Raw genomic sequence first — 56,176 nt, 5'->3', positions numbered from 1 at the left:
TTTACCACCTCGTCAGCGGTAAATTAACGCAATAAATATTTAACAACTTAACCAGTAAAGCTAAGTTATTTTTGCTTCATCGCGTCGGGATGAGTGCATTATAGGAGATTTTTTTTAGTGTGCAAGTCTTTTTAAACCCTTGTTTTATCAAGTGTTCTTTTTTTACACACAAACATGTTCAACAAAACAGCATAATTCTCGTAAGCATATAAAATTAAAGCAGAAATATTCTATACATATTTCTGCTTTGTTTTTTACTTACTGTTCTTTATCTGTACGCTGATAATTTTAATGGGTTGTTTCGGTACATTTTGATGCATCCCGTAGTTTGCCGTTGGTACATTTACGATCTTATCGACAATATCCATACCTTTAGTTACTTTACCAAATACGGCGTAACCTGCATCCATAGGTGACTTATTTAAGAAGTTATTATCTGCGACATTAATAAAGAATTGGCTGCTTGCAGAGTTCGGGTTACTGGTACGTGCCATGGCTAAAGTACCGCGTGTATTCTTCAAACCATTTCCCGACTCATTCACGATTGGTGCTTTGGTTGTCTTCTCAATCATATTGGCATCCAAACCACCACCCTGCACCATAAAGCCAGGAATCACGCGATGGAAGATCGTGCCTGTATAGAAGTTGCTTTTTACATAGCTTTCAAAGTTTTTTGCCGACACAGGTGCTTTATCATCAAAAAGTTCAATTTCGATGTTGCCCATACTGGTTTTCATATCAACCATGGTATTTGCAAATAAATGGCTGCTTGCCAAAATTAAACCTGTTGTCATGAACAACTTTTTCATCATTGCTTTTCTCGGCTTGATCATTGATTTGTTGTGAACGCTCATCTTAGTTTTGCTGATTCTATTTTGCTATTTCTATTTGTTATCTTTAAAACAAAAAAACCGATGTTTCACGTGAAACATCGGCTCGGACTTTATTAACTATGTTTATCCCAAAATTTTCTAAAGTTTTTGGCAACTTCGATGGTATTGCGTTTGGCCTTGCTTGAGATAGGCGTGAGGTTAATAAAGCCATGAGTCTGATCTGGGTAATCAACATATTGGACTTTAACCCCATTTTGTCTGAGCTTATGGCTATAGATTGCACCCTCATCATGAAGTAGGTCATGACCCGCCGTAATCACATAAGCAGGTGCCAACTTTCTAAGACTGCCATAGGTTGGTGAGATCAACGGATCATCTAATGCAACATCATGCTGTGTTGCATAATAGTCAGTCACATAATCCACATCTTTACTGGTCAGCACCAGACCTTCTCCATAGGCATAGAACGAAGGATGGCGGCTTTTGAAGTCAACCACGGGATAAATCAATAATTGTGCTTGTGGTGCATAGGCTTTACCAACGGAGTGCTGTGCAACCACAGTACTAATATTGCCCCCTGCACTATCACCTGCAACCGCAATACGATTCTTATAGATTTTCAATTGACGGCGATTTTGATATACCCATGCCAGTGCATCTTCACATGATTTGATCAATAGTTGTGGTGATGCTTCTGGTGCAAGTGGATAATCAATACTTAAGACCTGTACTTTTGCATATTTGGCAATCAGACGACAAGCTTCGTCATGCGTATCCAGACCACCCACCACAAAACCACCACCGTGATAGAACACAATGATCGGCAATTTCTTATTCGGTGCAGGATGGTAATGTCTGGCAAAGACCGTACCACTTTGCAAAGGGAGACGAATATCCTCAACCGATTCAATCGATGTTGGTTTATTAATAATTGCCAACATTTGCGCATCAAACTGACGGCGGGATTCAATTGGATCATCCCCAATAAAACCAATGCGCCCTTGTTTAATTTGGACAGCCATCAAACATTTAGTAAAAGAATCTAAATCTGGATATTGGTGTGGATAAGCGAGAAGCTTAGCGAGAGACTCTTGTACGATTTTGGGGAGCTTATCTAGCGCTCGTGCAGCAGGGCCTTGCCCTTTGTCTAAAATTGTTTGAATTTTTTGAGGTAATGCTGTCACTTCTGTCCCCTTCTTCGCTCTGTCCATAATTCTTGTTGTCTTCGACTATATGCTTTTCTAAAGTCTTAGATCAAGTTCAAGATTTGAAAAATATGTCGTACGCTAAAGGGCTACTATCAAAAAGTCATTATCCATAGTGCTTATTCACAGCTATTTTTTATGTCAATTAAATGCTGTTTTAACATGAGATTGTTAAAACGATAAAACTAGAACGAATGAATTCGTTCTAGTTTATAGCACTCTAAAAGTGTCAGTTTTATGAATTAAGTTAACTTCGCGCAATGTATAGCAGTACATTAGTAAGATTGCATGCGGCATCGTGTGTTTAATCTCATGCGAAGCTAACTTCATTCTAAAAAATTATTGAGCTGTCGTACCTGCTGAACCAGAAACTGAGCCAGATACATCAGCAGAAGCACCACCAGATTGAACATCAACAGATGAACCACCTTGTACGCCAACACCACCTTGTACGCCTGCTGGGCTTGCACCAGTTGTTTGAGCTGAGCCAGACGCGTCTAAACCACCTTGAGTTGAGCAACCTACAGCTGTTAATGCAACACCGGCTACAACCGCAGAAATCAATGCTAACTTTTTCATTTCGTATTTCCTTTCATTATGACAAAAAGCAAAGTTGTCTTTGCGATGCCTATGATTCACAATTTTTTTCTCGGACGTGATGCGGATTAGTTGCAGTTTGTTATGTAAGCCGCTCTATTTTGCAATTTTTCTTAAATCAACTCTTTTCATGTTTCACATATTAAAAAAAACATTCAAAATCGCTAAAGCATTAGAGTTAAAGTAATTTCACGGTTTTTAGTTTTATTTTTTCAGTGAAAAAGCGATTATCTTATTTTTTTATAATTCATAGAAAGACTGCACAATCTGCTTAAAAGATTACAATTACGTAATTTTGATTAAAAATAAATGTAGCAGCCATAAAAAACCGTGACTTCTGATCACGGTTTTTCCATTTATTTAGCTGGATTTAAGGCCATTGCATCTCGCCTTTCACCACTTTGGCGCCCAACTCTAAACTGCTTGACTCGCCTAAAGTTGGGTACTGTTTTTGCATAATTCCAATTAATTCAGCTGAATTTTTGCTGGCTTTTACCGCTTTCTCATATTGCTTTAAATAATCAATTGAGAAATTCACCGCATCAAGACCTTCCGCTGCGCCTACTTTCATATGTGCAGGCACCACCACTTGTGGATTTAAGGCTTTGATACTCTCTAAAGTCTGTACCACTTCTGCACGATCTTTGGCTGTTGGGGTATCCGCAGTCCACAGATGAATACCTGATGATACTGGAATACCACCGACAACTGCTTTGGCACTCGGAATCCATAAATAAGTCAGTTCTTTCTTACCTTTGATTTCGATATTTTCATTTTCTAATTTTAAGGTTTTAGCCGTATATACTTGCGGAACAATAATCTTGCTCGGTGCATTGGCGCCCATTTTTGGTCCCCAATACTGTACTTTCAGCGCTTGTGTATCCTGAATATGCTTCACCGTTTCAGGAGTCGCAATCACCTGCACGTTCGGGAAATATTGCTTAAACACATCTAAACCAAAATAGAAGTCTGGATCACCATAGCTGACAAAAATGGTTTTTAAGGTTTTACCGCTGTCTAAGATATCGGCCGCAATACGCAATGCTTCCGATTTAGAAAATTGCGCATTCACCAATAACACTTCTTTATCACCTTCAATCAAGGTTGAAGTCACACCGAAGTGCTCAGGTTGAGCCAAAAAGTTTTGGATTTTTAAATCTTGTGCGAAAGCAGCAGATGTTGCTGCCAAAGTTGATAAAGCAATAATATAAGGTTTGGTATTCATCTTATCGTCTCCAATCTGATAAGAGACACTTTAAATTGCAATTATTGCTGAATAAACACTCTAAACTAAGATAAAATGTTGCATATCTTGCAACAATGATAATAACGATGGACACATTAAAAGCCATTCAAGTCTTTGTTTGTATTGCGCATCAAGGCAATCTGAGCAAAGCTGCTGAACATCTCGATTATTCTAAAGCGATGGTCTCCCGTTACTTAGACCATCTCGAACAAACTTTTTCGACACGTCTGTTTCAACGCAATACCCGTAAAGTTTCACTCACCCCTGCGGGTGAGAAAGCGCTGGTCTACTGCGAAAATATTTTACAACAGCAACAACTATTAGAAGGCTTAGCCGCGCCAGAACAGCACAGTGGCACCATCCGTTTTACCTGCGGCTTATTTTTATTTCAGCTTGGTGTGAATGAATGTATTAAGCAATTTAAAAAACGCTATCCACAGATTCATTTTGATGTGTATCTCACAGAGAATACTGTTGACTTAATAGATGCTCATGTGGATCTTGCTTTGAGGATTACTCAGAAAGTCGCAGAAGGACTGATTGCCCGCCCAGTCTGTCAAATTGAATCCACCTTTTGCGCACACCCACATTACTTACAAGACCACACTCCCCTGTTACATCCCAGTCAACTCATTCAACATGAATGTATAGCCCATCACACACATAACCAATACTGGACCTTATTTGATACAGATCAGCAACCGCAGAACTACCCTTTAAATGTTACGTTTAAAAGCAATGATGTGATTGCGCTTTATCAGATGTGTCTTAAAGCCCAAGGGATTGCGATGCTGCCAACGTTGCTGGTGCGTAAAGATATTGCTCAACAACGTTTGCAACAGGTGTTTACCGATTTTTCGGCACCCGATCTCACCTTATCTTTGGTTTATGCATCCAGACAACATTTACCGAAAATCACCCAAGAATTTATTGCTTTTGTGATTGAAAACTTAAATTTTTACTTAAATCAGCAAAATTAAAAGATTTAAATCGACCTGAACGCTTGAATTTTGTCGCGTTGCCCATACTTCATCCCTATCTATGAATGACCAAGATGTGGCAGTTCGGGTTTAACCCTATGAGCATTAACGCCAGAAGGACTGTACATGTTTAAGAATTTTTTTCAACGGAGATCATCAATGGCTAATGAGCACAATGAGCAAGCTCAAGACATTCAAAATGAGCAACAAACTGAACAAACTCAAGCTGAAGGTGTAGAGCAAGCAAACGAGCTTAGCGTTGAAGATTTACAAGCTCAAATCACCAAACTCGAAGAAAGCTTAAAACTCGAAAAAGCACGTACAGCCAATGCTGTTTATGAAGCACAAAAGAGTGTTGAACGTATTCAACGTGAGTCTGAAAAGCATAAAGAGACTGTGCTGGAAAAATTTGCGAAAGAATTATTGGATTCTGTCGATAACCTAGAACGTGCAATTCAAGCTGCGGGTGAAGAAGAAACACCTGTACTTGAAGGGATTAAACTTACTTTGAAATCACTACTCACCACGCTTGAGAAGTTTGGCGTAGTCGAAGCAGATACCCAAAATGGTTTCAATGCGGATTTACACCAAGCCGTAGGTATCGACCCGAATGCCAAAGCCAATCAAATTGGTACTGTTTTACAGAAAGGCTATACCTTAAATGGTCGTTTACTTCGCCCAGCGATGGTGATGGTGGGTCAATAATCTACGTGAGCAAAGCGTTTATTTGCTCAAAAGCGTACGAATCTGAGAGTTTTTTGATTTTTTTTCATAAAAATGCTTGAAAAATACCAATTGACTCTCATATCGAATAACAAGCAAAACATTGCAACAAAATTTTAGAGGAACACAAACAATGGCAAAAATTATTGGTATTGACTTAGGTACTACCAACTCATGTGTTGCTGTACTTGAAGGCGATAAAGTAAAAGTAATCGAAAACGCAGAAGGTACGCGTACAACTCCATCGATCATTGCATATAAAGATGGCGAGATCCTTGTGGGTCAAAGCGCGAAACGCCAAGCGGTAACTAACCCGAAAAATACATTATTCGCAATCAAGCGTTTAATCGGTCGTCGCTACGAAGATCAAGCGGTACAAAAAGATATCGGTCTTGTGCCTTACAAAATCATCAAAGCAGACAATGGCGATGCTTGGGTTGAAGTAAACGATAAAAAATTAGCACCTCAACAAATCTCTGCTGAAATCTTGAAAAAGATGAAGAAAACTGCAGAAGACTATTTAGGTGAAACCGTTACTGAAGCAGTGATTACTGTTCCTGCTTACTTTAACGATGCACAACGTCAAGCAACTAAAGATGCAGGTAAAATTGCAGGTCTTGATGTTAAACGTATCATCAACGAACCAACTGCTGCGGCACTTGCGTTCGGTATGGATAAAAAAGAAGGCGATCGTAAAATCGCGGTTTACGACTTAGGTGGTGGTACATTTGACGTATCAATCATTGAAATCGCTGACCTTGATGGCGACCAACAAATCGAAGTGTTATCAACAAATGGTGATACTTTCCTTGGTGGTGAAGACTTTGATAACGCATTAATTGAATTCTTGGTTGAAGAATTCAAGAAAGAACAAAGTGTGAACTTGAAAAATGATCCACTTGCGTTACAACGTTTGAAAGAAGCTGCTGAAAAAGCAAAAATCGAGCTTTCTTCTTCGAATGCAACTGAAATCAACCTTCCATACATCACTGCTGATGCGACTGGTCCTAAACACTTAGTGATCAACGTAACACGTGCAAAACTTGAAGGTTTGGTTGCTGACTTAGTTGCTCGTACGATTGAGCCTTGCCGTATTGCACTTAAAGATGCGGGTCTTTCGACGTCTGACATCTCTGACGTGATCTTGGTAGGCGGTCAGTCTCGTATGCCACTTGTACAACAAAAAGTACAAGAATTCTTCGGTAAAGAGCCACGTAAAGACGTGAACCCGGACGAAGCGGTTGCGATTGGTGCTGCGATTCAAGGTGCGGTATTGTCTGGTGACAAAACTGACGTACTTTTATTAGACGTAACACCGTTAACACTTGGTATCGAAACCATGGGTGGCGTATTAACAGCGATTATTGAGAAAAACACGACGATTCCTGCGAAGAAATCTCAAGTATTCTCGACTGCTGCTGATAACCAACCTGCTGTAGACATTTCAGTGTTCCAAGGCGAACGTAAAATGGCTCAACAAAACAAATTGTTGGGTAACTTCCAGTTAGGCGATATCCCACCTGCTCCACGTGGTGTACCGCAAATTGAAGTATCGTTCGACATCAATGCTGACGGTATCTTGAAAGTATCGGCTAAAGATAAGAGCACGGGTAAAGAGCAATCGATCCAGATTAAAGCAAACTCAGGTTTGTCTGATGCTGAAATCGAAGCAATGATCAAAGATGCTGAAGCGAATGCTGAAGAAGATCGTAAGTTTGAAGAGTTAGCGAAAGCACGTAACGAAGCAGATGCGCTCGTTTCTAGCTCGACGAAAGCAGTAAAAGATCTTGGTGACAAAGTTACTGAAGATGAAAAAACTGCGATCACAACTGCGGTTTCTGAGCTTGAAGCAGCAACTAAAGAAAATGATGTTGAAGACATCAAAGCGAAAACTGAAGCTTTACAAAACATCTTGATGCCAATCACTCAACGTGCTTATGAACAAGCACAAGGTGCTGGCGGCGCAGAAGGTTTTGATCCAAATGCATTCCAAGGTGGTGATGCGGGTCAACAACAAAAAGCGGACGATGGCGTTGTAGATGCTGAATTCACAGAAGTAAAAGATGACAAAAAATAATTTGTCTCTTTAAAAAAACCGCGCGCAAGCGCGGTTTTTTTTTGCATTAAATTTTTATAATGCAGCATGGAGCCCCTTGTTGGGCTACGAACAATGAATTAAAACCAATGTATAGAAAGTGGCGATTAGGTTGATTTAGATTGCTCAAAATACAGCTCACCCAAAATCGGCATAAACAAAGGTATTACACCACAGGCTTTTATTTCTTCAATAAACTCAGGAATATTCACCCCTGGCAACAACTGAGGAACGTCATCAATCGGCGTCACCATGCTATCCCAATGACATGGAATAATGTATTTCGGTTTCAGTAGTCGCACCACATCTTTGACATAATTCGGGCGATATTTACGCCCAATCGCACACAGACACACGATATCAGCTTGTTTGCCCTGCAACTCTTGTTCAATAAAATCGGCGGAATCAATGTGAACAACGCGCAGTTGTCCTGTATCAATCCACCAATTCAAGACCAAACCATGTCGCAACTGATGAAACTTCGGTGGATATGCTGGCGGTGCAGTCATATCTCCTGGCAATGGAACACGACCAAATAAAGCCTTACCATGGATTGAAGGTAAACCAATCACTTGCCACAAACCACAGTGAATCACCTCCCTTCCCTGTGTAGCTTGCATCTGTTGCTCAGGCAAACCTGCTGAGCGTCCATACATCACACTGGCTTGTGAACCAATCAAGCGAGCGCCTGTTTGTTTACATACTTCTGCAGCATCCAAAATATGGTCATAATGTGCATGGCCAATCAGTACCTCATCCGCTTCAGGGATATAGTGTTTGACCAATGCTGGATCGCTAGATAAAGGTTGAGTAAAGGTCTGCCAAAGACTTGGACGGCTAATAAAAGGATCAAGCACTAAGGTTCGATTATTATCAGACAGAATAAACCCTGCAGTCCCCAAATATTTAATTTTTAGATTTTCTACCTTTGCTGGTGCGGGCGAAGCCACCGCCCATGCAGCCTCAGGCGCTTTAAGTAAATATTTCAGCATGCATATTCCTTTGCATTTTATTTTAATTGTCAGAATGAATTGTCTCATCCACCATATAACCCGTGTATGAGTTAACCCCACATAAAATACTAAACCTAAACCTTAAGCAAATCGAGTTTAATACAATAATATTGGCTTGATACACATGAAATTATTTTCGGTATAATCCCAAGTATTAAAAAAATGATACCTAGATTAAAGATGAAAACAGATCCTATCATTAGCAAAACTAGATTTAGAATAATTCTTATATTTTCACTGCTTAGTTTTCTCATAAGCTCAATATTTGATGCTTACAATGAAACATCCATTGCAATAAGCGAACTCGTATCAAGAGATCCTCAGAACTGGGAACTTGTCATCTCAGGCATACTTATGCTTGGTTTTGTTATTGTATTCATCGGCTTACTTTTATTTAAACAATGGGCAAGAAAGCTTTACGTCTATAGTTTTTTCCCACTGTTACTTATTTATCTTTTACCAAGCTATTCTTCGACATTCATATCTGGTTTTGGCGCCATTTTTTATGAGCTAGGTAATATCTTCACCACCCTCATATGGGGATTTTTAGTGGTGCCAAGCCTATATCAACCTCTATTTTCCAAAAATAACGAATGAAATTTTTCCTCCTTCTTGCATTGGTACTCTTTTTACTTTGGTCAGGCTATCAAACCCGCCAACACCCTCAGCTTAAATTTAACTCGCTGACAGACCGTATCGCCAGTCCACTGGATACACGCTTACGCTATCGTATTGCCGAAGTTGACCCTCGTTTTAAACTCAGTATCGAGCAAGTCAAAACCATTAGCCAACAAGCGACACAAATTTGGAAAGATGGTACTGGGCAAGATTATTTTGTTTACGATCCTCATGCGCAGCTCGCGATTCACCTGATTTATGATGAGCGTCAAATGGAAAGCGAACAACGCCGAGTACACCTCAGCCAACTTGAATCGAATCAACAACACTGGGTAGAAAAAAAGCGGCAGCTTGATCAGATTGAACAGGAAATCCTGCGTAGTAAGCAGCTTCTCGACTTAAAACAGCAACAACTGAATCAGCAAATACAGCACTATAATCAAGAACAACAAAATGCACGACAACATCCCACTTCTTTTACCAACCCAGAATATTTTCAGCAACGGCAGCGGGATTTAGAGCAGAATGTGCAAACATTGCAACAAGAAATTGCTCAATATAATCAGAGAATCATGCAGTTAAATCAGCAAGTTGATGAACTCAATGCTTTAGACCAGCAGCTCAATGCCTCAGTCAGCCAATATAAGCAACGCTTTAAGCCCCATTTATTTCATAAGGGCTTATTTAATGGCAAACAAATATTAATTTACGAGTTTGAATCAACAGATGACTTACGTTTAACCATCGCACATGAGTTCGGCCATGCATTGGGGCTACAACATGCTGATGATCCACAAGCACTCATGCACCCCATTATGAAAGATCAAGATACTGCACATTTCCGTTTGACCCAAGCAGACCTCTCTCTTTTATTAGCAAGATAGTCCCAACACATTGTTATGGTCTGATCTCTCTAAAAAACGACTCAAATTGGATGGACTATAAATGTCACAATCCAGCAATTTTTAACTAAAAAGTAAAAAACTTTTCAACTTTGCAGAAATTTTACAAAAGTTAACAATTGGCCATTTTTTCGCTCTCTGCTCGAGGATTTTTTGCCATTATCAATTTAATCCGTTGATATTTTTTAACTTACGATCAAAAAACAAACATGTTCTTCATTTTTTTATTGTGTAAATCACTCGATTCAATTTTTTATTTATTAGAACAAAATCACATTTTTTAGTTTTATTTATTAAATACATAGCATTTTGACGCCCACAAAATAATGATGAAAAATAAGTTTTATTTGGGGGGATTTCAGCATGCGAGTTCATTATCTAGCATTCTTTATTGCTTGTTTGAGTGTGAGCCTACCTCAGTTCAGCAGCGCTCAAGCAAATATCAATCATACGGATGGACATCAGCACCAAGCCACAAAAAAAATAGTGCATTATCGTATTGCCGACATTGATCCACGCTTTAATTTAAGTCAACAACAAGTCCTCGAACTCACCCAGCAAGCCGCTAAGCTTTGGGAACAAGAAACAGGACAACAAAACTTTATTTATGATCCACAAGCTGAATTCAGCATTAATTTAATCTTTGATGAACGTCAACAACGCAGCACGGATCGTTTACAAGGCCTAGATCAACTGAAGCAACAACAACAACAGTGGGAAAATCAAAATCTACAATTACAGCAAGTCAAAGAGGAAATTCAAAGAACGACTGCTTTAATCGCCAGTAAACAGGCACAACTCAACCTCCAATTCCAGCAATACAATACTGAGGTTTTGCGTTTCAACCAAACCCGTTCTACTTCTAAAGATTTAGCTCAACAATTTTCACAAAGGCAGAAGACTTTAGAACAACAGTCTTTAGTGTTGCAACGTGAAGTTCAAGAACATAATCAACGTACACAGCAGCTCAATCAACGCATTCAAAATCTAAATCAAACCAATCAACAACTGGTTGCCTCGGCAAGCCAATTTAATCAGGTCTTTCAACCACATTTATTCCATAAAGGACACTTCAACGGTAAACAAATTCTGATCTATGAATTTTCTTCTACCAACGATCTGCGCTTGACTTTAGCACATGAATTTGGTCATGCACTCGGTTTAGAGCATACCAATGATCCACGCTCACTGATGTACCCTGTAATTCAAAAACAAAACTTCCAGCAATTTGCACTCACTGATTCTGATAAGGATTTGGTAAAAGCCATTTATTGATAGCAACAGCAGGTTTTTCTTTACAAGAATTAACATTGACTAGACTCTAAGTATAGTTTTTGTACAAATAAATAAATATTTTATGTGAAATAGAATGTATTTTTTTAAGATGTAAAAAATATTTTTGCAGCTTACTTTGATCATCTATTAAAGATTTAATGCATTAAAAATAAAAAATAAACAGTTGTTCTCGCATTGGTTTTAGATCATTTAATAAACAAATCCTGTTTTTTTTGCACGATTTTTTACCAATATGTCTACAAATGTATTTTTATTCATTTTCCAGAAATATCGTTAAAACTCATAAATTGAACGATCTTCCATCAATTTGACTACTGATTTTTTTTTACTAAAATGTGACCTCTTTCAAGCTTTATCTCCTATTATGCGTCTTTTATCTCTCCTTATGGCTGCATGTTTTACCTTGCTAGCCCCAGTCTCGACTTTTGCTAAAATTAGCTCGACTGCTCCAGCACAGTCGCAAGTTCGCTATAACACAGAACAACCTTTACGTTATCGTATTGCTGAACTTGACCCGCGTTTGAACATCGATCAACAACAAATGATCGACTTAAGTAAACAAGCTGCTGCAATTTGGGAAAAGAACACGGGGCAAAAATATTTTGTGTATGATCCTGACGCAGATTTTGTGATTAATCTGGTTTTTGACCAACGCCAAATTCGTAGCATGAAACGTGCTGAAAGTTTGAGTCAACTTGAGCAGGAACAACAGAATTGGTTGAATAGAAATGAGAAATTGCAGAGAAGCAATGCTGATTTAGCAGAAAGCAATGCTCAACTTGAACTGCAAAAGAAAGCCTACGAAAATCAGGCTCAACAATATCAGCAAGGCTTAGCGCAATATAAGGCAGACAGCAGTAATAAAGCATTGTTCACTGCACTGCAAAAACAGCAACAACAGTTGCAGCAACAAGCCCAGAAATTGCAGGCAAAAATTACTGAATACAATCATAAAGTCCAGCAAAGTCAGGAAAAGGCTGAAAAATCGAAACAAGTCCATCAACAGTTAAGTGCTTCTGTAAATGAGTTTAATGAGACTTTTAAGCCTGAAGTGCTACACAAAGGTCAATTTGATGGAAAACAGATTTTTATTTATGAATTTTCATCAACTGATGACTTACGTTTGACCTTAGCACACGAATTTGGTCATGCTTTGGGTCTAAAGCATACCCGTGATCCAAGATCTTTGATGTATCCACGAATTAAAGATCAGGATGCAAAAGATTTTCAACTGACTGAGACTGATCTAAAGCTATTAGGTTTAGCGGATTAATCGAACATCATAGGTAGATATAAGATGATCTGCTAAGCAATAACAAGAATGGGTCGATTGTTTTGATTTATTCATGTTATTGTGATGATAAAACATCATCTTAGCCTTAATGGAGATCAGCATGAGTTATTATCATATCTTAATTGAAGTGAACGACCACATCAGTACGATTGAACAGACTCGTGATATCGAACTCTTGAATATTCAAGATATTAGCCCTTATCTCCATGCCATCTTAATTCCCTATTTCAATGAGCAAGAGTTAGAGCTTGAAGATGAAAATCTTGCTTATGATGAAGTATTGCATCTTGAAATCAAACAAACGCTATTGCCCATCGAGCACTTGATTGAAGAAGAACAAAAACAATTACCAAGTGATACTGATGTCACTATCACAGCTTATGAAATCTTTAATGATCGTGATTTAAGCCAAGATGTCACAGCGGTAATTTTTGATATTTTAGAAGCCGTTAAATTAGATGCTGCACCTTAATTAAAAAAGGTCTGCCCATGGGCAGACCTTTTTTAATTATCGAGTTCAAATTTATTTCATCATTTGCTTGGCCTGTTCCTGACGGAACGCACGTAAAATCTGCTGCCCTGCACGTCCAGTCTGGTTTAAACCGAGACGGCTCTGTTCTTGGCGAATGGCCTGACGACTTTTATCGCCAATCAACCCATCGACTGCACCAATATCATAGCCACGCTGCACTAAAAACTGTTGAATTTCACGACGTTCTGCACGGGATGTCCCTGCATCATCGGTTGGCCAAGCGGTTAAAAATGGCGTGCCACCACGTAAACGATCAGATAAATGCGCAATGGCTAAACCATAGCTTTCAGCCGCGTTATAGCTATAAATTGCATCAAAGTTTTTAAATACCAGGAATAATGGACCATTGGCACCCGCTGGTGAAATCAGTCCCGCTGGCGTACTGCCCGATAAATTGCCTTGAATCAATGCAGTGCCATCCGCACGGGTGACCCCTTGCGCAATCCAGCTGTTCAGTGCTTTCTTATTACGACGGCTTTCACCAGAAATTGACATGCCTTGCGGGATTTTAACTTCAAAGCCCCATGGCATACCAGTTTGCCACCCTGCTCGTTTTAGGAAATTAGCGGTTGAAGCTAAGGCATCGGTGGTACTTGAAACCAAATCACGACGACCATCGCCATCGAAATCTACGGCTAAGCGCTCATACGTTGATGGCATAAACTGAGTATGACCAAATGCACCAGCCCATGAACCATAAAGTTGGTCTTGAGTTAAATCACCACGTTGTAAAATACGCATAGTGGCAAAAAACTCGCCACGGAAATAACTTTGACGGCGACCTTCACAGCTCAAAGTACCCAATGCCTGTAATAAAGGATATTTACCCGAAATATCACCATAGTTACTTTCGACGCCCCATACGGCTACAACGGTTTCAGCAGGTACACCATAGGCCTGCTCAACTCGGTTCAAAACGGCACGATGTTGAGTAAGTTTTTGCTGCCCTGCTTGTACACGCTCGTTATCCACAAGGCCAGACAAATAATCCCAGATCGGTGTCGAAAATTCAGGCTGATAATTTAATTTATCAATCACGGAATAATCAGGCGTTAAATTTTGCGTATAGCGATCATAGGTTGCGCCTGATACACCCGATGCGATTGCCTGCGAACGCAAATTGGCAATACAGCCCTGAAAATTAGAATTTGGCGTATAATTACTGCTGGCAACAGTCGCTGTTGTGGCGGGTGTCGAAACTGTTGCACCGTTAATCACAAGCTCGGCATGCGCCTGATTGAAAAAAGTAAATAAGGCAGTGCCTAGAAAAAAAGAAAAATGACGTTTCATGACTAAACCAAAACTTTTGAATTTAAATTTCCTCTCCACCTTAACACGCTATATGAAGATGTATAGTTTGGAAACGTAACTTTGAATTCATTTCTTGGTTTTAAAATTTAAAACACTACTTTTAAATTCATAATTCAGGCTTTATTTTAAATTTAAAAGTTATCAACAAGTCCAATTTAAATTCAAAAATACAATACTGGATAACTCAATACTTTTAAATTTAAAAAACTTATCCACTTTTAAATTCATTTCTTCGAGTTAAACGACAAGTGATTGATTCAAAAAGAACGCCAAGAAAACAATAAACTTTTATTTTTTATATCCTTAATATAGAGAAAATAGATATCCACATCCCATCATTTAAATTTAAAAACCTATTATCGCCTTATTTTTAAATTTAAAATGGGATCTCTATTTTGAATTTAAAATGCAAAATAACTTATCCACTTTCATTTAAATTCAAATAAACGACGCAACTTTAAATTCAAAATACCGGAAACAACTTATCCACAGCACCCTAATGTTTATTTTTTTAAATTTAAAAGTATTCTAGAATTAAAAAAGCGATCCAAAGATCGCTTTTTTAGGCATTGTGGATAAGTTTAGATGCTCATATCATCGGTTAATGCCAATGGAACAGGTAATATTTTCGCCAATTGGCGGCATAAATCGGTTAAATCATCTGAATGATTTGGCATTAAAGTAATATGTCCCAACTTACGGCCAGTACGCTCAGACTTATTATAGAGGTGTAAATGTGCGCCATTCAGTGCCAAAACATCTTCTGACTTGGGATGCTGACCAATAATATTGATCATCACACTTGGGCGAATCACTTCAGTTGCACCCAATGGTAAGCCTGCAACGGCACGGATATGGTTTTCAAATTGCGAGCAAATCGCACCTTCAATCGACCAATGACCTGAGTTATGCACACGACACGCCATTTCATTGGCGCATAAACCTTGTTCCGTCACAAATAGTTCAAGGGTGAGAACACCCACATAATCTAAGTGCTTCAGTAAACGGGTAATATAGTCTTGCGCAACAGGCTGTAAATCAGCGCTATTAGGTGCAGGTATGATTGAGTGCGACAAGATGCCATTATGATGGTGATTCTCAGCCAAAGCCCAAGTTTTTACATCACCATTTTGTCCACGTACCGCAATAATCGATACTTCGCGGCTAAATTTGACAAAACTTTCTGCAACCAAGCTTTTTGCAGGACCTAATTCAGCCCAAGCGGTCTCAATTTGATCTTCAGTGCGTAAAACGAATTGACCTTTACCATCATAACCACCCGTTACCGTTTTCAATACGATGGGTAATCCAAGATCCGATACCGCTTGTTTTAAGCTCTCTAAGCTGTCCACAGCGCGATACGGCGCAACAGGAATGCTCAACTCATCAAACAAACGTTTTTCAGCCAAACGATTTTGTGCAGTTGCCAAAGCAAGGCGAGGAGGGTGCAGGGTTTTGCTTTGTGTCAAAACATCCACATCTGCAACAGGTGTATTTTCGAATTCAAGACTAAATACATCCGCGCTTTCAATAAAATCCTGTAATCCCTGTGCCGCTTGGCTCGAAAAGACTGGACCCAAAATCGCAGCAGGGCAATCTGTTTCTGCTTCAAAGAAGGTGCATTGAATATTCAGTGGTAACGCTGCTTGTGCCATCATCCGGCCTAGCTGCCCACCACCAAAAATACCGATGGTTTTATTCATGTTCAGCCCCGTTACACTTGACCAGGAATGTTATTATTCGACACTTTTTCGGTTTGTGCAGTACGGAAGCCAGTCACATTTTTAGCGATGTCTGGACGAGTTAAACCTAAAATCTGTGCCGCCAGAATTGCAGCATTCGTCGCACCAGCCTGACCAATTGCCAAAGTACCTACGGCGATACCTGCTGGCATTTGTACAATCGAAAGCAATGAATCAACGCCATTCAAAATCGATGATTTCACCGGTACACCCAATACAGGTAAATCAGTTTTAGCAGCACACATACCTGGTAAGTGTGCAGCACCACCGGCACCTGCAATAATTACCTGAATACCACGTTCACGAGCTGTTTCAGCATATTCAAATAAACGATCTGGCGTACGATGCGCAGAAACCACTTCAGCTTCAAAAGGAACACCCAACTGTTTGAGCATGTTAGCGGTATGTTCAAGTGTTGCCCAATCTGATTGAGAACCCATGATAATTCCGACTAAAGGTTGGCTATCTGTTGCGACCGCATTCATTGGCTTTTCCAAAACATGATAAAAATAGACAAGTATCTCGACTTACGCCAAGCACAAGGGAATAAATTGGCAGATATTATAGCGGTTTTTTCAGGCATCCCCAACAAAAGAACACGTTAACTGATACCTCGAAAAATTAGCTTTGATTTCTAAAAACAAAGTAGACGCAACCCATTAAACATAGCATCGCCCAGATGTAATCGAGTTTGAAGGGTTGTTTAAACACAAAAATCATAAAGGGCACAAACACCATTAAGGTCACCACTTCCTGAGTAATTTTCATTTCACCCAGACTCCAGCCATGCTGGTTGAGCAACTTGGTGGCAGGAATCATAAAACTGTATTCCAGTAAGGCAATACACCAGCTAAATAAGATCGCCTGCCAAATGGGCGCATCATGCAGAATTTTCAGATGCCCATACCACGCCAAGGTCATAAAACAGTTGGAAATAATCAACAAACATAACGCTAAAAGAGTAGGGCTCAACATAATGTGCTTTTATCCAGATAAAGGTTGAACAGCAGAGGTGAAATGCTTGTAAAAACGCTGAAATTTTAGCATTCATCCGTGCAATTAGAACTAAACAACAACAACGAATTTTGACTATCTTTTCCATGCAAGCCTTGCTATCGTTGCGTTTGATTTTTATTGATAACGACAATCATACACACGATATCAGTGCTGTATGAAAAGCAGTGGAGAAGGCGCGTTATGCATCTGCATATTTTGGGTATTTGTGGCACATTTATGGGGTCTTTGGCTCTACTCGCACGAGATTTAGGACATAAAGTCACAGGTTCAGATGCCAATGTTTATCCACCAATGTCGACTCAACTTGAAAATGCAGGTATTGAATTGATGCAGGGCTATGACCGTAGCCACTTGCAACCGCATCCTGATCTTGTGATTGTCGGCAATGCCATGAAACGTGGTATTGATGCGATTGAATACATGCTGAATGAAGGTCTGCCTTATATTTCTGGCCCACAATTCTTGGCCGATCATGTGCTCCAAGGCAAACATGTGCTTGGTGTCGCAGGTACACATGGTAAAACCACCACCACCACTATGCTGGCTTGGGTGCTTGATCAAGCAGGTTTAAATCCAGGTTTCTTGATCGGTGGCGTACCGCTTGGTTTTAGTGAAAGTGCACGTTTAGGTGGTGGCAAATATTTCTGTGTAGAAGCAGATGAATATGATTCTGCTTTCTTCGATAAACGTTCTAAGTTTGTTCACTATCACCCTAAAACAGCAATTTTAAATAACCTTGAATTTGACCACGCCGACATTTTTGATGATCTTGCTGCGATTCAAAAACAGTTTCACCATTTAGTCCGTACCATTCCAAGTGAAGGTCGCATTATTGCGCCAATCACTGAAACCAATATTGATGAAGTCTTGGAACAGGGTTGCTGGACGCCTGTGCTTCGTACCAGTCTAGAGCCAAATGACCAAGCCGCGTTATCTGCTGAGTTGATCAGCGCCGATGGCAGTCACTTTAAAGTACTTGAACACGGCAAAGTGATTGGTGAAGTGAAATGGAACATGACAGGGCAACACAGTGTTGCCAATGCTTTAGCAACCATTGCTGCTGCACAACACGTTGGTGTCAGCCTTGAACAAGCCTGTGAAGCTTTATCTAACTTCGGTGGTGTTAAGCGTCGTATGGAGCTGTTAGGCACGGTTCGTGGCATCGAAGTCTATGATGACTTTGCCCATCACCCAACTGCGATTGAAACTACACTCGACGGCGCACGTAAACGTCTAGGCGAACGTAAGCTGTGGGCGATCATTGAACCACGTTCTAACACCATGCGTATGGGCAGCCACAAAGATGGTTTGGCACATTCAGCGCGTTTAGCGGATGAAGTGATTTGGTACCAGCCAGAGGGTTTGGATTGGGATTTACAACCTGTGATCTCAGCTTCAGCAAACAAGGCTGAAGTCAGCCGTTCTTTAGATGACATCATTGCCCGTGTGGTGAATGAAGCAGGTGAGGGCGATGCTGTGGTGATCATGTCCAATGGTGGTTTTGGTGGCTTACACCAAAAGTTGATTACAGCTTTATCTTAGTAAATACAGGTATTGCACAGCCTCATTTATTAGGAAAAAACCTATATATACCCTTTGTATACGCATATCTCACTTTTCAGGGATGAAAAGTAAGCAAAAATCCTTTGTTTGGCAGAGGGTACATCCATGTGACCCCTGCCAAACAGGCGGCATCCATGCCGCCGTCACAATAGTAAATATCAGCAAGAAATTAATTTAATCTGAGTTCGACAATAAAGATGATACGCGTAAACGTCATCCACAACCTGAGCTAACCAAAGCGCTTAAAGCTTTGGGCTAGCGCAAGACAAACAAAGTGCGTAGTTTATTGCTCAAGCAGAGCTTTTACCTTGCGGTACGGCAAAGATTATTAATCTTTGCTATTCGTACCTCAGGTTTTGCCTACTTTTCCCGAAAGACTTACGAAGCTTTAAGCGCTTCTCAGGTCGAGCCTGAACGAAGTTGAAATATATTTCAACTGAAGTGCAAGACGTAGTGGCTTAGTCTAAAATTAAAATGAGACCACAGTAAAACTCCGCTATAACCATTTAAATCAACTCAGTTTATTCACAAGTTTCAACGGCAGAATCTTCATTGCAATCCCCATTGGCAACCACGGCCACTGCGGCACATAAGCCTTCACGGGTTCCTTCTCAATCGCTTTCACCAAAGCCTTACTTCCCGTTTTCTCATCCACTTCAAACGGTAATTTCTTGGCACCCTCATTCAACTCGGTACGAATATAACCCGGGAAAATCGTTGAGACTTTAATTGGCGTATTCAACAACTCAGCACGAATTCCTTCCGCCAAATGCGCCACTGCGGCTTTACTGGCTGCATAAGTCGATAAATGCTTGGGTAAACCACGCATCGCACTCATCGAAGAAATCACCACCAAATGCCCTTTATTTTGTGCTCTAAAGATTTCAACCGCGGCTTCACACTGCGCCAGTGCCGAAATAAAATTGGTTTCAGCAGTAGCACGATTCACCTCAAAATGCCCCTTACCAATACGGCGACCATCACCGACGCCTGCATTGACAATAATTCGGTCAATCGTTCCAAATTCTTGCTGAAAAGCATGGAACACCGTAAACACATCATCATAATGGGTCACATCAAGGATTTTAATCTTGACCTGAATCGAAAACTGGCTTTGCAACTGTTGTTGTAAGGCTTCTAAACGCTCTAAACGTCGTGCACACAGTGCAAGATTGTAGCCTTTGGCAGCAAATTCACGCGCCATACCTGCGCCCAAGCCTGAACTTGCCCCTGTAATTAAAATCGTCTTTGCCATGCCTGCCACCTATTTTTTAAATCCATGTTAAAAGTTCAGCATCACGCGCTTTCAAATAATGATGCTCATTGAAACTGAGTAATTGCAAACGACCATCTGTCCAACGCAACGTGGTAATACTGGCATTGGCAATCGACCAATTCAGTGCAAAAATCTGTTTAGCATCCAGACCTAATACCTGACCGACCGCCACCGAAATCACACCGCCAGAACTAAATACCACCGCCTGACGCGGTTGTGTAGCATCAATCTGCTGGCACAAACTGTGCAAAGCACTTTCTATACGCGATTGAAAGCCCAACCAGGTTTCATGATATTCATGGTCATATTGCTCTCCAATCCAGCGATCAATCGCGCCATCAAAGATTTTGGCCAGATAAGCACGTGGATTGGCCATCAATTCAACATCCTGTTTCAGCAATTCAGGTTGATTAAAACGTGGTTCGTATTGTGCAAACACCTGTTGATGATCAAACTCATTCCATACCGATTCAGTTTGAATCGGTGCATCATGAAAACTTTTTGATAAGGCTAATTGTGCCGTCTGCTGATGGCGTTGCATTGAGCCCGCCACAATCAGCGGCGTTTGCTTCAGGGTCTGTTTAAAAAAATCACCTACAACCTGTGCCTGTTGTTCACCTTTGGCTGAAAGCTGGTCATAACTTGCCGCACCAAATGAGGCTTGCCCATGTCGCACCAAATAAATTGTGGTCATCGTTTTAAAATATCCTGTAGTTTTGCGCCATATTCAGTAATCAATGGTTGCGCTTGCGGATGGTTTTGCACAATCAGTTTTAAGGCCCGAATATGTAAGGCATGAATCATGATCCAGAAATCTTTAAAGGCTGGATTATCGGTTTGCTGATGGTAATAACGATAATAAATCTGTTGTGCAATCACTGCTAAACGGAACAAACCAAACACTTCATAAAATGCCCAGTTGGCAGGCTTTAGACCTGTTTTTTCCAGATAATAATCCACTACTTGTTGTCGTGTCAGCATGCCTTTTAAATTGGTGGGTTGGCGGCGGCTGGATTTCATCAAAGCATCATCATCCTCTTGAATCCAATAGGCGAGAGCACTGCCCAAATCCATCAATGGATCACCCAGTGTCGCCATTTCCCAATCCAGTACCCCAATCACTTGCGTCGGTTGTTGTGGATCTAAAATGACATTATCAAAACGCCAGTCATTATGAATCACGCAGGTTTTAGCATCGGCAGGGATATGTTGCAGCAACCATTCACGCACAAAGGCAAAATCAGGTACATTTGGGGTCAGTGCTTTACTGTAACGCGCATCCCAACCCTCAACCTGACGACGGCAATAGCCTTCGCCTTTACCCAGTTTTTCCAGTTCAGTCCCTTGATAAGGTACCTGATGCAGTTCAATCAATTTATCCAGCACATTCAGACACAGTTGCTGTACCTGCGGCTCATCCAGCTGTAATTCTTTGGGTAAATTGGCACGCGGAATAATGCCCTCGATCCGTTTCATGACATAGAAATCACAGCCAATCACACTCTCGTCCTGACACAGTGCAATCATTTCAGGCAGGACAGGGTAGAACGGCGCAAGATGCTTCTGCACATTGTATTCACGCGCCATATCATGCGCTGATTTGGCTTTGGTCCCTTTCGGTGGACGACGTAAAATCAGGTCTGCATTGTTATACTGCAAACGATAGGTCCAATTCGATGCGCCACCTGAATATTGGGTCACTTGTGCCTGTCCTTGCAGATCCACACCTTGTTTTTTTAACCAGCTTTCAACCGCTGCAATATCTAGTTCTTCACCGTGACGAACCTGTCCACCAATATCAATCATTGTCATTGTTGTATTTTCCTTATCAACGAGCATAGCCACGTTTTTTCAGTTCTAATTTGGCAATCATGCCTTTATGGACTTCATCAGGTCCATCGGCCAAACGTAAACTCCGCGCTTGGTTAAAAAAGGCTGTCAGTGGGGTATCGCGTGAAACGCCTTCACCACCATGAATCTGGATCGCCATATCGACCACATGTTGCAATACGCTCGGTGCCACCACTTTAATCGCAGAAATCTCTGTCAGTGCCGCCATATTGCCCAAAGTATCCATCTTATAAGCAGCATATAGCGTTAATAGGCGCGCTTGATCGATCTGCACACGTGCATCTGCGACGCGCTCTAAATTGCCACCCAATTTCAGGATTTCTTTGCCAAAAGCTTTGCGTGACATGCCTCGATCAATCATCAGCTCCAAGGCTTTTTCTGCCGCACCAATACAACGCATACAATGGTGAATCCGCCCTGGTCCTAAACGACCTTGTGCGATTTCAAAACCTTGGCCAGCACCACCAATAAAGCTGCTGACGGGTACACGCACATGGTCAAAACTAACCTGTCCATGCCCATGCGGCGCATCATAATCACCAAACACAGGCAACATCCGTTCAATTGTTACCCCTTGCGTGTCGATCGGCACCAGCACCATCGAATGTTGATGATGACGGTCTTTGCTTGGATCTGGGGTATAAGCCATAAAGATAATCACTTTGGCATTCGGATCACCCAAACCAGATGACCACCATTTACGGCCATTCAAGACAATCTCATCGCCTTCAATCACTGCCGTGGCTTGCATATTGGTGGCATCACTGGATGCCACCGCAGGTTCAGTCATACAGAATACGGAACGGATTTCGCCAGCGAGCAGGGGCTGCAACCATTGTTGTTTTTGCTGGTCACTGCCATAACGCCATAACACTTCCATATTGCCGCTATCCGGCGCGTTACAGTTAAATACTGTGGGGGCAAGTAAGCTCCGTCCTGTCAGCTCCGCAATATGTGCATATTCCTGAACTGATAAGCCTGCACCGAGCTCTGCATCAGGTAAGAACATATTCCATAAGCCCGCCGCTTTTGCCTTATCTTTTAATTGTTGTAATTGTTCAGGCCATTGCCATTGGGTCCAATCACCATCAACATTGCGATGATGCACTTCATCCCAGAACGCTTTTTCAATCGGTTCTATTTCTTGTTGAATAAAGGCTTTAGTTCGTGCAATAAAGTCCTGTGCGCGTTCAGATAATGCAAACATCATCATTTCCCTCAATCTAAATATGGCGAATATTGATTCGCTGCTTTACATCACCATAAGCGAAAATTTAATATGAATGAAATGATTTAATTTTATGCAAAACTATGAATCAGATTCATAACACTAACCCACTGGAAGTGGCGCATTTTCATCGCATCGATATCAATCTGTATCCTCTTTTTATTGCCATTTTTGAGCAAAAAAGCATTTCCAAAGCCGCACAACTGCTCTGTATCAGCCAATCTGCGGTCAGTCATGCCTTACAGCGCTTACGCACACAACTCGGAGATGATCTATTTGTGCGTAGCGGGCAAAAGATGCTGCCCACGCCCTATGCCGAGCAAATTTATCAGCCGATTCAAACAGCATTACTGGCGATTCAACAGATTGCAGTGCCCCAGCAGGACTTTATGCCGAGCATGCTGCAAAGCCTGAAAATCGCCATTCACGATGAAATCGAACCGATTATTTTCCCGCAACTGGTTCATCATTTTGCCCAATTGAATCTGGATATCCAATTTCTGAGTTCCAAGCTGGATCGTAAAAACATGTTGGCAGATCTCTCCGCCCAACAAATTGATTTTGTGATTGATCTGGTGCAACCGCATCAGGATCATTTACAGTTTGAAAACCTGATAGAAGACCATTTTGTGGTCTGTACCCAACAGCAAGACATGGATTTATCACTGTATTTATCTTCACCGCACATTGGGGTATCGTCACGGCGCACAGGCTTATTACTGGAAGATATTTATCTCAATCGGCAGCAACTGTCACGGCAGATTTTTCTGCGTTGCCAACATTATGCAACGGCACTGCAAGTCTTGGCTCAATATCCGAAGGCGATCTTGACCATTCCGCAAAGTATTCTCAAACATCTGCATTATGCGGAGAATCTGAAGATTCATGCACTGCCCATAGAGCTCTCTAAAATCAATATGGGCATGTATTGGCATGAGCAGGTAAAACATAATTCACGCCATCAATTCTTACGCACAGAAATTCTAAAAATCTTTGCTTAAAACAAGCGAGTGTATCTCGTTTCTCGCTTGTTCTCGCAATCTACCTGATAGCAGTACTTTGATTATGTACTTGCAACCACCTGCTCATCATTACAATTGTTCAAATACAGTTTAGCAATGACAAGACGCAGAATATAAATCACCGCCATCGCAAAAACGATATAACCAATATCGGCAAAAAATAAAGGAATCGCAAAAAGAATCAAAATGGTGATTGGATAGAGCCAACGTCGCCATCCAGATAAATCAAAGGCCTCGTAAAACAACCAAATATAGGTGCTATAAATCGCCAGACAGGCAGCAATCAGCCATCCCATCATTTGGCTGGAAATGTGGGCATGTTGAGTTGAAACATCAACTGCTGCGGCTAAAGCAGCACCTAATACCGCAATACTGATAAAGATAAAAAAATGACCATAGCCCCATAAAAAAGGCTGTACCCCACGACGTTGATGGTGATGATGACTGCGGTCAAAATAGACCCACCACATGGCAAACATCATCAACAGTCCACCAATCACCAAAAAGATTTCTTTGAAATTGACATCATGATTGGAAAAAGCTTCCTGCGTTACGGCAAAACTGCCAATAATCGACTCTCCCAACACGATGATGGTAAGCAAACTGTAACGCTCAACAATATGATGTGGATGCCATGGTGTTACCGCATGCTTCTCAGCATAAAGAGGTACGGCGAGTTCAGCCAAAACCAGAATAAGGAATAGCAGAGGGGTCATGTGAATGGCACTAAAATTGCCGATTAACCATCCCAACTGCACTAAGACAATGCCAACGGCATAGCGATAGGCTGTTACCCTCCGTTCAGGATCATGTTTTGCGACACGGATCCATTGGGTCACCAAAGCCAAACGCATAATCACATAACCAATGATAATCACATCGAAATTATGTTCTTGAAACACTGCGGGGATGCCTGCCGCCATCACCAATGACCCGACGATTTGCACAAAAGTCAGACAGCGATACAGCATGTCATCATTGTCATAGGCTGAGGCAAACCAGGTGAAGTTCATCCATGCCCACCACAAGGCAAAAAACACCATAAAATAGGTCGGTAAAGCATGCCATAAGTGGCCTTCGATGATCGCATGGTGGAGCTGCTGTCCTGCGGTTGCAATCGCAACTACAAAAATCAGGTCAAATAACAATTCTAGGGGTGTCGCGGCTCGGTGAGCTTCGGTTGGATCACGCGGTGCAAGTCGCTTTCTTGGTCTATCTTGAATTTTTGCAGGACTCATCTGTTTTTATTCTCATCACGTTACAAAGCAGTTCGAGTTTAAATTAATCCAAGTTGAGGAATTTTCCTATCTCACCAAGATAAAAAATAATGTTTAAAATTTATGCATGCAAAGTTTGCTTAAATCGATTATTTATGTAATTCTATGCCTATCTTTGGATGTCATCATCCATAACAGAATTTGACAAGGGGAGTAGCCTCCTCCAAGCCTAGGTTGTGAAACTGAACAATTTAGGTGTCAGAGTTTCGTCATTACACTTTGCAAAAAGTCGGACTCTGAGCATCACAAACGATCGTGATGTAGGCAAGACCTTGATCATGTTGAAACAGATGTTTTATTTAATTCATCTGGCAACTGGTCAAGGTTTTTTTATGTCCATTTGCCAGATAGGGAGTTGTGATGGAAACTATCGGTAATTTATGGCTGTACGTTGCGTTCTTCGGAATCGTAACGGTCATGCTACTGGTCGACTTTTTAGGCTTTAAACAAAAACAAAACCAAGATGTACCCATCAGGCAAGCGGCTTACTGGAGTATTGCCTGGGTCACCGTTGCCATGATCTTTGGTGGTGGTTTGTGGTTGTATCTACAACAAACCGTTGGTGCAACCATCGCCAACCAAAAAACCATGGAATACTTTGCGGGTTATTTACTGGAAAAATCGCTGGCAATTGATAACGTCTTTGTCTGGCTGATGATTTTTGCGGCTTTTGCAATCCCTCCTGCATTCCAGCGTAAAATCCTGCTTTACGGCGTACTCGGTGCAATCATTTTAAGAACCATCTTTATCTTTATTGGTGCTTGGTTTGTACAAGAGTTCTCTTGGGTGCTGTATATCTTCGGTGCGTTCCTTGTCTACACAGGCTTTAAGTTCCTGAAAGGGCAGGATGAAGAAGACACCAATATTGAAGATATCAAAATCCTGAAATGGTTACGCAAACACATGCGGATTACCCCACAGTTAGAAGGCAATAAGTTCTTCGTTCGTCAGAACGGTGTGTTATGGGCAACGCCTTTGTTCTTGGTGTTAATCTTGGTAGAAGCGTCTGATGTGATTTTCGCAGTGGATTCTATTCCTGCGATTTTCGCTGTGACCAGTGACCCGTTCATTGTGTTAACCGCAAACTTAATGGCGATTTTAGGCTTACGTGCGATGTTCTTCTTATTGGCAGGTGCTGCAAGCAAAATGCATTACTTACCCTATGGTTTGGGCATCATCTTATTGTTCATTGGTGCAAAAATGTTATTGCTCGATGTATTCCACATGCCAATCTGGATCTCGTTAGGCTTTATCGTACTGGTGTTGAGCATCACCGCTTATCTCTCGTTACGTCATAACAAACGCCAAGAACAATAAACACAAAGCATTTCAAAAGGGTCTTCAATGAAGGCCCTTTTTTATTGGAGCATCATCAACTAATTGCAATTTAGGCCATTGCTGTAACCACTGTTTCGACTCAAGCCGGTGTTTAAATGTGTCATAGCTGACCAATGCCGGATTCCAACGCAATCTCAGTGCAAATAAATCAAGCAGGCCAAAGGGTGCGATCAGCTCCATTTCTCCAGCGCAATTTAACCTGAGCGCAATCGCCGTTGCTGTGTCTGGCCATAGCGACAAGGCATGTTCAAGCGATACTAGAGGTTGAATGTTTGCTGCATTGTCCTGACGATACCAAGTATGTACCAAGGCCTGATTCACCACATCCCATTGTTGTTCAGGAAAGATACGCTCTAAATCTTGCTGTAACTGTTTTTGCAAACGCTCATCTGTTTGCATTGCATCATGATAAATCACATCTATATCGCAATTGTTCAAGTTAAAGCTTTGACCATGTAAATGTGCCCATACGGTATTCCGAAGCACACCCGCACTTAAATAAGCTGCAGGATGTAATCGAGCCAATTGCTGCAACATCCCATACAAGGCAGGGGACTGCATAATCAGATCAAACAGTCTGCTTCGATTGCTTTGCTCTGTCTCTGCGTTTCCCCCAGATAAGGCATACATTTCAATTTCCCCAAACTGAGTTGCTTTAAATTATGAGTCACATTTATATACCTTTTAAGCCGACGAATTAGACGAATAATCCAGTAACTTTGGCAAAATCAGGTACAATCAACCGAAAAAAGTAAAATTGTAGGTTGTTATGACTTTGGCTACTCCAATCACGGTGATTCGTGGTCGCTTCTTAGATATTCAAAAAACCGTTTCCCAAGCTGCTGAAATTGCCGATCAAGTGCGCTATCTCGAAGATGGTGTCATGATCACTGAACAGGGCAAAATTCGCTGGTTTGGCACGTGGAACGACGCTCAAGCCCATCTTCCTGCAAACGTTGAAATTCAGCATTATCCAGAACAGTTGATCATTCCGGGCATGATCGATACCCATATTCACTTTCCACAAACCGAAATGGTCGGGGCCTACGGCGAGCAACTTTTAAGCTGGTTAAATACCTATACCTTCCCAACCGAAATCCAGTTCAAAGACCAAGCCTATGCGACAGAAATTGCGCAATTCTTTGTCAATGAACTACTCAAAAATGGCACCACCACAGCATTGGTATTCTGTACGGTACATCCTGAATCGGTGGATGCCTTATTTGAGGCCGCAGCACAGCACCAGATGCGTTTAATCGCGGGTAAAGTCATGATGGATCGTCATGCACCCGAAGCCTTGTGTGACACCGCAGATAGCGGCTATAACGATTCTAAAGCATTAATTGAGAAGTGGCATGGCCAAGGTCGTGCACTGTATGCAATTACCCCACGTTTTGCGCCGACCTCTACCCCAGAACAACTCGAAAAAGCAGGCCAACTCAAAGCACAATTCCCAGATGTCTATGTACATACCCATTTGAGTGAAAATAAAGATGAGATTGCTTGGGTCAAAGATTTGTTCCCTGAGCAAAAGAGTTATCTGGATGTCTATCATCACTATGGCTTAACTGGCCAGCGCTCAGTATTCGCACACTGCGTGCATTTAGAAGATGCTGAATGGAAATGCATGCATGAAACTGATTCTGCAATTGCCTTCTGTCCAACTTCAAATCTATTCTTGGGTAGCGGTTTATTCCCATTGAATAAAACTTGGCAACAACAGGTTAAAGTCGGCCTTGGCACCGACGTTGGGGCAGGGACCTCGTTTAGCTTATTGCAAACCGTCAATGAAGCATACAAGGTTCAACAGCTACAAGGTGATAAGCTGTCGGCATTTGAGTCGCTCTATCATGCAACCTTAGGCGGAGCAAAAGCCTTGCATCTGGATGACAAGCTCGGTAATTTCAATCTCGGTAAAGAAGCTGATTTTGTGGTACTGAACCTGAAACCGACCGCATTGCAGCAACTGCGTCAGTCCCGTTCAAAATCGGTTGATGACAGCCTATTCGCCTTATTCACCATGGGCGATGACCGAAATATTGAGGCAACCTATATCTATGGACAAAAAGCCTACAGCCAAAGCGAAACGTTTAAATAAACAAAAACTTGGGTGGATCATATTGGCCATTGGATGTGCGGTTCTGTTAAAACGTGACCGTGCATCTGCTCAAAATGAAACATATTCTTCATCATCAAAAGGTGCATGAAAGGTGATTTTGTTTTAAAATTGGCGGATTAGCTCAAGATTTCGAGGTGTTGCAGGTCAACACCTTTTTTATTTTCCCGTTTTTAAGTTTTAGGAATCTACCGATGACCATTGCAATGCGCATTATGATTTCAAGTGAAGAGATTCAAGCCAAAGTTAAAGAACTGGGCGAAAAGATCAATGCACACTATGCTCAAAGTGATAAAGAACTGGTATTGATTGGCCTGTTACGTGGTTCAGTTATTTTTATGGCCGACCTATGCCGTGCCATTGAAAAGCCACACGAACTCGATTTTATGACTGTTTCTAGCTACGTCAATGGCACCACTGTTTCATCAAGAGACGTCAAGATCCTAAAAGATCTGGATGGTGAAATTCACGGTAAAGATGTACTGGTGGTGGAAGACATTATCGACTCTGGCAACACTTTAAGTAAAGTGGTTGAAATGCTGAAAACACGTAACCCGAACTCGATTGAACTGTGTACTCTGGTCAGTAAACCATCACGCCGTGAAATTCCGTTAGAAGTTAAATTTCTCGGTTTTGAAGTCGAAGATCGCTTTATTGTTGGTTATGGTTTGGATTTCGATCAAAAATACCGTCACCTCCCATTTATTGGTGAAATCGGTCTTTAATGACTCAACCTTACTGGCATTGCATCAATACCGATGACAACTGTCATGGGCTGATCATAATGCTGACTCAGGTGCCTTAGGGCACCTTTTTTATGTTTTCTTATTAAACAAAGCCTGCTAAAGAATGCACAAAAATACGACATAAATAGGCAATCCACTACAGACAAAGTAGGCTCTAATCAAGCAGGATAATAAGAAATACCGCTTTTAAAACAAGGAGAAAAGATAATGTGGTCTCTGATTGTAGCCATTGTTGTTGGTTTTTTTGCTGGTTTAATTGCACGCGCAATACATCCAGGTGATGACAAAGCTGGCTTTATTGTCACGACCTTATTGGGTATCGCAGGTTCATTACTCGCCACTTACGGTGGACGTTTACTTGGCTTATATGCTGAAAATTCGGCAGCAGGTTTTATTGCGTCTGTTCTGGGTGCAGTGATTATTTTATTCCTTTATAAACTCATCACCAAAAAAAGTTAAATCCCTTCTGAAAGCTCCCCATTCATTTTAATCAATGATTGGGGAGTTTTTTCATTAGAGTCCGAGCTCTTTCCAAATCATCTGAATTTCTTCAGCACTGCGTCCACCGACCATTTTCAAACCATTTGAGAAAATCAAGGTTGGTGTGGCATCCACAGCAAGTTTACGACCGAGTTCAAGGTTACGCTCAATCGGGTTGGCACAACTTTTTTCTTTCGGTTGCAGATTCTTTTGTAGCAAATTTTTCCATGCATAGGCAGGATTGGCATCACACCAAACCGATTTTGACACCGCAATCGATTGTGGTTTTAAAGCATAGATAAAGGTATAAATCGTCACATCGGTCAGCTTGTCCAGTTCAGCTTCTAATTTTTTGCAATATGAACAATTTGGGTCCGAAAACACCACTAACTCACGCTTACCATTGCCTTTAACCGTTTTAATCGCATCCTTAAAAGGCAGTTGTTTCCAGTCAATTGAATTTTGTTGGATCACTAAATCCTTGGTGAGGTTCTTTTGATCTTTTAGGCGCACCATAGAACCCACAAACATATGTTGTGCACTTTCATCCAAATAAATAATCTGATTATCCAGACTGGCACTATATAAACCCGTCATTTCTGTAGGTTGGATGTTGCTGACTTGGATATTGGGATATTGCTTATTTAAATTGCTTTTTAAGCTGTCTACGTTGGCAAAACTCATCGCTGACATACAGCTCAATAATGAGAACATCCCAATTTTTTTTAACATGTCTGACACTCAATTCAAAAATCAGCGGCTATTGTAATCAGTCTCAAGCCGTTCAACAGCCAAGCTTACTCAGTAACAACCAAAACTCTACCAATTCATGCGATGTTTCACGTGGAACATCCGTTTATTCTGTTCACATTCACCCATACACATGCTGCAAGCGATCGATTCAGTAAAAAACTGACAATTTAGGTCCATCACATTGATAATTATTTAATATTTTTAAAAAAGTACATAGATCAATACCTCGCTTTTTGGAATAATTCGCATCATTCAGCAGCACAGTGAAAATGATGGAATAAAATGGCCTAAATCGAGTCGCCTTGATCTATCATTATTCATTTTCAAGAAACAAAAAAATGTTTCCCTATCGGGATGATTATCATCGTATTACAGCAATGAACTTCGCTTCATTGTAAAAAATTTAGGTAGCTCAATGTATAACGCGGAACTATTAGAAGAAGCCAAAACCTTTATGTTTCATATGCTTAGCAAAGTAGTGGAATATGGGGGGTCCGATTTATTTATCACCGCTGATTTTCCACCGAGCATTAAATTGCAAGGCCTGATGCGTCCATTGGGGCAACAGGCACTTACCGCAGATAAAACCAAGCTATTTGCCTATAGTTTGATGAATGAAAAACAGCGCCAAGAATTTGAAACAGAATGGGAATGTAATTTCGCAATCAATGTGCCCAATGTTTCCCGTTTCCGTGTCAACGTATTTAAACAACAGCTGCAAATCGGCATGGTGATTCGTACCATTACCTCAGAAATTCCAACCTTCCAAAAGCTGAAACTGCCAGAATCTCTGAAAAATGTGATTATGGAAAAGCGTGGTCTGGTGTTGGTTGTTGGGGGGACAGGCTCAGGCAAATCCACCTCTTTGGCGGCCATGATTGACCATCGTAATGAAAACTCAGCGGGGCATATCATTACTGTTGAAGACCCAGTGGAATATGTGCATAAACACAAAAAATCGATGATTACCCATCGTGAAGTAGGGGTTGATTGTCATTCATGGCACCACGCCTTGAAAAACACACTACGTCAGGCACCTGATGTGATTCTGATTGGTGAAATCCGTGATACTGAAACCATGGAACACGCGATTGCCTTTGCGGAAACAGGACATCTTTGCTTAGGTACTTTACACGCCAATAATGCCAACCAAGCACTGGATCGAATTATTAACTTTTTCCCAGAAGAGCGTCGCAATCAATTGCTGATGGATCTTTCATCCAATATGAAAGGGATTATTTCGCAACGTCTGGTTCGTACCCAAGATGGCAAAGGTCGTCGTGCTGCAATTGAAATTTTATTGAATACCCCATTGATTGCCGACAATATTCTCAAAGGACAGTTCCACGCACTGAAAGAGATTATGAGCAAATCGCGTGAGCTAGGCATGCAAACCTTCGACCAAGCCTTATTTGAGCTGTATAACGAAGGCGCGATTAGCTATGATGAAGCCTTACGCAATGCCGATTCAGTCAATGAATTGCGTTTACAGATCAAGCTGAAAAGTACTCGCCAAGAAGGCGCACCCGTTGCAATGATGACTGCGTTAAATGTGGTACAAGAAGAAAAGCCTGAAGAAGAGCAACAAACTGAAGATCAGTGATAGAAAAAATGGCTTGGATTGCAACACAATCCAAGCCATTAATATTTGATTTAATTCATTATTTTCCAATACAGAACGAACCAAAAATCTTACCAAGCAAATCATCGGCACTGAAATCACCGGTGATTTCACCTAATGCATTCTGCGCCAAACGCAACGACTCGGCCACCAGCTCACCAGCGTTAAACACCACCAACTGCTCACGCGCCTCAGACAAGTAGCGCTGAGTACGCTTCATTGCGTCTAAATGACGTGTTCGGGCGATAAAGGTGTCTTCCTCGGGTTGGAAGCCTGCATGCGTTGTAATCGCATCTATGAGCGCCTGAACACCCATATCCTGTTTGGCTGAGACACGGATATGACGGAAACCCTGATAATCGGTCATTTCGGCTTGTTGTCCAGTTAAATCGCATTTATTGCCAATCAATAACAAACGTTTTGGTTCCAGATGATCAGCAAAATACTCATGTGCCAACTGTAATGGTTCATCGCCCTGATTTAAGTCATACACCAACAGCAATAAATCTGCCTGTTCAATTTCCTTTATCGCACGACGAATCCCTTCCTGCTCCACAATATCGCCCGTCTCACGTAAACCAGCAGTGTCAGTTAAGGTGATCGGCAAGCCATTTAAACTGATCTTTTCATGCAGCACATCTCGAGTGGTTCCTGCAATATCGGTCACAATGGCACGTTCATGACCTGCCAGTGCATTTAACAGGCTCGATTTACCCGCGTTCGGCTTACCCGCAATCACCACTTGTAAACCTTCACGTAGCAATTGGCCTTGCCGCGCAGACTGCTGTACCGCTTGAACCGAGTCTTGTACATCGTCCAACAAGGCCAAAATCTTGCCGTCAGCCAAGAAGTCAATTTCTTCTTCTGGGAAATCAATCGCGGCTTCAACATGCAGACGTAAGTGAATCAGCTTTTCTAAAACCGTATTAATTTTGGTTGAAAATGCACCTTGTAAAGAACGAACCGCCGAACGTGCTGCTGCCTGTGATGTCGCATCAATCAAATCGGCAATTGCTTCTGCTTGCACCAGATCCATTTTGCCATTTTCAAAGGCACGCATGGAAAACTCACCCGCCTTTGCAGCAGTTGCGCCCAAATCCAGTAAACGTGCTAACAGGGCATTTTGAATGACTGGACCACCATGACCTTGTAGTTCCACCACATCTTCCCCGGTAAAGGAATGCGGGTTTGGAAAACACAATACAATGCCTTCATCCATCACCGAGCCATCGGCATCACAAAACTGACGGAAACCTGCCATGCGTGCCGCAGGGAGCTTTTTCTGGGTCAGTTGCTCTGCTATTGCATAAGCTTTTGGTCCAGAGAGTCGAATCACCCCCACACCACCACGACCTAATGGGGTAGCAATCGCAGCAATTGTGGTTTGATGTTGCATGTTAAATTCACCTAAAAAACGCAAGGGTTGTTGGGTTCAACCGCTAAATACAGACAAAGAAAAATCCGCCTAAGATTACCATCTTAAGCGGATTTATTCAGTAAAAGTTCGAACTTAAGCGCTCGGCTCAACCTTGTTGAGACGGTCTTTTTCGACACCTTTGTTAATAAACCATTGTTGCAAAATGGTAATACTGTTGTTGACGATCCAGTAAAGCACTAAGCCCGCAGGGAAGAACAACATGAATACCGTAAACATGATTGGCATGATACGGAACACTTTTGCCTGCATTGGATCAGTCGGTTGTGGGTTCAACATTTGCTGAACGAACATGGTCACACCCATGATCAACGGCAAGATAAACCATGGATCCATCGCAGATAAATCTTGAATCCAACCTAACCACGGTGCATGACGGAGTTCAACAGATTCCATCAATACCCAATACAAGGCTAAGAAAATCGGCATTTGTAACAGCAATGGCAAGCAACCAGACAATGGGTTGACTTGTTCACGCTTGTATAACGCCATCATTTCTTGCGAGAAACGCATGCGGTCTTCACCAAATTCTTCTTTCATGCGTTGCATTTCTGGTGCAATCACACGCATTTTCGCCATCGAACGATAACTTTTTGAAGAAAGTGGCCATAAAATCAACTTCACCAAGATCGTCAATAAGATAATTGACCAGCCCCAGTTACCAATAATGTTATGGAAGAATTGCAAGCCCAAGAACAATAATTTCGCAATTGGCCATAACCAACCATAATCAACAGTTTGGTTTAAGCCAGCAGCTAAGTCTTTGAGTTCAGATTGGATTTTTGGACCTGAATACAGTTTAGCATCCACTTCCATTGATGTACCTGCAGGTACATTAATCACTGGAGAAGTGAAGCCCATGATATTCATGCCGTCCGTAGACTGACGTGACTCTAATTTTGCATTATATGGCTGACCATCGGCCTGAGTGAGTTTTAAGTTCCCAGGAATCCATGCGCTCACAAAATAATGCTGAACCATGGCAACCCAGCCGCCTTTGGCTTCAACATTTAATTTTTCGTCATTAAAGTTGGTAAATTTTAACTTGTTATAATGCGCATCTGGTGTACCCCAAGCGCCACCAAGATAAGTACCCAAGGTGAAAATACCTTGTGAAGACTTACCTGGGTCATCCGAATTATCACGCTTTAATTGACCAAACATTTGACCTTGCCAGCTTTGCTGACTGCGGTTAATGACTTGATGTTTAACGGTAATTGGGTAATCGCCTTGCGTGAAGGTGAACGATTTGATCACTTCCACACCTTCAGGTGTTTTAAATACCAACGGCACAGTCAACACTTGCTGTGTTTTACCATCTTTCGACGCAACGCTTTTCGCATCTGCCAACGTGTATGCTGTTTTTTCAACATCATACATTGGACGACCGCCACGGCTGCTATCTGGTCCATTTAAACCAATTAAACCAGATTGAGCGACGTAAGTACGTTTCGCATCGCTTTCCAGCATGACAAACGGTTTGTCGCTGTCTTTGCTTTCATCATGGCTTAACAATTCAATACGGACAATATCACCACCTTTTGGATTGATCCACAGGTGATAAAGATCAGTTTGTACTGAAATCAGTTGCTGACTCACAGATGTATTATGTTCTGTGGCTTGTGATGCAGTCACATTTGCTTGTGGCAAGTCTGAAGCCGCTGTTGCATTTTGAGCATTTGGCAAATCTGCAGATACTTCATGTGCAGTCACAGCAGCCGCTTGTTGTTGCGGTGCTGGTGCAGCATGACCATAATCTTTTTGCCAAGCCAAAATAAGCAAATATGCGGTAACAAACATGGCTCCAAGAATTGCAAATCTGGCCCATTGTTGCATATCTATAATCCCAAATGGTTAGAGAGATTTTGCTTGAATAAACGATCACGAAAGGGTACAGCAACGTGATGCATTTGAGAATCTATTTGATGAAACGAAATAAAACGAAGTGCTTTACGAGGCACTGGATCATAGCCTGACCCACCCCAAGGATGACAACGGCAAATTCGCTTAGTCGATAACCATACACCTTTGACCGCGCCATGTGTCTGCAAGGCTTCGATTGCATATTGCGAACAAGTGGGAATATAGCGACAACGAGGACCCAATAATGGACTAATTGCGATTTGGTAACATCTTATCAACCAATGCAGTAAACGTACCATTGGAGATCTCTAATTTTGGAGGGATGTCACAACGACTTTGGAATGCTTCTTTGCTAAGCGTTGTAATTTTTGCCAAGCAAAATCTAATTGTTGATGTAATTCTTGATTTGCGATTGCTTCTATACCTACTTTAGGCATCACCACAATATCGATATCAGCATTAAATTGCGCTTGATGTAAACGAAAGCTCTCCCGAGCAAGACGTTTTATTCGATTTCGTTCATGTGCACGACGCACCTTTTTTTTAGCAACGACAATACCCAAACGGCTTTTCGGCTGTTCGGTTAATTTTGCTAAAAAAAGGAAATGGGGCTGATGCACTTTAAAAAGCGCACCATCAAATACACTTTTATAATCAGCGGCACAACGAATACGAGATTCAGTGCCGAAACTGTAAAGTGTCATCACCCAAGTCTGGTCAGCTTAACAGTATTAAACAGTTAAGCTATGACGACCTTTTGCACGACGACGAGCTAAAACTTGACGACCTGCTTTAGTAGCCATACGAGCGCGGAAACCATGAACGCGTTTACGCTTTAATTCAGATGGTTGGAAAGTACGTTTCATTTCGAAACTCCAAAATGATCTTTCTATAAAGGTCCGCGATTTTATTGCGCAATGTTTACGCTGTCAATGAAAAATCAAAAACTTTACATTTTCTTTGTTCTGTTTTGAAGCAATAAAACTGCTCGAAGTTATATGCTTTTATTGAAAACAAAAAATATACACAAGCTATCTATTTAAATAATATCAGTATTCGTCTATATTCACAGCTTACAAACAAGCTTATCAACAATCCATCTTCTGATTTAAATTTAATTCTTGGATTTTGAATTTAAATTTCGATATGCTCAGTTATCCACATTTCGAGTGAACCCTATAAGTAAATTCAAATTTTAAAATTTAAATTTATTCTTATTAGGGCGCATTTATTCTGTGGAAAGTGGTGTTTTTTTATTAATAAACATAAAGCTATGCTGTGGATAAGCATGTTTTTATCAATTTTATAGTTTGTGGATAACTTTGAGCTTAAAACTATCCACAGCTTGTGCAAAAAGTTATGCACATGTGGTTTTGAATTTAAATTTATAAACGAATGCTGTCTTTTTCAGCAAAAGTCCCATAAATTGTCCTGACAGATGTGGATAACTTGGTTAGAATGGCGACCCCTTTGAAAGATGAGGGGTGACGGTTTTTTATTTTTGAATTTAAAAAATGGATATATAGGGGATGCACATGCTCTGGACAGACTGCTTAACTCGCTTGCGACAAGAGCTATCTGATAACGTCTTTGCGATGTGGATTCGTCCTTTGGTTGCTGAAGAGGTTGATGGTGTGATGCGTTTATACGCACCGAACCCCTATTGGACGCGTTATATTCAAGATAACCATTTAGAACTGATCTCTATTCTTGCGGAACAATTGTCGGAAGGCCGAGTTCGTCAGGTTGAAATTCTGGTTGATTCACGTCCTGGGACAATTTTGTCTTCTAATGAGCAACCTGCAACCACAACAGCAGCGTTGAGTAGTGCACCTGTTGCTGTTCCAACAAAAGTAAAAAAAGAATCTGACTTGGTTCAACCCAGTCAAAATGTCACTAAAATACCGAAGAAAAGACAACTCAATCCATTATTTACCTTCTCTTTGTTTGTTGAAGGCCGTTCTAACCAAATGGCTGCTGAAACCTGCCGTAAAGTTTTAACGCAGTTAGGTGCTTCGCAACACAACCCTTTATTTTTGTATGGCCCAACAGGTCTGGGTAAAACCCATTTAATGCAGGCCGTGGGCAATGCGCTATTACAAGCCAAGCCAAATGCACGTGTGATGTATATGACTTCGGAAAGTTTCGTACAGGACTTTGTCAGTTCATTACAAAAAGGTAAGGTTGAAGAATTTAAGAAAAATTGTCGTTCTTTAGATTTATTGTTGGTGGATGATATTCATTTGCTCGCAGGAAAAGAAGCAAGTCTTGTTGAATTCTTCTATACATTCAATGCTTTATTGGATGAATCTAAACAAATTATTTTAACCTCAGATCGTTATCCAAAAGAATTGACTGAACTTGATCCACGTTTAGTTTCTCGCTTTTCATGGGGTTTATCTGTGGGGGTTGAACCACCAGATATCGAAACCCGTATCGAGATTTTGCTGAAAAAAGCTGAAAATAGTGGTGTTGATTTACCAAGAAACTGTGCTTTGTTTATTGCACAACAAGTGGTTGCCAATGTGCGAGAGCTTGAAGGTGCTCTGAATAAAGTGGTCGCGATTTCACGTTTCAAAGGTACCGTCATTGACCTAGATGTCGTACGTGAGTCGTTAAAAGATGTTTTGGCGATTCGTGCACGTACCATTAGCGTGGAAAATATCCAGCGGGTGGTGAGTGAATACTTCCGAATTCCATTAAAAGAATTGATTGGTCCAAAACGTACCCGTATTTATGCACGCCCACGTCAATTGGCCATGGGTTTGGCACGTGAATTAACTGGGGATAGTTTCCCAGAAATTGGCATGGCTTTTGGTGGTCGTGACCACAGTACCGTGATGCATGCCTGTGAAAAAGTGGTCAGCTTGCGTGAAGAAGACCCTATTTTTAATGAAGACTATAAAAATTTACTGCGCTTGTTACAAAGTTAATCTATTTTTCAGAGTTGCAAACTATTTTTAAGTGCAGCATAGTACACTGCTAACATTCATATCGACTTCTGTTGTAAGAGGAATAAAATCGTGCGTTTGAAAATCGCTAAAGAAAGTTTAGTCAATGTTTTATCCCATGTGGTGGGGGCTGTTGAACGCCGTCATACCTTGAATATTCTTTCAAACGTTAAAATTCAAACCACACAACAGGCTTTAACCATTACAGGTTCTGACTTGGAAGTTGAATTGGTTGCCAGCACTACGTTAGCAGAAGGTGCTTGTTTGGAAGCGGGTGAAACCACGGTTCCTGCACGTAAACTGGTCGAAATTTGTAAATCTCTTCCGACAGCAGCCTTGATTGATCTACAAATTACTGAAGATCAACGTTGTATTTTAAAATCGGGCAATAGCCGTTTCGTTTTGGGTACACTTCCTGCGGAAGATTATCCATTGTTAACTACTGAAAATAGTCAGGGTACACAAGTTCAGGTCACGCAGCGTGAATTGAAGCGATTATTTGAAAAAACAGCTTTTGCTATGGCTGTACAAGATGTCCGTTTTTACCTGACGGGTACATTGTTGGAAATTGATCAAAATCAATTACGTACAGTAACTACTGATGGACATCGTTTAGCCTTGTGTGAGGTGTTGGCTTCTTCAACAGCAGCAGCGCCGATGCAGGCCATTGTTCCGCGTAAAGCCGTAGGTGAATTACAACGTTTACTGAGTCTTGAAGATGAGCAATTGACCTTATTGATTGGGCGTGAATTGTTGAACGTCACCATTAATACGCCAAGCCGTGATAAAGAGCAGGGTGATATTACGGTTCGTTTCACGACGAAGTTAATTGATGGGAAGTTCCCTGATTATCGCCGTGTCATTCCAAAAAATGGTGATAAGCATGTGTTTATTGCACATGATGTGTTTAAACAGTCGTTGCAGCGTGTTGCTATTTTAAGTAATGAAAAACTTCGTGGTGTTTTCTTGAATTTTAATCAAGATTCATTACAGTTACGTGCCAATAACCCAGAACAGGATGAAGCGGTAGAAGATATTGCAATTCAATATCAAGATGCACCCTTAGAAATGTCATTTAATGCACAATATATTCTTGAGGTGCTGGGTGTACTGGATGGTGATGACGTGAAAATGAGCATGAGCGAAGCCAATCAGTCGGTGCTTGTTCAAGATCCAGCCCATCCAGATCAAACCTATGTCGTGATGCCAATGCGAGTTTAATGGCGAGATTTGAGTTTTAAAGCATGCAAATCACGCGTTTAAATATCGAACGTGTACGTAATTTAAAGACGGTTGCACTCCATGAGTTGCAACCGTTTAATATTTTTTACGGCGCAAATGGTTCTGGAAAAACTTCAGTTCTCGAGTCCATACATTTACTGGCAACAGGTCGTTCATTTCGCACCCATATTCCAAAACATTACATCCAATATGACGCTGGGGATGCAATTGTGTTTGCGCAATCTGCCAGTGAGCGTATTGGTATGCAAAAGTTGGCTTCGGGCGAACAGGTGATTAAGGTCAATGGCGATACTATTGCGACTCAAGGTCAACTGGCAAAATTATTGCCTTTACAGCATATCGATCCACAGAGTACCGATATTATTGACCATGGTGCAAAGCCTCGGCGACAGTTATTAGATTGGTTAATGTTCCACGTGGAACCTGAGTTTTATTTTGCATGGCAATATTATTCTCGGGCACTCAAACAACGCAATAGTTTGCTCAAGACACGGCGCAATCTGACTTTGGCTGATTTAGAGCCTTGGAATAAAATGCTCAGTGATTATGGTGAAATGCTGCATTCACAACGGGTCAGTATTGTTGAGCAATGGAACCAATTTTTCCATGAAGATTTAAAGCAGCTTCTACCTAATCTTGAAATTGAACTGGAATACAATCCGGGTTTTCATTCTGAGCAAGGTCTATTGCAGGACTTGGTTCAGCAGCATCAAAAAGACCTCGATCGACGTTATACCGAGTATGGTCCGCATCGCGCTGATTTACGTTTAAAAACGCCGTTTGGTAATGCAGATGATGTGCTCTCTCGCGGGCAAAAAAAGTTGTTAATCATGGCATTAAAACTGTCACAAATTGCAATGCTACATGCGAGTAATAAGGAAACTGTGGTATTATTAGATGATCTGACAGCAGAGTTAGATGAGACTGCACAACAACGTTTAATTGAGCGATTGAGTCAGTTGGGAAGTCAAGTTTTTATGACCACCTTAGACCATGCGTCGGTATTAAAACACTTACAGGATTTGTCGATTTCTTTTCAATTATTCCACGTTGTTCACGGTCAAGTCAGTCTTGCTGCGCCATAATTTTATTTTTCATCTTTCAATAGATCAATATTACTAGGGAGTAACCATGAGTTCAGAGTCTCAATCAGTCTCTCAAACAGAACAAACAAATGAAAAGGCTTATGATTCCTCTAGTATTAAAGTATTACGTGGATTAGATGCGGTTCGTAAACGTCCTGGCATGTATATCGGTGACACCGATGATGGGACAGGTCTACACCATATGGTGTTTGAGGTGGTGGATAATGCCATCGATGAAGCTTTAGCAGGACACTGTGACGAGATTATCGTGACGATTCATGAAGATGAATCGGTGAGTGTCTCGGATAATGGTCGTGGAATTCCAACCGATATTCACCCAGAAGAAGGGGTGTCGGCGGCAGAGGTGATTCTGACGATCCTGCATGCAGGCGGTAAATTCGATGACAACAGTTATAAGGTGTCGGGTGGTTTACACGGTGTAGGTGTCTCAGTTGTAAATGCCCTATCTAAAAAATTGCATTTGACCATTCACCGTGCTGGCCAAATCCATGAACAAGAATACGCGCATGGTGATCCACAATATTCATTAAAAGTTGTAGGTGAAACAGATACATCGGGTACAACGGTTCGTTTCTGGCCGAGTGAACTCACCTTTAGCCAAACCATTTTTAATGTCGATATTTTGGCTCGCCGTTTAAGAGAACTGTCTTTTCTAAACGCAGGCGTGCGAATTGTATTGCGTGATGAACGTGTAAACTTCGAACATGTTTATGATTATGAAGGCGGTTTATCTGAATTCGTTAAATACATTAACGAAGGTAAAACCCATTTAAATGAGATTTTCCATTTCACCGCTGATACGGATAGTGGTATTGCCGTTGAAGTTGCATTGCAATGGAATGAGAGTTACCAAGAAAACGTTCGTTGCTTTACCAATAATATTCCACAAAAAGATGGTGGTACACACCTTGCAGGTTTTCGTGCTGCGTTAACTCGTGGTTTAAACCAATATCTTGAAAGTGAAAATATTCTTAAGAAAGAAAAAGTTGCTGTCACAGGTGATGATGCGCGTGAAGGCTTAACTGCAATTATTTCAGTGAAAGTGCCAGATCCAAAATTCTCATCACAAACCAAAGAAAAATTGGTGTCGAGTGAAGTGAAACCTGCAGTAGAGCAGGCAATGAACAAAGAGTTTTCAGCTTATTTGCTGGAAAATCCACAAGCCGCAAAATCGATTGCAGGCAAGATTATTGATGCAGCACGTGCGCGTGACGCAGCACGTAAAGCACGTGAAATGACCCGTCGTAAGAGTGCTTTGGATATCGCAGGTTTACCGGGTAAATTGGCAGACTGTCAGGAAAAAGATCCTGCATTGTCTGAACTGTATCTGGTCGAGGGTGACTCTGCGGGCGGTAGTGCCAAACAAGGTCGTAACCGTAAAATGCAGGCAATTTTACCGTTGAAAGGTAAAATTCTAAACGTAGAACGTGCGCGCTTTGACAAGATGATTTCAAGCCAAGAAGTCGGTACTTTAATTACCGCTTTGGGCTGTGGTATTGGTCGGGAAGAATATAATCCAGACAAATTACGTTATCACAAAATCATCATCATGACCGATGCGGACGTGGATGGTTCACATATTCGTACTTTGTTATTGACCTTCTTCTTCCGTCAAATGCCAGAATTGGTTGAGCGTGGCTATATCTATATTGCACAGCCGCCATTGTATAAGTTGAAGAAAGGTAAGCATGAGCAGTACATGAAAGACAATGATGCACTGGAAACCTTCTTGATTTCCAATGCGATTGATGAACTTGCATTACATGTCAGCGCTGAGGCACCTGCGATTAATGGGGCTGCATTAGCCAGTGTTATTGCCGACTATCAAGTGTCACAAAAAAGCTTACAACGCCTGACTCAACGTTATCCTGCAAGTTTGTTAGATGGTTTACTTGAGCTTGATGCATTTAAAACAGATCACAACCATGAACGCGAGTATGTTGAAACATGGGCTGAGCAATTACGTGTTGCAATTGAAAAATTACAACCAAGCCTACGTCCCGAGATTACATTAGAAGCGTTTGAGCGTGAAAATGCGCAGGGCGAGAAATCAGCACATTATTGGCCACGCGTCACCGTCTACGTGCATAACTTACCGCATTCATATCTATTAGATGCTGGTCTGTTAAATTCTGCTGAGTATGCGCGTTTACTGAAGAACTCGAAGAGCTGGTTCAAGTTGCTGGAAGATGGGGCTTATCTGCAAAAAGGTGATCGCCGTATTCAGGTCACGAGCTTCCATCAAGTATGGCAGCACATTTTACAAGACTCACGTCGCGGTATGATGATCCAACGTTATAAAGGTTTGGGTGAGATGAACGCAGAGCAGCTTTGGGAAACCACGATGGATCCTGAAAACCGTAATATGTTGCAAGTGACCATTGATGATGCGATTGAAGCTGATCGTATGTTCTCATGCTTGATGGGTGATGATGTAGAACCGCGTCGTGCCTTCATTGAAGAAAATGCGTTAAATGCAGATATTGATGCTTAATTAGTTTAGGCATCAATACCCAACAAAAGAGCTTATCTTCTACCGTGTTGTAAAAGATAAGCTCTCCATCCTGCAACTAACAAGGGCAGCAGGGTGATGATCAAAAAAATAACATCTGCAATACCATCCATCAGCAGCATGCCAACAATTCCTAAAATACTGCATAAAGCCAACAGCCATACGATACTTAACTTATTCCACAGTTGCATTGTTGATTCCTTTTAAGCCTTTTTGTTGGCGTTTTGCCCACCATAACCATGCGCCATTTAAAGTGATAAATAAGGTGAGTAAGGTACATAGACTCCATAAGATCTTTAGGGGCATACCACCGTAATTGCCAAAATGCAGCGGTTGTGACAGTAAAATGGCTTTCAGATAGGTGGGTAATTCTTCAACCGTATCGACTCGTCCTGTTTCTGCATTGACCAAGGCGACTTTTAGCATCTTCTCTTTTAAGCCCTCATTGCCTTGCAGTAACACCATATAGTGACCTTGGGTGGCGTATTCTGTTTTTGGGTAGAACACACTGGTAGGGTGCCAATCTGTTTGACCTTTCTGAGCGGCCGCATAGACCTGATCAATGCTTAAATTTGGATGAATCACACGGGCATGCTGATATTTGTCTTGCAGGGCTTTCAGTTCAGTCATTTGCCAAACTCCAATCGCAACCGTACCAAAACCCAGTAGAAATCCAGTTAAGGTCACTACCAAGGCCCAACCGAGGATTGCAGAGCCAATTAAATTATGTAGGTCGAGCTGTAATAGTCGCTGACCCTTTCTAAAACGAAGAATGCCCAAAAAGAATTTTTTCACATAAGGCGCATAGACCACCAAGCCAGAAACCAAAGATAAGAACACTAACAAAGCAATCAGTGCCCCGATCAATTGTCCAATAAAACCTAGAAACCAGTTGGCATGCAGTTCCAGTAAGAAGCCAGTCAAAGTATCTCGTTCATTTGGTCGATCAATTAGCGTTGCAGAACCAATATCTGCAAACAGCCAACGTGCTTGTTCAAAGCTTTGTTCAGGTTTCGCCATCCCGATAAGGAGTACACCAGGATGATGCTCAGGGTCATAGCCTGTACTGATAATCTGCTCGGTAGGGTAGGTTCTCTGTGCGGTCGCGATTGAGTCGGTTAGCGGTCGTTGCTGTTGTAAAGAAGAATGTAGAGCCGTAGGCTCGACCCCAAGTGCATGATCAATCTCTTCATGGAAAATCAGAATGACCCCAGTGATGGATAAAATCGCAAAGGGCACCACAATCACCAAACTGACCCAGCGATGAATCCATAGGTTAATGCGAAACCAGCGCGAGTTGGTTTTTTTAATGGCAGTTGCTGTTTGCTTCATAACTGATTTTCCAATGAGGCTGAGAACATTGGCTTCCTTAAGATTTGTGTTTTTATGAAGTGATTTTATTTTTATTGATAATTATTTTCATTATTATTTACTATTGTTTTTTACGTTCCACGTGAAACCTTAGACTGAATAAAATGATTAAAAAAAGGTAGTCGATGAAATCGCCTACCTATCAATGATCTATTTAAGCTTGAAATGAATGAATAATCAGATTGCTGTCAGCAAAAGAGCTTGTTAATTTTCGACAAAGTCACTCACTTGAATCAACGCATGACCAAACAAGTATCCAGCAGTGACGAGTACGCTGATCCACAGTAATGCACCCAAGATGTTATAAATAACGAAATGGCTATAATTCATGTTGCTTGAACCTGCTGCTAAGGGCGCAAATGAACGGGCAAACGGAATAAAACGAGCCAATAGGATGGTTTTCCCCCCGTGCTTTAAGAAAAACACATTGGTTTTTTGCAAATATTCTTGCTTAATAAAGCGTGATTTAACATTGAAAATACGATCGCCAAAATGACGGCCTATATGGTAATTCACCATATAGCCCAGTGCTGCTGCAAAGAACAGTAAGCTGATCATATAACCAAGATGCATGATTTCAACCACAGAGCATAATGCACCAACAGTGAGTAACAGACTGTCTCCGGGTAGGAAGAACATAAAAACAAAAGCGGTTTCTGAAAAAATAATCAGAAAAAGGATAAAATAAATCCATAAGCCATATTCTTGAACCAAGACCGGTAGAATATGTTCAAAATTAAAAATAAAATCTAAAGAATTCATTCAGTTTGTATGATCCAAAATAGAGTACTCACCAAATTAAAGTACAAAAAATGTGAAATGAATTTAACCCTCAGGATTCATTCGTCACTTATAAATTTACAACAGTGGCAGCTGAGTATATCGAGCCTGAGCCTAAAGCTCAATTTTCTCAGAAAATTCCAATTTTTACCTTATCTTAAATTCTCGACAAATTCATGACATTTTTCATGCTATTCATAGTGTTTTTAAGTATCCAAAGCATCTTTTAAGGCCATAAATGGGATGCTTCTGTTTAAATAAATGACCTTAAACATTGTGATTCATACACACTCAAACAGAGCTGTGTATGAATCAGCTGGCAGCTTAATCTGCAAAAGAGCTTTCCAGCTCTTCAAGTTCCATCATCAACTCTAAAAGCTGTTCTTCATGCTGTTCTAATTTCACTTTCAGCTCATTTTGCTCATTCATTAGCTTGATCAAATCATTTTTGCGGTCGGCCTCATACAAGGCACTATCTGCTAAAGCATGTTCAATTTCAGCTAAGCGTGGCTGAACCTTTTCAATTTGAGCTTCGACTTTTTCGATATTTTTACGAATTGGACGCGTCATTTCACGGCGACGAGCTGCTTCTTTACGTTGCGCTTCCTTATCTACTTTTGCGACAGGGGCTTGGCTGGTTGTACTTTGCTGTTGTGATGCATTTTGTGCATTGATCTGTTCTTGGCGCGCTTCACGTAACCATTTGGCGTAGTCTTGTAGATCACCTGCAAATTCTGTGCATTGACCTGCATGCACTAATAACAAGTCATCACAGACACTGGCAATCAATTGGCGTTCATGTGAAACCAGCACCACCGCACCATCAAAGTCCTGTAGTGCCATGGTCAGTGCCAGACGCATATCCAAGTCTAAATGGTTGGTTGGTTCGTCCAGAATCAAGACATTGGGACGTTGCCATACGATCAGTGCTAGCGCCAGACGTGCACGTTCACCACCAGAGAAGCTCTCACATGGCGTATCCATACGTTCGCCACTAAAGCCAAAACTGCCTAAAAAGGCACGTAAAGCAGCTTCACTGATGTGCTTGTCGGCAATACGTGCCAATTGCAGCATTGGGCTGGCATGGGCATCCAAGGCATCCATTTGATGCTGAGCAAAGTACCCAATATTGAGTAGTTCAGAGGCTTTATGTTCACCCGCCAGTAGTGGCAGATCTCCGACAAGAGTCTTGATTAAGGTTGATTTACCTGCACCATTCATCCCGAGTAAACCAATACGTGAACTTGGGGTGATTTGCAGACGAATTTTTTCAGCAATGATTTTATCGCCGTAACCAATTGTAGCCGCATCCAAGCTCAGTAGAGGTGAACTCATTTTGGTTGGTTCACGGAAGCTGAAGGTAAATGGGGTATCAACATGTGCTGGTGCCAGTTGTTGCATACGCTCAAGCTGTTTAATTCGGCTTTGTGCCTGGCGGGCTTTGGTAGCCTTGGCTTTAAAGCGGTCAATAAACTTTTGTAGATGCGCACGCGTTTCTTGCTGCTTCTCAAAGGCTTGTTGTTGCTGGGCTAAGCGTTCGCTACGGGTGGTTTCAAAGGTGGAATAATTACCGGTATACAAGGTCAGTTCTTGATTTTCAATATGTAGAATATGATCGGTAATCGCATCCAAGAAATCTCGGTCATGTGAAATCAGGACCAATGTACCTTCATAAGCTTTGAGCCAGTCTTCTAACCACAAGATCGCATCCAAGTCCAAATGGTTAGTCGGTTCATCCAGTAATAGCAGGTCTGAACGGCTCATAAGGGTGCGCGCCAAGTTCAAACGCATGCGCCACCCGCCCGAGAAGCTGGCGACATTTAATTTTAATTGATGATCGAGAAAACCTAGACCTGCCATCAATTGTGCTGCTTTGGCAGGCGCTGCATAACCATGGATCTCATCAAAACGGCCATGCAGTCGAGCTAAATCATCATTACTGAGTTGATCTGGATGCGCTAATTTTTCTTGAATGTCCCAATATTCTTCATCACCAGACAAAACAAAATCAATTGCTGGCATTTCCAAGGCTTTAATTTCTTGCGCCATATGCGCCACAGTCCAGACCGCGGGGCGGGTTAGATTGCCCTCATCTGCAACCAAGTCTCCTAAGAATGCAGCGAATAGAGTCGATTTACCTGCACCATTCACGCCTGTAAGACCAATTTTCCAGCCCGGATGAAGCTGCATTGAAGCTTTTTGGAATAAAACTCGCCCACCACGGCGTAATGAAACTTGGTCAAATTGGATCATGAGCATGCAAAATAGCGAATAGATAGCTGCATTTTAAGGTGATCGCCCATGAATGCAAATTTTTATATTTAAGATCAAGTTGTTCGAATTGAGCTGATCAATCAATGATAAAGCAGAGTAAAAGCTCTATTTTTGTGACGCGAATCAGATTATTATTTAAATTATATGAAAAATAAGCAACAAGATTAAAAGTAGCAGCATAGGATTTAAGGATGAACAAGGGAATTCTTGCATTGGGGGCAATGCTGGTGTTGGGGACCTATACAGAAACACATGCAGAGACCAAAATTTGTGTTTTTGATTTGTTGGGGAAATCAGGAGAAGCCTATAAGGCCATGGAAGAGTGGGCCTTGGCTGCTAAAGCATGGCGTGGTGATACCTTTCTGATCAGCTATCAGAATGAAGCGCTGGCAGAAAATGACTTTGAACAAGGCAAATGCGATGGAGTCTATATGACTTCGATGCGTGCGCGCCGTTATAACAAATTTGCAGGTTCGATTGATGCCATTGGGGCGGTACCAAGCTATGCGATTGCACAGAAAGCGATTAGCTTTGCTTTGGACAAGCGTAATCAACGCCGTTTGCTCAGCACCGTTGATAATGAAAACTATGAAGTTGCTGGGATTTCGCAAATTGGTTTGGCCTATATTTTTGTTAAAGACAAGAAGATGAATACCATTGAGCAAATCAAAGGGAAAAAATTTGCAGTACTTGGCTATGACGAAGCACAAAAGATCGTGGTGAAAAGCCTAGGTGGACAAGCCGTACTTGCGGATATCTCTGATATCGCCAAAAAGTTTAATACTGGTCAGGCCGATATTATGGCGGCACCTGCTTATGCCTATAAGCCTTTAGAATTATCAAAGGGGTTGGGAAATGAGGGCGCGATTATTACGTTCCCTGCCGTGAATATGACCATGGACTTGATCATCCGTCCTGAAAAATTCTCCAGTAATTTTGGTCAAAACTCTCGCGCATGGTTTCTGAGCCGTCTGAATACAAATTTCGCACTGATCCAGCGTCTTGAATCAGAATTGCCAGCCAAATACAAAATCAACCTCAGTAACGAGGATAAAACCCGTTATCAGCAAATCTTGCGTGAGGCACGTATGGGATTGACCAAGCGTGGTATTTACGATGCCAGCATGATGAGTGTACTGAAACGCGCGCGTTGTACGGTAGACCGAACCAATTTTGAATGTAGCTTGGGCGGTGAGTAAATCGGGATTACAGGGCATGTTTTCTCGTTGACTCGTGCCTAGCCATCTCGGGATTTGATTCTGTGATGCAGATGGGGAAAACAGATGAAAACCCGACATATGTATATAAAAGCGCTATTCTTTTGGTCAAAATCTGACTATATTGAATAAGCGCTGATGGAAAATTGTGCAAAAATAGCAAAGTAAGGGAAAACAAGATGAAAAAAGGACTTTGGGCATTGAGTGCTACAGCTCTATTTGTCATGAGCACTCCTGTACAGGCAAAACAACAAATTTGTGTTTTTGATTTATTGGGTAAGGCTGGGGAGTCTTATAAACTGATTGAGGAATGGAAGCTGGCTTCTAAAACATGGCAGGGCGATGTTGAACTAATTCCTTATCAAGACGAAGAAAAAGCGGAAAAAGATTTTGATGCAGGCAAGTGTGATGGGGTCTATATGACTTCGATGCGTGCCCGTAAATATAATAAATTTGCAGGTTCAGTCGATGCTGTTGGGGCTGTGACCAGCAACGCCATTGCGCAAAAGGCGATTACCTATGTACTGGATAAACGTAATCAGCATCGTTTAACGGCAACGATGAACGGTGAGAAATTTGAAGTTGCGGGTATTATTCAAGTTGGATTGGCTTATATCTTCGTTCGAGATAAAAAAATAGATACCATTGAAAAAGCCAAAGGCAAAAAGTTCGCTTATTTACATTACGATCAAGCGCAGAAGGCCATTGTTGAAAGTATCGATCTGGTTGCTGTGCCATCGGATATTTCTGATTTTGTGAAAAAATTTAATAGCGGACAGGTGGATGTGATTGCAGCACCTGCTTATGCGTATAAGCCTTTAGAAATCAGTAAAGGCTTGGTCAATGGTGCATTGTTTAATTTCCCTGTGGTGAATATTACCGGTGACCTGATTATTCGTCCTGCGCAATTCCCAAGTGGTTTTGGAACCCAGTCTAGACAATGGTTCGTGAATAAACTGCCGAGTAACTTTGCCATGGTGCAGCGTTTAGAAGCGGGAATGAATGCCAAAAAGATTACTTTGACCAATGAAGATAAAACCCGTTATCAAAAAATGTTACGGGATGGACGCATGAATTTAACCAAGCAAGGCGTATATGATGCGAGTATGATGAATGTGTTGAAGCGTGCCCGTTGTACGGTTGAACGGACCAACTTTGAGTGTACTTTGAGTGGTGAATAAAAAAGGAGAATAACTGAATAGATCTAAATCTATACATAAAATTAGGTATATATAACAAAATTGCCTATGAAAATAATAGAAATAGATAAAAGAGGGTAAAAAGTAAACAATCTAGTCATAAAAATAGAGTATAAGCTCTATTTTTTTTCAAGAAACATGATTAATATTTGCTTCGAACAAGGAGACAAACATAAAGTTTGTGAAAGGATGAAAAATATGAAAAAAATTGCACTTGCTCTTGCAGCAACTTCGATCTTTGGTGTGTCTGCTTCTACTCAAGCAGCAATAGATGTATGTGTATTCGACTTATTAGGAAAGTCAGGTGAATCATACAAAATGATGCAAGACTGGGCACTCGCAGCGAAAGGCTGGGGCGCTGATGTCAACTTACTTGCAATCACGGATGAACAGGTTGCAGACAATAACTTTAAAGCGGGCAAATGTGCTGCTGTTGCGATGACAGCAATGCGTGCTCGTCCATATAACAAATTTGCAGGTTCAGTCGATTCATTGGGCGGTGCACCGAGCAATGAAGTTGCACAACGTGCGATTACTTATGTATTGGATGCACGTAATGCAGCCAAAATGACCACCAATTTAGGTGGTAACAAGTATGAAATCGGTGGTATTGCACCATTAGGCGCTGCTTACATTTTCGTACGTGACAAGAGCATTAACTCAATTGAAAAAGCAGCGGGTAAAAAATTCGCGGTATTGGGTTATGACGATGCACAAAAAATCATGGTTCAACGTGTAGGCGCGCAAGCGGTACTTTCTGATATTTCTAACTTTGCTGCTAAATTTAATAACGGCCAAGTCGATATGGTCGGTGCACCTGCTTATGCTTACAAACCATTAGAATTAAGCAAAGGCTTAGGTTCAAATGGTGCAATGTTTAACTTCCCAGTACTACAAGTGACTGCGGATCTTGTTCTTCGTCCAGAGAAATTCCCTGCTGGCTTTGGTCAAAAATCTCGTGATTACTTTGTGAAGCAACTTCCAAAAGCATTCGCTATGATCAAACGTTATGAAGCTGAAATTCCGGCCAAATACAAAATGAACTTGAGTGCCGAAGACAACTTGAAATATCAAAAATTATTACGTGATGGTCGTATGGATCTGACTAAACGTGGTATTTACGATGCAAGCATGATGTCTGTATTGAAGAAAGCACGTTGTTCAGTCGACAAAGCAAACTTTGAATGTGCATTACCGGGTGAATAATCCTGAATCGCCATAATCAAGACTTAAAGCCTAGATTTATCTAGGCTTTTTGTTTTTTTGCAGATGTCATTTAAGCCATTGTGTTGATTGGCAAAGCTGGTAATTATATTAAAATATAAAAACCAAATCGAATCTGGAAGATTTAAAAGATGTTTCAATCAGGATGATTAAACATGACTGTATTAAAACATTGATTCATTGGTAAACCCTATTTAAAGCTATACCGCCAGTCTTTTGATGTTGGATGGGATGCAACAACAGTCAGCATAGATGCAAAGGAAAAATAAAATGCAATGGTTTAAAACTTTATTACTTGCGACTGGGATCGCCGCGGTATCTGCAGGCACTCAGGCAAAACAAACAATTTGTGTATTTGATATCGTGGGCAAAAGTGGCGATGTTTATGCATTAATGAAGGATTATCAACTTGCTGCAAAAACTTGGGGCGCTGATATTGAGCTTAAAGTTGGAACCAATGAAGCGGTCATTGCAGAAGACTTTAAAGCAGGAAAATGTGATGGCGTGAGTATCACAGGAATGCGTGGTCGTCAGTTTAACCAATTTACGGGTTCATTAGATGCAATCGGGGCGATTACCGACCTTAAATTGGCCGTTAAAGTGATGCAGGGTTTAGCCAGCCCAACCTTTGCCAAAGCGATGGTGAATGGAAAATATGAGGTGGTTGGTGTTATTCCTGTGGGTGATGCCTATTTATTGGTGAATGATCGTAATATCAATACAGTTGCCAAGGCGGCAGGTAAGAAAATCGCCGTTTTAGATTATGACGAAGCCCAAAAAATTATGGCTTCGCAAGTCGGTGCACAAGCGGTCAGTTCGGATATCACCAACTTTGGTGCGAAGTTTAACAATGGTCAGGTGGATATTATTGGTGCACCAGCCGCTGCCTTTAAACCTTTAGAACTGTATAAGGGCTTGGGAACCAAAGGTGCGATTGTGAATTACCCAATTTTACAAGTAACTGGTAATTTAATCATTCATCCGGATAAATTCCCTGCCGGTTTTGGTCAAAAGTCAAGAGAATGGGTGAAAGCACAATTGCCGCGTGCATTTACCATTCTTGGAAAAATGAAAGCAGACATTCCACAAAAATATTGGATGGAAGTTCCTGCTTCTGACAAACCGGGCTATCAAAAATTAATGCGTGAAGCGCGTATTAATCTGACCGCTAAAGGAATTTATGACAAGCGCATGATGAAATTGTTATGGCAATTCCGTTGCCGTGAAGATGCCAAAAACTTTGAATGCGGTTTACAGGATGAGAACTACAAATAATCGTATAAAAAGTCTTTAACAGCACTTTAAACTTCAAATACAGACCCGATATTGAATATGCTATACTGAATATCGGGTCTTTTATTTATTAAAGACGAAGTGAAGTCGAGGAAAGTCCATCATGAACGCCCAAGCTCTAGAATTGTCAGATAATGCTGCCAAAAAAGTTCGCCAACTACGCGAAAGTGAAGGCAATAACGACCTTATGTTACGTGTTTATGTAACGGGTGGTGGTTGTTCAGGATTCTCTTATGGCTTTAATTTCGCTGAAAGTGTCAATGAAGATGATGCTGAGTTCATGAATGGTGATGTAAAAATGTTGGTGGATTCTTTGAGCTACCAGTATTTGATCGGCTCAGTTGTTGATTATCTTGAAGGACTTGAAGGTTCACGCTTTGTCATTCAGAACCCGAATGCGACCACAACTTGTGGCTGTGGTTCATCATTCTCAATCTAACAGATTCTAGATATAAAAAAAGCTTCTCCGATTGAGAAGCTTTTTTGTTTTATACCGTGGTTATTGTTCCGAGGATACGATCACCTGCTGCACCCGTCACTGCAGGTAAATTGCCACTCAATTGTTGTACGAAGCGCATAGCCAACCATGCAAAAGCAGTTGCCTCTACCCAAGTTGGTGCTAGACCCAGCGCATCCGTGGTTTGCACTGACCAATTATGTTTACGTAGGCGCCAACGGAGTTGTTCAAGTAAATGTGAGTTATAGGCACCGCCACCACAGACATAGATTTCACCTGTCGGCATCCATTCCTTGCTACGATAAATTGCTTTTTTAATCGCACGTGTGGTGAGTTTCATTAAGGTCGCTTGAACATTCTCTGGCGTATCTTCCAGTTCATCATATTCCAGATCATTGCGCCAATCGCTGAGCTGCTCATCCAACCATTCTAAATTAAAGTCTTCGCGACCTGTGCTCTTCGGTGGTTCTTTGGCAAAAAATTCATGATTCTGTAGACGATCCAATAAAGAACGAATTGGATTGCCATATGCCGCCCAGTCGCCATTTTCATCATAAGGATGTCCAGTATGGCGATGACACCACGCATCCATCAAGATATTGGCAGGACCGGTATCAAAACCATATACGCCGTTTAAATCATTTGCAGGCAACATGCTGACGTTTGCAATACCGCCTAAATTTAAAATGACACGGTGGATACTGTCATGAAGGAATAACGCTTGATGGAAGGCGGGTACCAAAGGTGCACCTTGGCCACCTGCTGCCATATCACGACGACGGAAATCAGATACTACAGGCAGTTGCGTGATTTCGGTAATGATATTGGGGTCACCAATTTGTAAGGTAAAACCATGCTCAGGACGATGGCGAATGGTTTGCCCATGTGAACCGATGGCTTTAATTTGAGTGCGATCTAAATTATTCTTTTCAATCAGTTCATTAATGCCATGCCCAATCATTTGCGCTAAAGCAACATCAGCTTTACCCATACGATCAATTTCATTGTCATCAGGCAGTGTCAATGCCATCAACTCATCGCGTAATTCAAGTTCAAAAGGCACAGTCAGCGTGGCATGCAGTGTTAAAGGGTCGAATGAAGTTGCAACAATATCAACACCATCCATGCTCGTGCCTGTCATTACACCAATATAGATCGCGCTCATATACAACTTATCCTGCAAGATGCTGAAAAAATGTTAGTATATCGCACAAATTGAATAACTGATGTGTTTAGGTTTTGTGATGTCAAATTTCTTGCCAGCCGAAGAACAGCTTGCTCTCATTCAACGAGGCACGCACGAGATTATCTCTGAAGAAGATTTACTGAAAAAACTGAAAGAGAATCGTCCACTCCGTGTAAAAGCAGGCTTTGACCCAACGGCTCCAGATTTACACTTAGGACATACGGTTCTAATTAATAAATTAAAAACCTTCCAAGATTTGGGACATGAAGTTACCTTCTTGATTGGTGACTATACGGCCATGATTGGTGACCCGTCTGGGAAAAGCGCAACACGTCCGCCGTTGTCACAAGAGCAAGTAATTGCCAATGCAAAGACCTATCAAGAACAAGTTTTTAAAATCTTAGATCCGAATAAAACCAAAGTCCGTTTTAACTCGGAATGGTTTAATCAAAAATCTGCGGCTGATCTGATTCAATTGGCGAGCCAGCAAACCGTATCACGTATGTTAGAACGTGATGACTTTACTAAGCGCTATAACAACCATCAACCGATTGCAATTCATGAGTTCTTGTATCCATTGGTACAAGGCTATGACTCGATTGCACTTGAGGCAGATGTCGAGTTAGGTGGTACAGACCAGACCTTTAACTTGTTAATGGGTCGTACCCTACAAGGTCGTTACGGTCAAGAATCACAAGTCTGCATCACTGTGCCGATTCTTGAAGGTCTAGATGGCGTCAATAAGATGTCTAAATCTTTAGGCAACTATATTGGTGTATTTGACACTCCCGGTGCGATGTACCAAAAAATCTTGTCGATGCCAGATAGCTTGATTGAACGTTATTTTGATTTACTGAGCTTTAAGTCACTTGATGAAATCAAAGTATTGCTTGATGAAATGGCAGCGGGTCGTAACCCACAGGAAATCAAACGTATCTTGGCGCTTGAGTTGGTTGAACGTTTCCATGATGCAGAAGCAGCTGAAAATGCACATAAGAGTGCAGGTAACCGTGTAACTGAAGGCGAAGTACCAGAAGATACCCCAGAAGTGACCATTTCTCGTGGCGAATTTGGTGGTGAGTTATTTATTGCAACCATTCTTCGTGTTGCAGGCTTGAATCCGAATGCAGCAGCAGCGAAAGACGCCGTGGGTCGTGGTGCAGTAAAAGTTGACTGGAATGTGGTTGATATGAGCTATTCTGTAAAAGAGAATGTCACTTTAATCATTCAATCAGGTAAAAAAGCCATTGCACGAGTGACTTTCACTGACTAAATCGAAATGAAAATAATAAAAAGCAGGCCATGAGCCTGCTTTTTATACGTAAATAGCTGATAAAAACAACGAAAACACTGATTTTGTAGAAAAAAGAAACATGCAAAAGAAAATAATA

At 41.4% G+C, this 56,176-nt stretch carries 51 protein-coding genes; 25 read left to right on the top strand and 26 right to left on the bottom strand.

Annotated elements, in window-relative coordinates; all coding sequences use genetic code 11:
* Window positions 1–254: 254 nt before the first annotated feature.
* From WA352_RS19585 to WA352_RS19570, 4 genes are all read right to left on the bottom strand, one after another.
* The gene (locus tag WA352_RS19585) at window positions 255–812 is read right to left on the bottom strand and encodes a peptidylprolyl isomerase (RefSeq protein ID WP_005201825.1); all 558 of its coding nucleotides are present in this window, start codon (window positions 810–812) and stop codon (window positions 255–257) included.
* A 134-nt stretch (window positions 813–946) separates the two neighbouring features.
* Window positions 947–2,017: an alpha/beta hydrolase gene (locus WA352_RS19580; protein ID WP_212749840.1), complete on the bottom strand. Its 1,071-nt coding sequence runs from the start codon at window positions 2,015–2,017 to the stop codon at window positions 947–949.
* A 360-nt stretch (window positions 2,018–2,377) separates the two neighbouring features.
* Complete coding sequence (locus WA352_RS19575; RefSeq protein WP_005201819.1) at window positions 2,378–2,617, bottom strand: hypothetical protein; 240 nt, start codon at window positions 2,615–2,617, stop codon at window positions 2,378–2,380.
* 388 nt (window positions 2,618–3,005) lie between these two features.
* A complete protein-coding gene (locus tag WA352_RS19570) occupies window positions 3,006–3,860 on the bottom strand; it encodes an MBL fold metallo-hydrolase (RefSeq protein WP_005320096.1) in 855 nt (284 codons plus the stop codon).
* Window positions 3,861–3,967: 107 nt separating this feature from the next.
* On the opposite strand from WA352_RS19570, the gene WA352_RS19565 reads away from it, so the two are divergent.
* The 3 genes from WA352_RS19565 (at window position 3,968) to dnaK (ending at window position 7,661) form a co-directional block, all read left to right on the top strand.
* On the top strand, window positions 3,968–4,861 hold the full coding sequence (locus WA352_RS19565) for a LysR family transcriptional regulator (protein ID WP_004803265.1): 894 nt from the start codon (window positions 3,968–3,970) through the stop codon (window positions 4,859–4,861).
* 159 nt (window positions 4,862–5,020) lie between these two features.
* A complete protein-coding gene (grpE, locus tag WA352_RS19560; protein ID WP_004803267.1) occupies window positions 5,021–5,566 on the top strand; it encodes a nucleotide exchange factor GrpE in 546 nt (181 codons plus the stop codon).
* Between the two features lie 151 nt (window positions 5,567–5,717).
* Window positions 5,718–7,661: a molecular chaperone DnaK gene (gene dnaK, locus WA352_RS19555; RefSeq protein ID WP_004803271.1), complete on the top strand. Its 1,944-nt coding sequence runs from the start codon at window positions 5,718–5,720 to the stop codon at window positions 7,659–7,661.
* A gap of 125 nt (window positions 7,662–7,786) precedes the next feature.
* Here dnaK and WA352_RS19550 read toward each other — a convergent pair whose 3' ends face one another.
* Window positions 7,787–8,671 (bottom strand): MBL fold metallo-hydrolase, encoded by an 885-nt coding sequence (locus WA352_RS19550; RefSeq protein ID WP_005320092.1) that lies wholly within the window; start codon window positions 8,669–8,671, stop codon window positions 7,787–7,789.
* Between the two features lie 201 nt (window positions 8,672–8,872).
* On the opposite strand from WA352_RS19550, the gene WA352_RS19545 reads away from it, so the two are divergent.
* From WA352_RS19545 to WA352_RS19525, 5 genes are all read left to right on the top strand, one after another.
* Window positions 8,873–9,289 carry a hypothetical protein gene (locus WA352_RS19545; protein ID WP_005320090.1) on the top strand — a complete coding sequence of 139 codons (417 nt, stop codon included), beginning with the start codon at window positions 8,873–8,875 and terminating at the stop codon, window positions 9,287–9,289.
* Window positions 9,286–10,194 (top strand): matrixin family metalloprotease, encoded by a 909-nt coding sequence (locus WA352_RS19540; protein ID WP_005320087.1) that lies wholly within the window; start codon window positions 9,286–9,288, stop codon window positions 10,192–10,194. Before WA352_RS19545 ends, WA352_RS19540 begins: the two co-directional genes overlap by 4 nt.
* A gap of 381 nt (window positions 10,195–10,575) precedes the next feature.
* A complete protein-coding gene (locus tag WA352_RS19535) occupies window positions 10,576–11,487 on the top strand; it encodes a matrixin family metalloprotease (RefSeq protein WP_005320085.1) in 912 nt (303 codons plus the stop codon).
* Window positions 11,488–11,872: 385 nt separating this feature from the next.
* Window positions 11,873–12,781, top strand: coding sequence for a matrixin family metalloprotease (locus tag WA352_RS19530; RefSeq protein ID WP_005320081.1), 909 nt, complete (start codon window positions 11,873–11,875; stop codon window positions 12,779–12,781).
* A gap of 109 nt (window positions 12,782–12,890) precedes the next feature.
* A complete protein-coding gene (locus WA352_RS19525) occupies window positions 12,891–13,274 on the top strand; it encodes a hypothetical protein (protein ID WP_162180594.1) in 384 nt (127 codons plus the stop codon).
* A 51-nt stretch (window positions 13,275–13,325) separates the two neighbouring features.
* Here the strand turns inward: WA352_RS19525 and WA352_RS19520 are convergent, their stop codons facing one another.
* The 4 genes from WA352_RS19520 to WA352_RS19505 all read right to left on the bottom strand — a co-directional run bounded on the left by WA352_RS19520 (window position 13,326) and on the right by WA352_RS19505 (window position 17,362).
* Entirely contained in the window at window positions 13,326–14,624 is a 1,299-nt protein-coding gene (locus WA352_RS19520) for a lytic murein transglycosylase (RefSeq protein ID WP_005201802.1), read from the bottom strand.
* Between the two features lie 602 nt (window positions 14,625–15,226).
* Window positions 15,227–16,348, bottom strand: coding sequence for a 5-(carboxyamino)imidazole ribonucleotide synthase (locus WA352_RS19515; RefSeq protein WP_005320075.1), 1,122 nt, complete (start codon window positions 16,346–16,348; stop codon window positions 15,227–15,229).
* Between the two features lie 11 nt (window positions 16,349–16,359).
* Entirely contained in the window at window positions 16,360–16,872 is a 513-nt protein-coding gene (gene purE, locus WA352_RS19510; RefSeq protein WP_004803286.1) for a 5-(carboxyamino)imidazole ribonucleotide mutase, read from the bottom strand.
* 136 nt (window positions 16,873–17,008) lie between these two features.
* Window positions 17,009–17,362, bottom strand: a complete 354-nt coding sequence (locus WA352_RS19505; protein WP_005186310.1) for a DMT family protein — start codon at window positions 17,360–17,362, stop codon at window positions 17,009–17,011.
* Between the two features lie 222 nt (window positions 17,363–17,584).
* Between WA352_RS19505 and mpl the strand changes: the two genes are divergently transcribed.
* Window positions 17,585–18,946: a UDP-N-acetylmuramate:L-alanyl-gamma-D-glutamyl-meso-diaminopimelate ligase gene (gene mpl / locus WA352_RS19500; protein WP_005186309.1), complete on the top strand. Its 1,362-nt coding sequence runs from the start codon at window positions 17,585–17,587 to the stop codon at window positions 18,944–18,946.
* Window positions 18,947–19,478: 532 nt separating this feature from the next.
* Here mpl and WA352_RS19495 read toward each other — a convergent pair.
* The 4 genes from WA352_RS19495 to WA352_RS19480 are packed head-to-tail and all read right to left on the bottom strand — an operon-like array spanning window position 19,479 to window position 23,301.
* Window positions 19,479–20,222 (bottom strand): SDR family oxidoreductase, encoded by a 744-nt coding sequence (locus WA352_RS19495; protein ID WP_005320070.1) that lies wholly within the window; start codon window positions 20,220–20,222, stop codon window positions 19,479–19,481.
* A 16-nt stretch (window positions 20,223–20,238) separates the two neighbouring features.
* Window positions 20,239–20,937 carry a histidine phosphatase family protein gene (locus WA352_RS19490; protein WP_005320067.1) on the bottom strand — a complete coding sequence of 233 codons (699 nt, stop codon included), beginning with the start codon at window positions 20,935–20,937 and terminating at the stop codon, window positions 20,239–20,241.
* Window positions 20,934–22,055 (bottom strand): phosphotransferase family protein, encoded by a 1,122-nt coding sequence (locus tag WA352_RS19485; protein ID WP_005320064.1) that lies wholly within the window; start codon window positions 22,053–22,055, stop codon window positions 20,934–20,936. The genes WA352_RS19490 and WA352_RS19485 overlap by 4 nt, the downstream gene beginning before the upstream one ends.
* A 16-nt stretch (window positions 22,056–22,071) precedes the next feature.
* Window positions 22,072–23,301: an acyl-CoA dehydrogenase family protein gene (locus WA352_RS19480; protein ID WP_171068217.1), complete on the bottom strand. Its 1,230-nt coding sequence runs from the start codon at window positions 23,299–23,301 to the stop codon at window positions 22,072–22,074.
* A gap of 104 nt (window positions 23,302–23,405) precedes the next feature.
* On the opposite strand from WA352_RS19480, the gene WA352_RS19475 reads away from it, so the two are divergent.
* On the top strand, window positions 23,406–24,323 hold the full coding sequence (locus WA352_RS19475) for a LysR family transcriptional regulator (RefSeq protein WP_005320059.1): 918 nt from the start codon (window positions 23,406–23,408) through the stop codon (window positions 24,321–24,323).
* A 62-nt stretch (window positions 24,324–24,385) separates the two neighbouring features.
* Here the strand turns inward: WA352_RS19475 and WA352_RS19470 are convergent, their stop codons facing one another.
* Window positions 24,386–25,582 carry a low temperature requirement protein A gene (locus WA352_RS19470; RefSeq protein WP_336143681.1) on the bottom strand — a complete coding sequence of 399 codons (1,197 nt, stop codon included), beginning with the start codon at window positions 25,580–25,582 and terminating at the stop codon, window positions 24,386–24,388.
* A gap of 399 nt (window positions 25,583–25,981) precedes the next feature.
* Here WA352_RS19470 and WA352_RS19465 point away from each other — a divergent pair, with 399 nt between their 5' ends.
* On the top strand, window positions 25,982–26,938 hold the full coding sequence (locus WA352_RS19465) for a TerC family protein (RefSeq protein ID WP_005320055.1): 957 nt from the start codon (window positions 25,982–25,984) through the stop codon (window positions 26,936–26,938).
* 24 nt (window positions 26,939–26,962) lie between these two features.
* On the opposite strand, the gene WA352_RS19460 is transcribed toward WA352_RS19465, so the two are convergent.
* Complete coding sequence (locus tag WA352_RS19460) at window positions 26,963–27,589, bottom strand: nucleotidyltransferase family protein (protein ID WP_336143676.1); 627 nt, start codon at window positions 27,587–27,589, stop codon at window positions 26,963–26,965.
* A 139-nt stretch (window positions 27,590–27,728) separates the two neighbouring features.
* Here WA352_RS19460 and guaD point away from each other — a divergent pair, with 139 nt between their 5' ends.
* The 3 genes from guaD (at window position 27,729) to WA352_RS19445 (ending at window position 30,280) form a co-directional block, all read left to right on the top strand.
* Window positions 27,729–29,057 carry a guanine deaminase gene (gene guaD / locus WA352_RS19455; protein ID WP_005320053.1) on the top strand — a complete coding sequence of 443 codons (1,329 nt, stop codon included), beginning with the start codon at window positions 27,729–27,731 and terminating at the stop codon, window positions 29,055–29,057.
* A 212-nt stretch (window positions 29,058–29,269) separates the two neighbouring features.
* Entirely contained in the window at window positions 29,270–29,800 is a 531-nt protein-coding gene (gene hpt / locus WA352_RS19450; protein WP_004803306.1) for a hypoxanthine phosphoribosyltransferase, read from the top strand.
* Between the two features lie 228 nt (window positions 29,801–30,028).
* Window positions 30,029–30,280 carry a GlsB/YeaQ/YmgE family stress response membrane protein gene (locus tag WA352_RS19445; RefSeq protein WP_004656846.1) on the top strand — a complete coding sequence of 84 codons (252 nt, stop codon included), beginning with the start codon at window positions 30,029–30,031 and terminating at the stop codon, window positions 30,278–30,280.
* Window positions 30,281–30,334: 54 nt separating this feature from the next.
* On the opposite strand, the gene WA352_RS19440 is transcribed toward WA352_RS19445, so the two are convergent.
* Window positions 30,335–31,033, bottom strand: coding sequence for a DsbC family protein (locus WA352_RS19440; protein ID WP_005320051.1), 699 nt, complete (start codon window positions 31,031–31,033; stop codon window positions 30,335–30,337).
* A 436-nt stretch (window positions 31,034–31,469) separates the two neighbouring features.
* Here WA352_RS19440 and WA352_RS19435 point away from each other — a divergent pair, with 436 nt between their 5' ends.
* On the top strand, window positions 31,470–32,657 hold the full coding sequence (locus WA352_RS19435) for a PilT/PilU family type 4a pilus ATPase (protein WP_005201774.1): 1,188 nt from the start codon (window positions 31,470–31,472) through the stop codon (window positions 32,655–32,657).
* Between the two features lie 58 nt (window positions 32,658–32,715).
* Here WA352_RS19435 and mnmE read toward each other — a convergent pair whose 3' ends face one another.
* From mnmE to rpmH, 5 genes are all read right to left on the bottom strand, one after another.
* Entirely contained in the window at window positions 32,716–34,071 is a 1,356-nt protein-coding gene (mnmE, locus tag WA352_RS19430; protein ID WP_005320050.1) for a tRNA uridine-5-carboxymethylaminomethyl(34) synthesis GTPase MnmE, read from the bottom strand.
* A gap of 114 nt (window positions 34,072–34,185) precedes the next feature.
* Window positions 34,186–35,946 carry a membrane protein insertase YidC gene (gene yidC / locus WA352_RS19425; RefSeq protein WP_004803334.1) on the bottom strand — a complete coding sequence of 587 codons (1,761 nt, stop codon included), beginning with the start codon at window positions 35,944–35,946 and terminating at the stop codon, window positions 34,186–34,188.
* 2 nt (window positions 35,947–35,948) lie between these two features.
* Window positions 35,949–36,272: a membrane protein insertion efficiency factor YidD gene (yidD, locus tag WA352_RS19420; protein WP_004803336.1), complete on the bottom strand. Its 324-nt coding sequence runs from the start codon at window positions 36,270–36,272 to the stop codon at window positions 35,949–35,951.
* 9 nt (window positions 36,273–36,281) lie between these two features.
* Window positions 36,282–36,677: a ribonuclease P protein component gene (rnpA, locus tag WA352_RS19415; protein WP_004656857.1), complete on the bottom strand. Its 396-nt coding sequence runs from the start codon at window positions 36,675–36,677 to the stop codon at window positions 36,282–36,284.
* 27 nt (window positions 36,678–36,704) lie between these two features.
* On the bottom strand, window positions 36,705–36,839 hold the full coding sequence (rpmH, locus tag WA352_RS19410; RefSeq protein WP_000831329.1) for a 50S ribosomal protein L34: 135 nt from the start codon (window positions 36,837–36,839) through the stop codon (window positions 36,705–36,707).
* A gap of 669 nt (window positions 36,840–37,508) precedes the next feature.
* Here rpmH and dnaA point away from each other — a divergent pair.
* From dnaA to gyrB, 4 genes are all read left to right on the top strand, one after another.
* Window positions 37,509–38,906 carry a chromosomal replication initiator protein DnaA gene (dnaA, locus tag WA352_RS19405; protein ID WP_004803339.1) on the top strand — a complete coding sequence of 466 codons (1,398 nt, stop codon included), beginning with the start codon at window positions 37,509–37,511 and terminating at the stop codon, window positions 38,904–38,906.
* Between the two features lie 90 nt (window positions 38,907–38,996).
* Window positions 38,997–40,145, top strand: coding sequence for a DNA polymerase III subunit beta (dnaN, locus tag WA352_RS19400; RefSeq protein WP_005201768.1), 1,149 nt, complete (start codon window positions 38,997–38,999; stop codon window positions 40,143–40,145).
* A gap of 23 nt (window positions 40,146–40,168) precedes the next feature.
* A complete protein-coding gene (gene recF, locus WA352_RS19395) occupies window positions 40,169–41,251 on the top strand; it encodes a DNA replication/repair protein RecF (RefSeq protein WP_005320046.1) in 1,083 nt (360 codons plus the stop codon).
* Between the two features lie 46 nt (window positions 41,252–41,297).
* Window positions 41,298–43,766: a DNA topoisomerase (ATP-hydrolyzing) subunit B gene (gene gyrB, locus WA352_RS19390; protein ID WP_005320044.1), complete on the top strand. Its 2,469-nt coding sequence runs from the start codon at window positions 41,298–41,300 to the stop codon at window positions 43,764–43,766.
* Window positions 43,767–43,798: 32 nt separating this feature from the next.
* On the opposite strand, the gene WA352_RS19385 is transcribed toward gyrB, so the two are convergent.
* The 4 genes from WA352_RS19385 to WA352_RS19370 all read right to left on the bottom strand — a co-directional run bounded on the left by WA352_RS19385 (window position 43,799) and on the right by WA352_RS19370 (window position 48,188).
* Window positions 43,799–43,975, bottom strand: a complete 177-nt coding sequence (locus tag WA352_RS19385; protein ID WP_005320042.1) for a hypothetical protein — start codon at window positions 43,973–43,975, stop codon at window positions 43,799–43,801.
* A complete protein-coding gene (locus WA352_RS19380; RefSeq protein ID WP_005320040.1) occupies window positions 43,959–45,116 on the bottom strand; it encodes a PepSY-associated TM helix domain-containing protein in 1,158 nt (385 codons plus the stop codon). Before WA352_RS19380 ends, WA352_RS19385 begins: the two co-directional genes overlap by 17 nt.
* 243 nt (window positions 45,117–45,359) lie before the next feature.
* Complete coding sequence (locus WA352_RS19375; protein WP_004803355.1) at window positions 45,360–45,917, bottom strand: VTT domain-containing protein; 558 nt, start codon at window positions 45,915–45,917, stop codon at window positions 45,360–45,362.
* A gap of 342 nt (window positions 45,918–46,259) precedes the next feature.
* The gene (locus tag WA352_RS19370; protein WP_336143667.1) at window positions 46,260–48,188 is read right to left on the bottom strand and encodes an ATP-binding cassette domain-containing protein; all 1,929 of its coding nucleotides are present in this window, start codon (window positions 48,186–48,188) and stop codon (window positions 46,260–46,262) included.
* 212 nt (window positions 48,189–48,400) lie between these two features.
* Between WA352_RS19370 and WA352_RS19365 the strand changes: the two genes are divergently transcribed.
* From WA352_RS19365 to erpA, 5 genes are all read left to right on the top strand, one after another.
* Window positions 48,401–49,408 carry a putative solute-binding protein gene (locus WA352_RS19365; protein ID WP_005320036.1) on the top strand — a complete coding sequence of 336 codons (1,008 nt, stop codon included), beginning with the start codon at window positions 48,401–48,403 and terminating at the stop codon, window positions 49,406–49,408.
* A gap of 197 nt (window positions 49,409–49,605) precedes the next feature.
* Window positions 49,606–50,607 (top strand): putative solute-binding protein, encoded by a 1,002-nt coding sequence (locus WA352_RS19360; protein WP_005320034.1) that lies wholly within the window; start codon window positions 49,606–49,608, stop codon window positions 50,605–50,607.
* Window positions 50,608–50,823: 216 nt separating this feature from the next.
* Entirely contained in the window at window positions 50,824–51,831 is a 1,008-nt protein-coding gene (locus WA352_RS19355; protein WP_004803364.1) for a putative solute-binding protein, read from the top strand.
* 288 nt (window positions 51,832–52,119) lie between these two features.
* A complete protein-coding gene (locus WA352_RS19350) occupies window positions 52,120–53,124 on the top strand; it encodes a putative solute-binding protein (RefSeq protein WP_004803366.1) in 1,005 nt (334 codons plus the stop codon).
* Between the two features lie 121 nt (window positions 53,125–53,245).
* Entirely contained in the window at window positions 53,246–53,581 is a 336-nt protein-coding gene (gene erpA / locus WA352_RS19345) for an iron-sulfur cluster insertion protein ErpA (RefSeq protein WP_005186235.1), read from the top strand.
* Window positions 53,582–53,630: 49 nt separating this feature from the next.
* Here erpA and WA352_RS19340 read toward each other — a convergent pair whose 3' ends face one another.
* On the bottom strand, window positions 53,631–54,764 hold the full coding sequence (locus tag WA352_RS19340) for an anhydro-N-acetylmuramic acid kinase (protein ID WP_004803368.1): 1,134 nt from the start codon (window positions 54,762–54,764) through the stop codon (window positions 53,631–53,633).
* Window positions 54,765–54,825: 61 nt separating this feature from the next.
* On the opposite strand from WA352_RS19340, the gene tyrS reads away from it, so the two are divergent.
* Window positions 54,826–56,058 (top strand): tyrosine--tRNA ligase, encoded by a 1,233-nt coding sequence (gene tyrS, locus WA352_RS19335; protein ID WP_085946073.1) that lies wholly within the window; start codon window positions 54,826–54,828, stop codon window positions 56,056–56,058.
* Window positions 56,059–56,176 lie beyond the last annotated feature (118 nt).

The organism is Acinetobacter sp. 102 (assembly GCF_037028485.1).
GTDB classification, from domain to species: Bacteria; Pseudomonadota; Gammaproteobacteria; order Pseudomonadales; family Moraxellaceae; genus Acinetobacter; species Acinetobacter higginsii.
This window is presented reverse-complemented; position numbering and strand designations above follow the sequence as displayed.

What these genes read in the sequence shown, in the direction of transcription:
- WA352_RS19570 (WP_005320096.1), bottom strand. Translation starts at nt 3,860, where the DNA reads ATGAATACCAAACCTTATATTATTGCTTTATCAACTTTGGCAGCAACA.
- recF (WP_005320046.1), top strand. Translation starts at nt 40,169, where the DNA reads ATGCAAATCACGCGTTTAAATATCGAACGTGTACGTAATTTAAAGACG.
- erpA (WP_005186235.1), top strand. Translation starts at nt 53,246, where the DNA reads ATGAACGCCCAAGCTCTAGAATTGTCAGATAATGCTGCCAAAAAAGTT.
- dnaA (WP_004803339.1), top strand. Translation starts at nt 37,509, where the DNA reads ATGCTCTGGACAGACTGCTTAACTCGCTTGCGACAAGAGCTATCTGAT.
- WA352_RS19480 (WP_171068217.1), bottom strand. Translation starts at nt 23,301, where the DNA reads ATGTTTGCATTATCTGAACGCGCACAGGACTTTATTGCACGAACTAAA.
- mnmE (WP_005320050.1), bottom strand. Translation starts at nt 34,071, where the DNA reads ATGCAACATCAAACCACAATTGCTGCGATTGCTACCCCATTAGGTCGT.
- WA352_RS19490 (WP_005320067.1), bottom strand. Translation starts at nt 20,937, where the DNA reads ATGACCACAATTTATTTGGTGCGACATGGGCAAGCCTCATTTGGTGCG.
- WA352_RS19460 (WP_336143676.1), bottom strand. Translation starts at nt 27,589, where the DNA reads ATGTATGCCTTATCTGGGGGAAACGCAGAGACAGAGCAAAGCAATCGA.
- rnpA (WP_004656857.1), bottom strand. Translation starts at nt 36,677, where the DNA reads ATGACACTTTACAGTTTCGGCACTGAATCTCGTATTCGTTGTGCCGCT.
- WA352_RS19340 (WP_004803368.1), bottom strand. Translation starts at nt 54,764, where the DNA reads ATGAGCGCGATCTATATTGGTGTAATGACAGGCACGAGCATGGATGGT.
- WA352_RS19530 (WP_005320081.1), top strand. Translation starts at nt 11,873, where the DNA reads ATGCGTCTTTTATCTCTCCTTATGGCTGCATGTTTTACCTTGCTAGCC.
- WA352_RS19540 (WP_005320087.1), top strand. Translation starts at nt 9,286, where the DNA reads ATGAAATTTTTCCTCCTTCTTGCATTGGTACTCTTTTTACTTTGGTCA.
- WA352_RS19365 (WP_005320036.1), top strand. Translation starts at nt 48,401, where the DNA reads ATGAACAAGGGAATTCTTGCATTGGGGGCAATGCTGGTGTTGGGGACC.
- yidD (WP_004803336.1), bottom strand. Translation starts at nt 36,272, where the DNA reads ATGGTACGTTTACTGCATTGGTTGATAAGATGTTACCAAATCGCAATT.
- tyrS (WP_085946073.1), top strand. Translation starts at nt 54,826, where the DNA reads ATGTGTTTAGGTTTTGTGATGTCAAATTTCTTGCCAGCCGAAGAACAG.
- rpmH (WP_000831329.1), bottom strand. Translation starts at nt 36,839, where the DNA reads ATGAAACGTACTTTCCAACCATCTGAATTAAAGCGTAAACGCGTTCAT.
- WA352_RS19475 (WP_005320059.1), top strand. Translation starts at nt 23,406, where the DNA reads ATGAATCAGATTCATAACACTAACCCACTGGAAGTGGCGCATTTTCAT.
- WA352_RS19545 (WP_005320090.1), top strand. Translation starts at nt 8,873, where the DNA reads ATGAAAACAGATCCTATCATTAGCAAAACTAGATTTAGAATAATTCTT.
- purE (WP_004803286.1), bottom strand. Translation starts at nt 16,872, where the DNA reads ATGAATGCGGTCGCAACAGATAGCCAACCTTTAGTCGGAATTATCATG.
- WA352_RS19495 (WP_005320070.1), bottom strand. Translation starts at nt 20,222, where the DNA reads ATGGCAAAGACGATTTTAATTACAGGGGCAAGTTCAGGCTTGGGCGCA.
- yidC (WP_004803334.1), bottom strand. Translation starts at nt 35,946, where the DNA reads ATGCAACAATGGGCCAGATTTGCAATTCTTGGAGCCATGTTTGTTACC.
- hpt (WP_004803306.1), top strand. Translation starts at nt 29,270, where the DNA reads ATGACCATTGCAATGCGCATTATGATTTCAAGTGAAGAGATTCAAGCC.
- gyrB (WP_005320044.1), top strand. Translation starts at nt 41,298, where the DNA reads ATGAGTTCAGAGTCTCAATCAGTCTCTCAAACAGAACAAACAAATGAA.
- WA352_RS19465 (WP_005320055.1), top strand. Translation starts at nt 25,982, where the DNA reads ATGGAAACTATCGGTAATTTATGGCTGTACGTTGCGTTCTTCGGAATC.
- WA352_RS19380 (WP_005320040.1), bottom strand. Translation starts at nt 45,116, where the DNA reads ATGAAGCAAACAGCAACTGCCATTAAAAAAACCAACTCGCGCTGGTTT.
- WA352_RS19520 (WP_005201802.1), bottom strand. Translation starts at nt 14,624, where the DNA reads ATGAAACGTCATTTTTCTTTTTTTCTAGGCACTGCCTTATTTACTTTT.
- mpl (WP_005186309.1), top strand. Translation starts at nt 17,585, where the DNA reads ATGCATCTGCATATTTTGGGTATTTGTGGCACATTTATGGGGTCTTTG.
- WA352_RS19535 (WP_005320085.1), top strand. Translation starts at nt 10,576, where the DNA reads ATGCGAGTTCATTATCTAGCATTCTTTATTGCTTGTTTGAGTGTGAGC.
- WA352_RS19350 (WP_004803366.1), top strand. Translation starts at nt 52,120, where the DNA reads ATGCAATGGTTTAAAACTTTATTACTTGCGACTGGGATCGCCGCGGTA.
- WA352_RS19375 (WP_004803355.1), bottom strand. Translation starts at nt 45,917, where the DNA reads ATGAATTCTTTAGATTTTATTTTTAATTTTGAACATATTCTACCGGTC.
- WA352_RS19435 (WP_005201774.1), top strand. Translation starts at nt 31,470, where the DNA reads ATGTATAACGCGGAACTATTAGAAGAAGCCAAAACCTTTATGTTTCAT.
- WA352_RS19485 (WP_005320064.1), bottom strand. Translation starts at nt 22,055, where the DNA reads ATGACAATGATTGATATTGGTGGACAGGTTCGTCACGGTGAAGAACTA.
- WA352_RS19370 (WP_336143667.1), bottom strand. Translation starts at nt 48,188, where the DNA reads ATGATCCAATTTGACCAAGTTTCATTACGCCGTGGTGGGCGAGTTTTA.
- WA352_RS19575 (WP_005201819.1), bottom strand. Translation starts at nt 2,617, where the DNA reads ATGAAAAAGTTAGCATTGATTTCTGCGGTTGTAGCCGGTGTTGCATTA.
- guaD (WP_005320053.1), top strand. Translation starts at nt 27,729, where the DNA reads ATGACTTTGGCTACTCCAATCACGGTGATTCGTGGTCGCTTCTTAGAT.
- WA352_RS19360 (WP_005320034.1), top strand. Translation starts at nt 49,606, where the DNA reads ATGAAAAAAGGACTTTGGGCATTGAGTGCTACAGCTCTATTTGTCATG.
- WA352_RS19550 (WP_005320092.1), bottom strand. Translation starts at nt 8,671, where the DNA reads ATGCTGAAATATTTACTTAAAGCGCCTGAGGCTGCATGGGCGGTGGCT.
- grpE (WP_004803267.1), top strand. Translation starts at nt 5,021, where the DNA reads ATGGCTAATGAGCACAATGAGCAAGCTCAAGACATTCAAAATGAGCAA.
- WA352_RS19585 (WP_005201825.1), bottom strand. Translation starts at nt 812, where the DNA reads ATGATGAAAAAGTTGTTCATGACAACAGGTTTAATTTTGGCAAGCAGC.
- WA352_RS19385 (WP_005320042.1), bottom strand. Translation starts at nt 43,975, where the DNA reads ATGCAACTGTGGAATAAGTTAAGTATCGTATGGCTGTTGGCTTTATGC.
- WA352_RS19470 (WP_336143681.1), bottom strand. Translation starts at nt 25,582, where the DNA reads ATGAGTCCTGCAAAAATTCAAGATAGACCAAGAAAGCGACTTGCACCG.
- WA352_RS19505 (WP_005186310.1), bottom strand. Translation starts at nt 17,362, where the DNA reads ATGTTGAGCCCTACTCTTTTAGCGTTATGTTTGTTGATTATTTCCAAC.
- WA352_RS19515 (WP_005320075.1), bottom strand. Translation starts at nt 16,348, where the DNA reads ATGAATAAAACCATCGGTATTTTTGGTGGTGGGCAGCTAGGCCGGATG.
- WA352_RS19440 (WP_005320051.1), bottom strand. Translation starts at nt 31,033, where the DNA reads ATGTTAAAAAAAATTGGGATGTTCTCATTATTGAGCTGTATGTCAGCG.
- WA352_RS19355 (WP_004803364.1), top strand. Translation starts at nt 50,824, where the DNA reads ATGAAAAAAATTGCACTTGCTCTTGCAGCAACTTCGATCTTTGGTGTG.
- WA352_RS19525 (WP_162180594.1), top strand. Translation starts at nt 12,891, where the DNA reads ATGGAGATCAGCATGAGTTATTATCATATCTTAATTGAAGTGAACGAC.
- WA352_RS19565 (WP_004803265.1), top strand. Translation starts at nt 3,968, where the DNA reads ATGGACACATTAAAAGCCATTCAAGTCTTTGTTTGTATTGCGCATCAA.
- WA352_RS19445 (WP_004656846.1), top strand. Translation starts at nt 30,029, where the DNA reads ATGTGGTCTCTGATTGTAGCCATTGTTGTTGGTTTTTTTGCTGGTTTA.
- dnaK (WP_004803271.1), top strand. Translation starts at nt 5,718, where the DNA reads ATGGCAAAAATTATTGGTATTGACTTAGGTACTACCAACTCATGTGTT.